Origin of the sequence: Methylocaldum sp. 14B, from assembly GCF_002005105.1 — a bacterium.
Taxonomy (GTDB): domain Bacteria; phylum Pseudomonadota; class Gammaproteobacteria; order Methylococcales; family Methylococcaceae; genus Methylocaldum.
In genome coordinates, this window is the sequence record NZ_MSCV01000042.1 from 1 (window position 1) to 57,671 (window position 57,671).

35 protein-coding genes, 1 pseudogene and 1 riboswitch (1 of these 37 running past the window's edge) are annotated in these 57,671 nt (G+C 60.4%); of the genes and pseudogenes, 13 read left to right on the forward strand and 23 right to left on the reverse strand.

Annotated features, from left to right (window positions below):
• Positions 1–81 precede the first annotated feature (81 nt).
• The 4 genes from B2A78_RS22850 to B2A78_RS22865 form a co-directional block, all read right to left on the reverse strand.
• Complete coding sequence (locus B2A78_RS22850; RefSeq protein ID WP_077732360.1) at positions 82–372, reverse strand: type II toxin-antitoxin system RelE/ParE family toxin; 291 nt, start codon at positions 370–372, stop codon at positions 82–84.
• Complete coding sequence (locus B2A78_RS22855; RefSeq protein WP_077732361.1) at positions 369–635, reverse strand: CopG family ribbon-helix-helix protein; 267 nt, start codon at positions 633–635, stop codon at positions 369–371. Before B2A78_RS22855 ends, B2A78_RS22850 begins: the two co-directional genes overlap by 4 nt.
• Before the next feature lie 461 nt (positions 636–1,096).
• Positions 1,097–1,666 (reverse strand): PIN domain-containing protein, encoded by a 570-nt coding sequence (locus B2A78_RS22860; RefSeq protein WP_077732362.1) that lies wholly within the window; start codon positions 1,664–1,666, stop codon positions 1,097–1,099.
• 3 nt (positions 1,667–1,669) lie between these two features.
• A complete protein-coding gene (locus B2A78_RS22865; protein ID WP_077732363.1) occupies positions 1,670–2,128 on the reverse strand; it encodes a helix-turn-helix domain-containing protein in 459 nt (152 codons plus the stop codon).
• 424 nt (positions 2,129–2,552) lie between these two features.
• Between B2A78_RS22865 and B2A78_RS22870 the strand changes: the two genes are divergently transcribed.
• Positions 2,553–2,813 carry a ribbon-helix-helix protein, CopG family gene (locus B2A78_RS22870; protein WP_077732364.1) on the forward strand — a complete coding sequence of 87 codons (261 nt, stop codon included), beginning with the start codon at positions 2,553–2,555 and terminating at the stop codon, positions 2,811–2,813.
• Positions 2,804–3,211 (forward strand): type II toxin-antitoxin system VapC family toxin, encoded by a 408-nt coding sequence (locus B2A78_RS22875; protein ID WP_156881620.1) that lies wholly within the window; start codon positions 2,804–2,806, stop codon positions 3,209–3,211. Before B2A78_RS22870 ends, B2A78_RS22875 begins: the two co-directional genes overlap by 10 nt.
• A 281-nt stretch (positions 3,212–3,492) precedes the next feature.
• Here B2A78_RS22875 and B2A78_RS22880 read toward each other — a convergent pair whose 3' ends face one another.
• Positions 3,493–4,008, reverse strand: coding sequence for a tyrosine-type recombinase/integrase (locus tag B2A78_RS22880; protein ID WP_077732366.1), 516 nt, complete (start codon positions 4,006–4,008; stop codon positions 3,493–3,495).
• A 576-nt stretch (positions 4,009–4,584) separates the two neighbouring features.
• On the opposite strand from B2A78_RS22880, the gene B2A78_RS22885 reads away from it, so the two are divergent.
• The 7 genes from B2A78_RS22885 to pepA all read left to right on the forward strand — a co-directional run bounded on the left by B2A78_RS22885 (position 4,585) and on the right by pepA (position 15,240).
• A complete protein-coding gene (locus tag B2A78_RS22885) occupies positions 4,585–5,868 on the forward strand; it encodes an esterase-like activity of phytase family protein (protein WP_205780880.1) in 1,284 nt (427 codons plus the stop codon).
• 366 nt (positions 5,869–6,234) lie between these two features.
• A complete protein-coding gene (locus tag B2A78_RS22890) occupies positions 6,235–6,750 on the forward strand; it encodes an archaeosortase/exosortase family protein (RefSeq protein WP_077732368.1) in 516 nt (171 codons plus the stop codon).
• On the forward strand, positions 6,743–7,363 hold the full coding sequence (locus B2A78_RS22895; RefSeq protein WP_077732369.1) for a hypothetical protein: 621 nt from the start codon (positions 6,743–6,745) through the stop codon (positions 7,361–7,363). The genes B2A78_RS22890 and B2A78_RS22895 overlap by 8 nt, the downstream gene beginning before the upstream one ends.
• Before the next feature lie 46 nt (positions 7,364–7,409).
• On the forward strand, positions 7,410–10,016 hold the full coding sequence (locus tag B2A78_RS22900; protein WP_077732370.1) for a S8 family serine peptidase: 2,607 nt from the start codon (positions 7,410–7,412) through the stop codon (positions 10,014–10,016).
• Between the two features lie 159 nt (positions 10,017–10,175).
• Entirely contained in the window at positions 10,176–12,713 is a 2,538-nt protein-coding gene (locus B2A78_RS22905) for an ExeM/NucH family extracellular endonuclease (protein WP_240502646.1), read from the forward strand.
• Positions 12,714–12,773: 60 nt separating this feature from the next.
• Positions 12,774–13,382 (forward strand): hypothetical protein, encoded by a 609-nt coding sequence (locus B2A78_RS22910; protein ID WP_077732371.1) that lies wholly within the window; start codon positions 12,774–12,776, stop codon positions 13,380–13,382.
• A gap of 812 nt (positions 13,383–14,194) precedes the next feature.
• A riboswitch (cyclic di-GMP riboswitch) is annotated at positions 14,195–14,275 on the forward strand.
• Positions 14,276–14,373: 98 nt separating this feature from the next.
• Positions 14,374–15,240, forward strand: coding sequence for a flocculation-associated PEP-CTERM protein PepA (gene pepA, locus B2A78_RS22915; RefSeq protein ID WP_077732372.1), 867 nt, complete (start codon positions 14,374–14,376; stop codon positions 15,238–15,240).
• 637 nt (positions 15,241–15,877) lie between these two features.
• On the opposite strand, the gene B2A78_RS22920 is transcribed toward pepA, so the two are convergent.
• The 10 genes from B2A78_RS22920 to B2A78_RS22965 all read right to left on the reverse strand — a co-directional run bounded on the left by B2A78_RS22920 (position 15,878) and on the right by B2A78_RS22965 (position 42,937).
• Positions 15,878–17,125 (reverse strand): glycerophosphodiester phosphodiesterase family protein, encoded by a 1,248-nt coding sequence (locus B2A78_RS22920; protein WP_077732373.1) that lies wholly within the window; start codon positions 17,123–17,125, stop codon positions 15,878–15,880.
• Between the two features lie 386 nt (positions 17,126–17,511).
• A complete protein-coding gene (locus B2A78_RS22925; RefSeq protein ID WP_168175529.1) occupies positions 17,512–18,114 on the reverse strand; it encodes a 3-hydroxyacyl-ACP dehydratase FabZ family protein in 603 nt (200 codons plus the stop codon).
• A 27-nt stretch (positions 18,115–18,141) separates the two neighbouring features.
• A complete protein-coding gene (locus B2A78_RS22930) occupies positions 18,142–19,299 on the reverse strand; it encodes a nitroreductase family protein (protein ID WP_168175530.1) in 1,158 nt (385 codons plus the stop codon).
• Between the two features lie 40 nt (positions 19,300–19,339).
• A complete protein-coding gene (locus tag B2A78_RS22935) occupies positions 19,340–20,032 on the reverse strand; it encodes a 4'-phosphopantetheinyl transferase superfamily protein (protein WP_077732376.1) in 693 nt (230 codons plus the stop codon).
• On the reverse strand, positions 20,013–21,275 hold the full coding sequence (locus B2A78_RS22940) for an MFS transporter (protein WP_077732377.1): 1,263 nt from the start codon (positions 21,273–21,275) through the stop codon (positions 20,013–20,015). The genes B2A78_RS22935 and B2A78_RS22940 overlap by 20 nt, the downstream gene beginning before the upstream one ends.
• A gap of 458 nt (positions 21,276–21,733) precedes the next feature.
• Positions 21,734–28,264: a non-ribosomal peptide synthetase gene (locus B2A78_RS22945; RefSeq protein ID WP_077732378.1), complete on the reverse strand. Its 6,531-nt coding sequence runs from the start codon at positions 28,262–28,264 to the stop codon at positions 21,734–21,736.
• A 162-nt stretch (positions 28,265–28,426) separates the two neighbouring features.
• Positions 28,427–37,621 (reverse strand): type I polyketide synthase, encoded by a 9,195-nt coding sequence (locus tag B2A78_RS22950; RefSeq protein ID WP_077732379.1) that lies wholly within the window; start codon positions 37,619–37,621, stop codon positions 28,427–28,429.
• Positions 37,622–37,639: 18 nt separating this feature from the next.
• Positions 37,640–40,330, reverse strand: a complete 2,691-nt coding sequence (locus tag B2A78_RS22955; protein ID WP_077732380.1) for an MMPL family transporter — start codon at positions 40,328–40,330, stop codon at positions 37,640–37,642.
• Positions 40,331–40,351: 21 nt separating this feature from the next.
• On the reverse strand, positions 40,352–41,470 hold the full coding sequence (locus tag B2A78_RS22960) for a DUF1302 family protein (RefSeq protein WP_077732381.1): 1,119 nt from the start codon (positions 41,468–41,470) through the stop codon (positions 40,352–40,354).
• Between the two features lie 834 nt (positions 41,471–42,304).
• Positions 42,305–42,937 (reverse strand): outer membrane lipoprotein-sorting protein, encoded by a 633-nt coding sequence (locus tag B2A78_RS22965; RefSeq protein WP_168175531.1) that lies wholly within the window; start codon positions 42,935–42,937, stop codon positions 42,305–42,307.
• An 808-nt stretch (positions 42,938–43,745) separates the two neighbouring features.
• On the opposite strand from B2A78_RS22965, the pseudogene B2A78_RS22970 reads away from it, so the two are divergent.
• Positions 43,746–44,207: pseudogene (locus B2A78_RS22970) on the forward strand (IS5 family transposase); the annotation flags it as partial.
• A 29-nt stretch (positions 44,208–44,236) separates the two neighbouring features.
• Here B2A78_RS22970 and B2A78_RS26210 read toward each other — a convergent pair.
• The 3 genes from B2A78_RS26210 to smbP form a co-directional block, all read right to left on the reverse strand.
• Positions 44,237–44,473 carry a type II toxin-antitoxin system PrlF family antitoxin gene (locus B2A78_RS26210; RefSeq protein ID WP_240502647.1) on the reverse strand — a complete coding sequence of 79 codons (237 nt, stop codon included), beginning with the start codon at positions 44,471–44,473 and terminating at the stop codon, positions 44,237–44,239.
• Positions 44,398–45,534 (reverse strand): Fic family protein, encoded by a 1,137-nt coding sequence (locus tag B2A78_RS22975; protein ID WP_077732392.1) that lies wholly within the window; start codon positions 45,532–45,534, stop codon positions 44,398–44,400. The genes B2A78_RS26210 and B2A78_RS22975 overlap by 76 nt, the downstream gene beginning before the upstream one ends.
• Positions 45,535–46,241: 707 nt before the next feature.
• Positions 46,242–46,601, reverse strand: coding sequence for a small metal-binding protein SmbP (gene smbP, locus B2A78_RS22980; RefSeq protein ID WP_077732383.1), 360 nt, complete (start codon positions 46,599–46,601; stop codon positions 46,242–46,244).
• 365 nt (positions 46,602–46,966) lie between these two features.
• Here smbP and rnk point away from each other — a divergent pair, with 365 nt between their 5' ends.
• Both rnk and B2A78_RS22990 read left to right on the forward strand, forming a co-directional pair.
• Positions 46,967–47,380: a nucleoside diphosphate kinase regulator gene (rnk, locus tag B2A78_RS22985; RefSeq protein WP_077732384.1), complete on the forward strand. Its 414-nt coding sequence runs from the start codon at positions 46,967–46,969 to the stop codon at positions 47,378–47,380.
• A gap of 89 nt (positions 47,381–47,469) precedes the next feature.
• Complete coding sequence (locus B2A78_RS22990) at positions 47,470–48,183, forward strand: class I SAM-dependent methyltransferase (RefSeq protein WP_077732385.1); 714 nt, start codon at positions 47,470–47,472, stop codon at positions 48,181–48,183.
• Positions 48,184–48,464: 281 nt separating this feature from the next.
• Here B2A78_RS22990 and B2A78_RS22995 read toward each other — a convergent pair whose 3' ends face one another.
• Complete coding sequence (locus tag B2A78_RS22995; protein ID WP_077732386.1) at positions 48,465–51,641, reverse strand: cation-transporting P-type ATPase; 3,177 nt, start codon at positions 51,639–51,641, stop codon at positions 48,465–48,467.
• Positions 51,642–52,094: 453 nt separating this feature from the next.
• Here B2A78_RS22995 and B2A78_RS23000 point away from each other — a divergent pair, with 453 nt between their 5' ends.
• Positions 52,095–52,856, forward strand: a complete 762-nt coding sequence (locus B2A78_RS23000) for a beta-phosphoglucomutase family hydrolase (RefSeq protein WP_077732387.1) — start codon at positions 52,095–52,097, stop codon at positions 52,854–52,856.
• On the opposite strand, the gene B2A78_RS23005 is transcribed toward B2A78_RS23000, so the two are convergent.
• The 4 genes from B2A78_RS23005 to B2A78_RS23020 all read right to left on the reverse strand — a co-directional run.
• Positions 52,853–53,749: a universal stress protein gene (locus tag B2A78_RS23005; RefSeq protein ID WP_077732388.1), complete on the reverse strand. Its 897-nt coding sequence runs from the start codon at positions 53,747–53,749 to the stop codon at positions 52,853–52,855. The genes B2A78_RS23000 and B2A78_RS23005 overlap by 4 nt on opposite strands.
• Entirely contained in the window at positions 53,746–56,136 is a 2,391-nt protein-coding gene (locus B2A78_RS23010; protein WP_077732389.1) for a glycosyl hydrolase family 65 protein, read from the reverse strand. Before B2A78_RS23010 ends, B2A78_RS23005 begins: the two co-directional genes overlap by 4 nt.
• Before the next feature lie 253 nt (positions 56,137–56,389).
• A complete protein-coding gene (locus B2A78_RS23015) occupies positions 56,390–56,743 on the reverse strand; it encodes a BON domain-containing protein (protein WP_077732393.1) in 354 nt (117 codons plus the stop codon).
• Positions 56,744–57,103: 360 nt separating this feature from the next.
• Positions 57,104–57,671, reverse strand: partial view of a hypothetical protein gene (locus B2A78_RS23020; RefSeq protein ID WP_143735291.1) — the 3' portion only. 143 nt of this gene lie beyond the right edge of the window; only the last 568 of its 711 coding nucleotides appear in the window; the start codon falls outside the window, past its right edge — the gene reads right to left on this strand; its stop codon occupies positions 57,104–57,106.

Genomic DNA, 57,671 nt, shown 5'->3' on the forward strand with positions numbered 1-57,671 from the left:
GCTAATTCCAATTCCGTTGGAAGCCCTCCTATATTCTTCTGGCAAGTTTTTACATAGCGCCATGCCTCGGCTTCATTGGGTTTATTCTGGAAACTCCTCCGGCCATTTCCGGGCGCCGTGATAAACAGCCAGAATTTCGATGCAGTCCTGACGCACACGGTAAGGCAGAATGTAGGGGGAATCTCCCATGACAAGTTCCCGCGTCCCAGTGACTCGGCCCCGTCGGCCGAGTCCGGGATTATCTTGCAGAAGCGCAACGCGTTGCCGGATTTCATTCTGAAGCTTACGCGCTGCGTAGGGGTTATCTTGGGCGATATAAAGGTAAATGTCCCGCAAGTCTTGGCGGGCGGGGCCGGTCCAGACGATTTTCACGAACGGTCTTCGAACGCTCTGATTTTTTCTTCAATCAAGGCGTCCATTTCGGACATCACCTCCTCATGCGGGATCACATCGCCGCGATCGGCGGCGGCAATGCCGGCCTCAATCTTTTGGATCTGCCAAGCATGCAGCTCCAGATATTCCTGGATCGCCTGGTTCACCAGGTAATTGCGCGAGCGGTCGAGCTGTGCTGCGAGTTGGTCAAGGCGTTTAACGGTCTCGCCGTCAGTGCGCACAGTAAAGGCTTCGGTCGTCATAATTCACCCTCCCCTATCGGAATGGTTCAACGTGGTTCATAGGTAATCATTCCACGGGGACCACTCTAATTCAAGGGTAGACTCGTCCGCGTGTGAAGAGGGGCATTGGGCGACATTTTGGCGTGAAATACTGGTGGCAAGTGTCGGTTTCAGTTTATGTGCTGGCCAGGTAATCGCGGACCATTTGGATCAACAGCCAGCCGAGCATCAAGAATACCGTGACGAAGACCATTGCGCCGAAGAACTCGATCACTCGCAGGATGCCGACCTACACGAGCATGACGGCGTGATACGGCAGCGGGTCAGGGTGTCAGGCTTTGGTTATTTGACTTTCGCCCCCTGCTCAGAGCGTTCGCTTCCGGCCGCGATTCATTTCGTCCAACAGCCGCTCATTGACGCTTCGCGCATGTTCGATGTCCCAGATCCGGATCGCTTCTTCACATTCGAATTCGAACTTTCGATTAAAGAGCGAAGGACATGCTTTTAAGGGTGCTGACGGTTTCCGGGATGCCTTGTCTCAGTAGGGTGTCGAGGTAGTCTTCGACCGTTTTTGCCGGGTGTTTTAAGCTCCGCCGGTGGCTTGCGGCGGCTTCCAAAACCTTAGAGGCATCGAGATCGAATAGATCCAAGATGAAGTCATCGGGGTGAATCGCTTCAATGTCGTACTTTGCGAGCTCTCGCGCCGGGAAGTCTTTCAGGTTGAACGTGACAATCAGGCTGGAATGGCTCCGGATCGCAGCCGCCAGAACATGGCGGTCATTGGGATCGGGAAGGTCGAGGGCAGGAATCAGGTATTCGTAACCCGTTACCAAGGCGTCCCGGACGTTGCTGTCCATGAGCTGTTTGGTTCGGTTGAGTTGGTCTATGGTGAGATCCGGCCGTTCGGCGATCAGGTTTCGAATCCATTCTTGATGGATTTTTTCGCTCCATTTGGCCCGGTATAGGTCGGTCAACGCAAGCCACATCAAGAAGTCGCGGAGCGGTGCGGGATAAAGCACGCAGGCGTCATATACGACAGCAAAGTTGCTCATTCATCAATAGCCCATGTTGAGTTCTTGTGCCTGGGCCGCCAGTTCTTCTAATGTCTTCCGCCGTTCCTGGTCGATGCGTGTTTTGTAATTGACGACATCCTGATACCGCACTCGGCGGTGTTTTCCAACTTTGTGATAAGGGATCGTTCCCTCATCCAGGAGTTTTATGAGGTAAGGGCGGGAGACATTGAGGATGTCGGCCGCTTCTTGAGTCGTCAGTTCGGCATGTACCGGAATTAAGCTGACGGCATTGCCTTGCGCCATTTCGGAGAGAATGTCAATCAGGAGCCGGAAAGCAGCGGTGGGAATTTTTACCGCTTCATGCTCCCCTTTTTGATCAATCACTCGTATGGCTTGCGCTTCTTCTTTGGTCTTTAAGTACAAGGACAATTGCCGGCTACTTTCCTTGGCAAGCGTTACTTCGGACTCGGTTGGAAGTTCCGGTTTTACGTTCGCGTTCATGGCAGTTTCATTAATCAGCTTCAGTATTCAGTGCTCAGTGCTCAGTGCTCAGTGCTCAGTGCTCAGTGCTCAGTGCTCAGTGCTCAGTGCTCAGTGCTCAGTGCTCAGTGTCATGATGACATCTATTCGAAATATTCGCAACATTCGAAATATTCGAATCACAGTTTAAGAGGGATATATCCGAGAATGGGAAGGAGTCAGGCTTTCGCTGTTTGACTTGTGCCTGTGGTCAGAATGTTCGTTTCTTACTACGCTTCATGCTGGCCGACGACCACCCATTACAGTCAACAATCCGTGGAAAAGTGGTATAAACCAGTTTTAGATAATACGGACGTCAAGCCAAGATGGAATGAATTTGTGGCATGCAGTTGAGATCGAAGAGGCCTAGGGGCGGAGTTTAAGAAAACAGGGCAGAGGCGTTGAAATGATTACCGTGAACCTTCCGAACAATCTTGAAACCCGATTGGACGAGCTGGCCAAGAAGGCCGGGAAGACCAAGGAAGCTTGCGCCGAGGAAGCCATCGTGGAATACGTCCAACAGATCGAAAAAAAACTGGGCACGACCGATACGAGACGCCGAAAGCTCCTGAACTTCCTGAACGATCTTAACCGTTCTCCCAGGAAGCCGAGATCGGCCCGAGAAATCGAGGAAACCATTCAAGAGGAACGCGATGCTTGGGATTAGCCGTGCTCGTTTACCTCGATAGCTGTATCGTCATTTACCTGATCGAGAAACATCCCGAGTTTTACCAGTCCCTTCACGATGTTTTCCGATCGACCGAAGCGGATTTTTGCATCTCGCCTTTAGTGAAGCTGGAATGCTTAACTGGCGCTTTTAAACGGAACGATCCGTCTCTCGTTTCAGACTTTGAGACGTTTTTCGACTCGGCAATCACGCTTCCAATGCCTGAATCCGTGTTCTTGAATGCCGCAAGGCTCAGAACGTCCTTCAATCTGAAAACGCCGGACGCCCTGCATCTGGCGACCGCCGAACTACATAAATGCGACGAATTGTGGACAAACGATGATCGGCTAACCAAAGTCTCCACAATTCGAGTTGTCAACAAAACGTCAACGCCATAGCCGCTTAATGCTCCTTTAAAGCTACCCCAACCCTTCTTAGAGGCTATCCCAGTAGGCTCAAGAAACCCTTCGACCGGCCTGTCCTGAGCGGAGTCGAAGGGCTCAGGGCGAACGGCCTACTAGGATAGGCTCTTAAGCGCTTGTTTTGCGTGGCTTTAGATTGCTTTGCGTCGCATCGCAACGCTTTCATAATGCGGGTTTCGGCGGTTCAAGTCCGTCCGTAGCTCTCAAAATCAAAGACTTACGGCAGCTCTGAATCGGCTGCCGTAATTTTGCCGGAATCACGCTCTTTTCACGAGCGTGACCTCAGGCCTCTTCTCCTCGCCGCACAGCAGTTCCACGCACTCGATCAACCGCGCGATTTCCACACGGCTGTAATGCGTGGTGATCCGCCCGACATGATGACTGAGCGAGTCCTGCCGGTCTTCCAAGCTGCCCCCCGCGGCACGCAAAGGCATCCCGAAGGTATGCCGAAGATCATGGACCGGCACCGGCTGAAGGCCCGCCGCTTCCCGCGCTTTCCGCCAGGCCTTGTCGTTCACCCTCGACACCTTTTGGCCGTCGAGATCGAACACCCGCTCCGAGCCGTTGCCCCGCCCTGAGGCGACGATCGAGCGCGCCACCGTATTGAGCGGCACAATCCGTTCGCGGCCATGTTTGGTTTCCGTTTCGGGGATGACGAATACCGTGGTGTGCAACCCCTTGACGTCATGCTCCCAGTCCCAGCGCAGCCCGTAAATCTCCTGATCCCTTAAGCCGGTGTGAAGGGCAAACAGCGTCCTCGGGATCTTTTGCATTCAACACCCCCGTCTCCTTATTGGAAACTTTGGTTTCCGCGTTTTCCACCTTAATCCACCTTAGAGCATTTTCATACCGACTGTACGGGCACTCGCGAGTAGGTCGGGAATCCCTTCCCAATCGCAAACGGTGTCTCCGGGAGCGCCGGAGCCACCCTTCCAATCGCAAACGGTCATCCGGGGAGCGCCGAAGCCCCCCTTCCCGACGCCACGTCCCGGCCGAGCGTCTTCGTCGGAAGGGTCGCGACTAAAGCGACCGTTTGCGATTGGGAAAGGATTGCCGACCTACGAATGCTTGAATCAATTCATCCGAACCGAGGCGCAGTTGGCGATGGCTCGCGAGGTCGTACGGTGTGCCTCCGTGCATGTTCTCTGGCAGCGTCACCGAGCAGTAACACTCCGCCCCTAAGATTGGTGGTTTCGTGTGCCGCCGCCTGTCAGCTCCTCGAGCGAATCGGGTGCGCGGCACGCGGTCCGACTTCACTCAACGACTTCAGGAGAACAAATCCCGTGAAAACAAATGCCTGGAAAATTGTCATGCCTTTCGCCCAAGCCTCCGCCCTGACCGCCGCAGTCGTGGCCACCGGCGTTCAGGCAACGGAACTCACCGGTTTTGCAATGCTGCCGGCCAACACGTTTGCCGTCGGCCCGACTTCCGGACAATTCGCCGGTGCAGGAGCTGGTGGCAACAGCCTGCCGTTGGTCGACAGGCAGCCGGTCCAGGGTTTTTCGGCCGTTCTGAGGGGGCCGACGGGCAATTCCTTCTACGTGATGACGGACAACGGTTTCGGTGCCAAGACCAATTCCGCCGACACCCTGCTGCGCCTTTACGCCATGCGGCCCGACTTCAAGACGTGGAACGGTCGATCTGTGGTTGGCAGCGGCAAGGTAAGCCCGGCCGAGTTCGAAACCGGCAAGAAGCTGAGGGCCTTCACCAGCAAGAGCTTTATCAGTTTGAACGACCCGGACCACAAGATTGGGTTTGACATCGTCGCCGGCATGGCGAACTACCCCAATGGCGCGAACGACATCCCCGTTGACTCGAGCATTCAAGCAAATCGACTGTTGACCGGCTCGGATCTCGACATCGAAGCGGTACGTAAGGACAAAAACGGCAATTTGTGGTTCGGAGAAGAATTCGGCCCGTTCCTGGTGAAAACCGACCACAAGGGTAAGGTTCTACGCAGCGAGATCGCCACCCCCAACATCCTTCCGCCTGGCTCCTCGGCCACCGGTCCGGACGTCATGTCGCCCCAGAACCCTTATCTCGGGGCAGGTATTCCTAACCTCGGCACCTCCCGTGGCTTCGAGGGCATGGCGATCAATCCGGCCGGCGACAAGCTCTACACGCTGCTGGAAGGCACCGTGACGGGCGATCCGGTTAAGACGCTGCGAATCAACGAATTCGACATCGATACGGAAAGCTACACGGGGAACAATTGGCTGTATCAGCTCGAAGCGGAAGGGACCAACATCGGCGACATGACCGCGATCAACGATCATCAGTTCATCGTCATCGAGCGTAACGGCGGCACTGCGACCAACGGCACGCCGTTCAAGAAGCTCTACCTGGCTGACATGGCAAGCGTCGCCAACGGCGGTTTGGTAAAGAAGACAGAACTGGTGGATCTGATGAACATCCCCGATCCGCACGACTTGAACCGCGACGGCAGCACCACCTTCACCTTTCCGTTCGTGACCATCGAGGACGTGTTGATCCTGAACCCAACCACCCTCCTGGTGATGAACGACAACAACTATCCTGGCACCGGAGGACGGGATTCGAATTCGGACAATAACGAGTTCATCAAAATCAAGCTGGATCACCCTTTGGACTTTCGCGGCCGCCGTCAGCATTAAGGCCCGATTTGCGCCTCAGCGATAGGGATTAGCACCGACGCGCCGGGGGCATCCGGCAGTCCCGGCCTAAAACCCAGCGATTCGCCTTGTCGGGCGTTGGGTTTTTGCCGCGATCCGACGCTATCTGCGATCTCCGGCTTGCCAACGGAGCGCCGAAGCCGCCCTTCCCGACGGTGCAGTTGGGCCAACGGATTCGTCGGCAAAGGCTTGCCGACCTACGAATGCTTGAATCCATTCACCCGAGCCGAAGGCGCCAACGACGTCCGCCAAGCACGTTTTGTCGTACGAGCGGGATGAAAACGCTCTAGCCGACACCATCCGAAACATCGAATCAGACTCGGTACAGATCGCTAAAGAACAGCCGACATGGCGCTTAGAGAACTCAAATCCATTGTTGCTTTCCTGTTGATCTTCGCCGGGCTTCAATGGCTTTACGGCCTTGGGCGCGGAACGGCCGTAGAGCGCCTGCTCATCGACATGCTGACGGTCCGGCCGAGCGTGGCACTGATCAACCTCATTACCCCCGGCGAAAACGTAAGGGCAGTGGGCCACAGCCTGGTGTCGCCCCATGCTCGGCTCAACGTGCTTAACGGTTGCGAAGGTATCGAAACGTTTTTCCTGCTGCTGGCCGCGATTCTGATCCATCGCACCTCCTGGCGGCACAAGCTGAGTGGCGCCGTCCTGGGCGTTGTGTTCGTCCATGGTCTTAATCAGGCGCGCATCGTGACGCTGTTCTACGCCTTTCGCTACGACAAGTCCCTGTTCAGCCTGCTCCACGGTTACATGCTGCCGGTGGTGTTGATTCTGCTGACGAGCCTGTTTTTCCTGGCCTGGGCCGTAGCCTGTAAAAAGGCTGCCAATGGATCGACTCTGCATGCTTAAGACCGGCGGGACCTTGGTTGTCGCTTACACGGTCTTGCTGGCTCTGTCGGTTTATCTGGGCGACGATTACACCCGGTTCTGGTTTCCGGAGTATCGGTGGGTGCTGAGCTGGGCGCTGCCCGAATTCGAAGTCGAAGATTTGACCCTGGCGATCGTTCAGGGCGATACGGTGGTCCGGGCCAAACTCACGGCGATCCATGTCTTCTACCTGGGGGACCGGGAAGTTCCCAGGGGAACCGAAATCGTTTGCTCGACGTTGGCCGGGCACGCCGTACTTCATCCCCTGCTCATGATTCCCTTGTGGCTGGCATGGCCGGGATTCTCGCCAGTCGGTAGGCTCGCCGTCCCCATCCTGGCGCTGCCCGGATGGGCGGCGATCGAGGCGCTGGATATTCCGTTGATACTGGCGGGAAGCGCCTGGGATCTGCTGCTGTTTCAGTTGGCCCCCAACGAGTTGCCGCACTCGCCCATAGTCGCCTGGATGCACTTCATGAACGGCGGCGGGAGATCGGCCCTGTCCCTCGCCATCGGAATGCTGACGCTGGTCGCAAGCCAAACGATATTACGGTTTCGCCTACGGGTGAGGGAGCGTTTCATCAAGTTTTTACCTTAGGACGTTAAGGTTTTGGCACTGCGTGTAAACCAAAACGGACGTGGGCATGAAATCTCGATTTCCTAACCAAGCACAGACGCCGAGAAACATCGGAACCTATTGGGCTGTCGTATTGATCGCCTGGCTGAGCATGCAACCGATCATGGGGGCTGCCGCACTCCCGGTGTCGCAATCCGCCAGCGAGTCGAAAGCCCCGCCCGATGTCCTCGCTCGGCTGGAGGCGGGAGCGCCGCAGGATCTGATCGTGTTGTTCGACGATACCGCCATCGAGAAGGAAGCAGCCGATCTTCGCGCCCAAAAGGGGCTAGGCTACGACGACGCGTCTATCCTGGCCTTCAAATCGGGCCGTTACCGTACTCTGAAGCAACGGGCCTTGGCGGCGCCCGGCGCTGCGGAGCGCGAGTTGCTGCGGGATTATGAGCATCTGCCCATGGCATTCCTGCGGTTTCGGACGGCGGGGGCCTTGCGAGCATTGTTGTCGCGTCCCGAAGTCAAAGCGGTCTATCCCGACCTCGTACTCCACCACAAGCTGAACGAGAGTCTGCCCCTGATCCATCAACCGATACCCATGGGCTCCGGTCGAAACGGTGCGAATACCACCGTCGCCGTGCTCGATACGGGCGTGGATTACACCCATTCCGCTTTCGGCTCCTGCACCGCACCGGGCGTTCCTTCAGGCTGCAAGGTGGTGGCGGCAGTGGATATCGCGGCCGACGACAATACCCGCGACGACAACGGCCACGGCACCAACGTGGCGGGGATCGCGCTGGGCGTTGCGCCGGGAGCGAAAGTCGCGTCCCTGGACGTATTTACCGGCTCGACCGCCTTCGGCAGCGACGTCATTGGTGGAATCGACTGGGCCATCGCGAACCGGTCGGCCTACAATATCGTCGCCATCAACATGAGCCTGGGCGCCGACACGAAGTTCACTAGTCCGTGCAGCCAGCTCTCCGGAGCGAACGGCAATCCGTTCCGGACGCCCATCGCTAATGCCCGGGGCGCCGGCATTCTGACCGTGGCGGCCGCCGGCAACGAGGCATACCTGGACGGGCTGCCCATGCCGGCGTGCACGCCCGAGGCGGTCTCGGTCGGTGCGGTGTACGACGCGAACCAGGGCCAAAAAGCCTGGTCCGTCTGCACCGACGCGACTACCGCAGCGGACAAGGTAACCTGCTTCTCCAATACGGCATCTTTTCTGACCTTGCTGGCGCCGGGCGCAATGATCAGTGCCGCCGGCTGGATTGCCGGCGGAACATCGCAGGCCACACCTCATGCTGCGGGCGCGGTGGCCGTGCTGCGTGCGGCGTTCCCCTCGGAGACGCTGGATCAGACCGTCGCCCGCCTGACCGGAACCGGCATCCCGGTCACCGACACGCGGCCTGCGGCTGCCATTACCAAGCCGCGCATAGACTTCACGGCCCTTTTCCCGCCCCCCACGAACGACCACTTCGCAAACCACATCGCGCTGAGCGGCGCGTCGGGTCAAACCAACGGCTCAAACGAGTTCGCGAGCAAGGAGACGGGGGAGCCCAACCACGCCGGAAATGCCGGCGGGAAATCCATCTGGTGGACATGGACCGCGCCTGCCTCGGGCCAACTGACCCTGGATACGTTGGGCGGCGCCGTCGATACATTGCTGGCTGTCTATACCGGAACGGCGGTCAATGGCTTGACGGCAAAAGCCTCCAGCGACGACAGCGGTGGGGCTCAGAGTCAGGTCGGTTTGACCGTACAACCTGGAACGACCTACCAGATCGCCGTGGACGGCAAAAACGGCGCCTACGGCGCCATTGCCCTCCACTGGAATTTCATCGAGAACGCCGCGGATCTCTCGGTCATCTTGTCCGACAATCCGGATCCCGTTCTTCAAGGGGGCGAACTGGTTTATTCCGCCACCGTGACCAACCAAGGCCCCGCTGTGGCGGTCGGAACGAGCCTGACTGACACACTTCCGGCCGGCGCGAGTTTCCTCTCGGCGTCTCCCGGCTGTTCCCACCTGGCAGGTACGGTCACCTGCAATCTCGGCGACCTCCCATCCGGCGGTTCCGCCACCGCAACGATCAGCGTGCAGGCCAATGCCGCGGGTTCCATTCAGAATACTATCCAAGCCGCTTCCGCCACGCCGGATGCCGATCCCGCCAATAATGCGGCCTCAGCCGACACCACGGTGACTGCCGCCGCCGATCTTGCGGTCACCTTGAACGATAGCCCTGACCCCGTCGCTGTGGGTGCTCAGCTCGCTTATCAGATCACCGTCATCAACTCGGGTCCCGCGGATGCCCAAGGCGTCACGGTGACTGACGCGCTTCCCTCGGGTGCGGTTTTTCTATCCGCCTCGGCCAGTTGTACTCACAGCAACGGGGTCGTAACCTGCGATCTGGGTCCGCTAACGAATGGCGGAGCCGGCACCGCTTTCATCAATGTTCAGCCCGTCGCCGCCGGCAGCCTGCTCAATTCCGTCAGCTTGAGCAGTCCGACAGCCGATCCGAATTCCGCAAACAACAGCGCCGGCGCATCGACCACGGTCAATGACGCTTTCCCGCCTGAATCCGGCGACGACGGCGATATTCCCACGCTACCCCAATGGGGCATGGTGGTCATGGGCGCGATGCTCTGGCTTGGCCGCCTCGTGACGAAACGGATTATTCCATAAGGAATCTCTGATTAAGTCCTTCGACAGGCCTGTCCTGAACCAATCTCCGAACGGGCTTCCGTTTCGGAAACTGTCACGTGACCTTCAAACGGCGGTCACAAACGGCCGTTACCGTGTCTTCGCTCTACGGGACCGGCAGATTTTCCGTTGAAAGCCCCCGTGATCGATTTCTCCGAAACAAAATTCCAAAAGGACAACAACATGATGCGCAAGGTATTGACCGGCGCGGTGCTTGCGGCGCTGGGCCCTGCCGCGTACGCCGCGACGCCGGTTTTCATCAATGAAATCCACTACGACAACGCCGGGACGGACGCTGGCGAAGCCATCGAGATCGCGGGGCCGGCCGGCACCGATCTGAGCGGCTGGAAAATCGTCCGCTACAACGGCAACGGCGGCGGCACGTACGCCACGCCCGCCGCGACCACGTCCGAAACCCTTTCCGGGACGATTCCGGACCTGGGCGGTACCGGCTACGGCGTGATCACGATCGCTTACAACCAGGACGGATTGCAGAACGGCGCCCCGGACGGCATCGCCCTGGTGGATGCGTCCAATCAAATCGTTCAGTTTCTGAGTTACGAGGGCATGTTCACCGCCACCAACGGGCTTGCCAACGGCCTCACCAGCACCGATATCGGCGTCAGCGAAAGCAGTTCCACACCGGTCGGCGGATCCTTGCAGCTTACCGGAAACGGCATTTTCTACGAGGACTTCACTTGGGTAGCTTCTTCCGGTAACACCTTCGGTGCGCTCAATGCCGGGCAGTCTTTCGCTTCCGCTCCGCCCCCGCCATCCTCCGTCAGCCTGATCAGTACGGTGCAGGGCACCGGCCTGTCCAGTCCCGTCGTAGGTGCGGCCGTGACGGTGGAGGCCGTTGTTGTGGGCGACTTCCAGGGCGCGACCGAGTTGAGCGGCTTCTTCGTTCAGGAGGAGCCGGCGGATTACGATGCCGATCCCGCTTCGTCCGAAGGCTTGTTCGTCAACTCCACTATCGCCGTCGATCCGGGCGATTGGGTGCGGGTGACCGGAACCGTGACCGAAACCAACGGCCTGACGACGCTGAACGCCTCCTCGGTAACTGTACTCGCCAGCGGAAACCCGCTGCCGGCGGCGACGCCCGTAACCCTGCCCTTCGACGGATCGGCCACCGATCGGGAGCGCTACGAAGGCATGCTGATCAACTTGCCCCAGAGCTTGACCGTCACCGAAAACTTCCAGCTGGGCCGCTTCGGCCAGATCGTGGTGTCCTCGGACGGTCGCCTTCGGAATCCGACGCACGTCGCTTTGCCTGGCGCGGCGGCGAATGCGGTGGCGGCGGCCAACGACCTGAATCGGTTGTTCGTGGATGACGGCTCCAACGTCCAGAATCCCGACCCGGTGATTTTCCCGGCTCCCGGCTTGAGCGCCGGCAACACGCTACGGAGCGGCGACACGCTGACCGGCGCGACCGGGGTGATGAGCTACGCCTTCGGTGCTTTCCGCCTGCTGCCCACGGCGGACCCCCTGTTCGTGGCGGACAATCCGCGCCCCGCGGTTCCGCCCGCGTTGCCCGGCATCGGATCGCTCCGCATTGCCAGTTTCAACGTGCTGAACTACTTCAACGGCGACGGCTTCGGCGGCGGATTCCCGACGGCCCGCGGCGCCGAGAACCCGGCCGAGTTCACCCGCCAGAAAGACAAGATCGTCCCCGCCATCCACGGCCTGAACGCCGACGTGATCGGCCTCATGGAAATCGAGAACGACGACGATGCTTATCCGGCGATCCGGGATCTGGTGGACAGCCTCAACGTCTATGCCGGGTCCGCTCAGTACGCCTTCATCGACACCGGCATCGTCGGCACCGACGAGATCCGCGTGGCGCTGATCTACAAGCCGGCGAAAGTGAGCCCGGTCGGGTCGTTCGCGATCCTGGACTCCTCGGTCGATCCCGATTTCATCGACACCAAGAATCGGCCCGCGCTGGCCCAGACCTTCCTGGACAAGCTGTCCAACAAGAAGCTGACGGTGGTCGTGAATCACTTGAAGTCCAAAGGCTCGGCTTGCACCGACGTGGGAGACCCGGACGTGGGCGACGAGCAGGGAAACTGCAACCTGACCCGGACCAGGGCTGCCCAGGCCCTGGCCGACTGGCTGGCGGCGGATCCCACCGGGAGCGGCAACACCGATGTCCTGGTCATCGGCGATCTGAATGCCTACGCCAAGGAAGATCCCATCCGGACCCTGGAACAGAACGGCTTTACCAATCAGGTCGCGGCTTTCCTTGGCGAGGACGCATATTCCTACGTGTTCGACGGCGAAGCAGGCTATCTGGATCATGCCCTGTCCAGTTTGACGCTCACTTATCAGGTCAAGGGCGTCGCGGAATGGCACATCAACGCGGACGAGCCGATCGCGCTCGACTACAACACCGACTTCAAGACGCCGGATCAGGTCACCAGCTTCTACAGTGCCGATCCGTATCGTTCGTCGGACCACGATCCGGTCGTGGTGGAAGTGCTGGTGCCGGGCGATCTCGACAAGGACGGCGACGTCGACGTAGCGGACCAGAACCGCTTCCGCTCCGCCTTGGGCAAGTGTTCGGGCCAATCCGGCTATTTGGCGGAGGCTAACTACGACGGCGTCGGCTGCGTGACCTATGCCGACTACCAGCGCTGGTATGGCCACTACACTGCCTATCGTGTCAACGCAGGCCTTTAAACAGCGATCGGCCGCCCCGTTGCAACGAGGCGGCCCTTTACCCCTAACTGGAGATAAACGATGTTGATTTTTAAAGCCCGCCTCGCAATTGCCATTCTGGGGCTATTGGCCGTGGCCCCTTCCCACTCGGCCGTGGTGTCGCTCAATTTGGTCGGGAATGCCCCCGTGCTGGTTGGCGACAGCTTCAGTATCGATTTAACGTTGACTCAGCCCTTCGATGGGTTGGACGCTTCCGATGAATTGCTGGCGTTCGGATTCGACACGGTGCTGAACGGTACCGCCGCTCAGTTCACCGGCGTCACGTATTCGCCGTCCTTCAGCGATGACAGCGGCCTGCTCGGACTGGATTTGGCGGGATCGGCCTTCCCCGGCATCCCCAATCTTCCGGCTAATCAGACACTGACTCTGGCGACGCTCAATTTCCAGGCGTTGTACGCCGGAAATATTGATTTGGGCGTGTTGGGCAATCCGTCCGAACCCAATCAAGGATTGTTCTTCAGCCTCTCGGGGCCGCTCGCCGCCAATGCCGGTCTGTCCTTGAGCATTCAGTCCAGCGCGGTTCCCGTACCGGCCGCCTTTTGGCTGTTCGCCAGCGGGATCTCGGGGCTGGTGGTGCGGAGTGCATGCCGAAAAGGTTGTACGATCGGCGCACTCAGTCTACGAAGATAGCCGTTGGGCCAACGGGTTTGTCGGCAAAGGATTGCCGACCTACGAATGCTTGAATCCATTCACCCGAGCCGAAGGCGCCAACGACTTCCGCCAAGCCTGTTTTGTCGTACGAGCGAGATGAAAACGCTCTAAGTCTACGAAGATAGGCTTTGATCCCAGCCGTTGCCAAAGCTAACCCGTCCCAATTCGCTCGGCTCTTCGTGTGGACGCGGGCCGGTGTACGGCTGGCGGAAACGTGATCAGGCTCCGAACCAAGACCTTCCCGGCGGTTTTTCTCTTCGCCAAGCCCAAACGCGGCTTGGGCTTGGCTTACGAGCACCTCGAAGTTTTTCGAGGTGCCTGACCAACGGATGCAGGCGGCCGGGGACCAAGCGGGACCTGATCCGCCGATTCGACCTGGCGTATCGGCAGAGTGCCTTCGGTCTATCGCCATCCGCTGCCGCCGCGCCGCTTCCAGCACGAATGGTTTCCCCTCGCTGGCTCATCTCATCACCTGCGCACGAAGCTCGGCCTTGAACGGCTGTCTCGGTAATTTCGCCATCTCGTTCCACCACCAATCACCGGATTTACGCGATTGATGGTGTCCACTTTTTTGAGCCTGGCTCACTGGCTCATGGAGAAGGAGACTGGACAGAATCCACCTAATCGGTCTCCGACGAGTCATTTGTCATAAATTGATTACATAGATTTAACCAATCATTAACTGACGTGTAACAGTCTCGGCTTAATTTGACCGGGTATTTCGAAAAAATGAGCAAGGAGGCTTAGGTCGGTTACCGGTCACGTCAAGCTGTAGGACCAGCTGAACGTGTTTGCCGAAGAGCCACACCCGCCGTGAGGCGGGGCCGGAAAGCCACGGGTCTCGCGTTTGTCGAGATCGCCGGGCCGCCTCCCGAGTGATGGGGAGGACCGTGGCACCGCTCACCACCTGTGGGCAGAATCACGGACATCACTGTGAGTTCAACGTCAACACAGTGAAAAGGTAATTCGGATGAAACCAAGTAAGATCATTTCGGCGCTCGCTTTGACGGGCGTCGGATTCTCAAGTACTGCCGGTGCGGCAACCTTGCCGAACTGGGTGGGTACCGCGGACTACACCGTCGTGGGCGGTTCGGCCGGCGAAGTGGTCGGTCCCTTCGATACTTACGACTTCGCGGCGGGCGACGGCGGTCTGGCATTGCTCGTACCGGACACGATCGCCAATCCCTCCCAAATTACGGTGGGAGACATCTATTCAGGCGTGTACCAGTCTTACGTCACCAACCATCAGTTGGGCACCTCCACGGTGAGCAACCCCAAACTGAACGTCTCTTACGAGTTGACCACCCAGTCGGCTTTCCAAACACAAGTCACGAACGCGCAGAATCTGGGCAACGGGCTGTGGACCATCAACTTCCAGGTGTTGAGTGGCTCGCTGGACCTGTTTTTCGACAGCGCCGTCAATCGCGACGTAACCGGTGACACGGGCATCACGGACGGCACCAATATTCTTAAGGGATCGGTGACGGGCGGAACCGGGGTCGTCACGGTAAGCACCCAGTTTCCTTCCGGTCTTGGCGTAACCTCGAGCGAATTTACCTTCGTCGGAAACACCAGTTTCTATGATTCGGCGGTATACGATCCCGATACCATCGGCGGCGGCCAGTCGTTGTTCTCCCTGTTCGTCAGAAACCCCACCGCACCTCCCGCCATCTCTTCGGTCGGCGGCATACCGGTTACATCGACGAGCATTCTCTACCAGGCGGATGGATCGCTCACGCTGACGGCGGTACCGGTTCCAGCGGCCTTCTGGCTGCTCGCTAGTGCCTTGGCCGGCATGAGCGTCATCTCTCGCCGTTCCAGCAAATTGGCTGCGTGAGCCTCGCATGGCAAGCCCATTTGGTGAATGGGCGAGGATTCGGTGCAAATCTGCTTCGCTGACTGCGGAAGCAGACGGCGCGGCCGAACGTCACAACCGGGCCGGCGCTTATCCCGGTCCGGTTCCTCGAGCCGACCGCCAGCCGGAACGGCCGAGGCCAGTGCTGCAATTATCATCCTCATGACGCAGCGTCGCTAAAAGTCCGCGACAACTCTTGAGGAACTTCACCCTCGGGCTCGAACACTGCGCGCGAGCCAGTTCGGCGCCGGCGAGCCCCCTCCGGCGCAGGGCTTCCAACAAGAGCTAGCCGACACCCGTTGTTTGTCCTCGGTGGCGGCAAAGTGGGTTTGTGCTGCTTGGCGCCAGGGAGCCGCGAGATCATCGGCGGCGTCGAAGTCCGGGATGAGCCGATCCGGCGGCGCGCCACGTGCGCGAACAGTTCACGTTGTCCGGTACCATGGATCACGGCGGAATCTCCTCAAAAATTCAATGTCAGCAGTTGAATTTTAAGGGCTTTTCGATTCCGCCCACCCTCCTTTCATGAACTATGCAGGCTTGGGACCTCACGCAACAAAACCCCGCCGGAGGCTTCGATTTCTCGCTCCCGATCGCTCGGTGATCGGGTTTACAGTGCCCCTTACAGTCCCTTGCAGTTGGCGTAATAGGTCACCGTCGCGGCCCAGTCGGCGAAGACGCCACGAATACCCACATCCTTCGCCAGCACGTCGAGCACTTTCATTACGTCGCCCTCGCGTTTGATGGCGGAATCGATGGTCTGAAAATAGAACCCATTATTACCGTCGGCGAGAATTCCGGAGCGCTCCAGTGTCCAGGTGATGATATCCAGGTCCGCGGCCTTGGCGTTCCTGGCGTATTCCGAGGGCACGATGTTGCCGCCGGCGTCCAGGTCCAACAAAGCAAACGTCGGCGGCGCCACGATATTGATGCCCATGGTCTTGTAGCTTGCCAAGGTGGCAGCATCGGGCAGATCGGCGACCGTTTCGGCGTCGTCCAGATACACGGCCTGCTTGCCGAAGGCGGGTTCGTAGCGGACCCAGTAGAGCACGTCGTCGATGCTGAAGGACTGAGGGAAGACCTTTTTCGGGGAAACGCGCGCTTCCTTATACTCGTCGATCATTTTCTGGGCGAAATCCTCCTGGGAAAAGCCGTCGAAAGGCATGGCCACGCTAGGGCTCTTCAGTTCGGGAGTCATCTTCACGCCCAGTTTCTTGAAAAGCTCGATGCTTTCCCTATGCGTAAGCAGGGTGCCGCTGGTCGGGCCGGCGTAGAGATCCGTGCGGAAATTCGCCGTGCCGCCGAGATATTCGTCCACGGTTCTAGCGCGGGGGTTTGACGCATCCATCTTGCCGCGAAGGGTTTTGAACTCGGCCAGGGTGATGTCGCTGGTGCGGCATTCCGCCGTGGCGCGCGTGAGGAGATTGCCGCTGGCATCGAAGGTGGCCGGCGAGAACGGCTTCGTGCACTTGGCGGCCAGCTCGGGGATGGCAAGGATATTCGTAGTCGTGTGAAGATCGTTCTGCGCATGACGACACACCAATTCCTTATCCTTGGTGAAGGTCACGTCGCATTCCAGAATGCCGGCGCCCATGCGGGCCGCGGCTTCGTAGGATTCCTTGGTGTGTTCGGGAAATTGCAGAGCGGCGCCGCGGTGACCGATCGAGAAATCGGTCTTTTTGAAGGGACCTTTCGCACATCTCCGAAGCTCGTTTTTGAGTTCGCCGTCTTCCATATCGTTAACCAGGAAAAACGGCCGAGGCCCCAACTGCACGCTTTGGCTATTATCGGACGCCGACGCGGTGGCGAAGAGACCGGGAAATACTGCCGTCATTGCCGCACAGGCAATCATGATCAATCGTGGACGCATCTATCACTCCTGTTGTTCTGGTTTAGTGAAGGTGGGTTGAGCCCATTCGGCCCAGTACAGACCGTACACGCCATTTGTGCCATCAATGTGACTGAACGGTTTAGGTCTCGTGACAGTTGAGCGGGTTTTCGGAGTTTCCGAGAGCGCTACAGCGGCCCTGATCATGCCGACGCCTTCCGGCGCTGGCGTGCGGATACGCGGCTCCCGAGGAGCGTTCGTTAGGTGAAGTTTGGCGGGTTGCCCAAGCGGGTTTAGTCAAGGTGGGCCGGATTGCGCTCTCTCCGTTCAGCCTATACGAGCCGCGGCAGTCGACGCGGAATCCGGACGGAAGCCATCATCCGATCCGGAGTTTCTGAACGGCAGCCGCTATTCGATGCCTCAAGCGCTTATTTCTTTTTCACTTTGGACAGCATGCCGACGATTCGGCTCTCGAAGACGATACGATCCTCGATCAATCCCTGCACGTCGTAATAGAAGATATTGCGGGCTTGATCGACGTTTTCGCACAGTATGAGCAATTGGTCGCCGGGGGCGGCGGAGCTTCGGAAGCGTGCGTTCTCGATACGCAGAAACAGCCCGACCGCAGGTTCCGCCAACCGCCGATTGGACAAGTACAAGGCCAGTTGCGCGCCGGCTTCGAGCATGAGCGCGCCGGGCATAATGGGATGCCCGGGGAAGTGGCCGGCCACCCAAAACTCGTCTTCCCTGACTTTTTTGACCGCAAGGCCGCGACGGAAGGCGTCGTCGACCCAGGCGATGTAGTCCAGCAACAGCATTTCGCCGCGGTGGGGAATTACTTGGCTGATCATGTCGCGTCCCACTTTGGGCAAGGCGACGTCAATCTCCGCGGTAGGAAATAACGTGTGCTGCGTCCGCATCGGCTCATGGATTGCCGAGTCCAATCCCGAGTCGAGCAATTCCCGGATGCGGCTGATGAAATGACGGGTATGGATCGGAGAGTTCCGGAGAGAAAGAATCTTATCTAGCATGACACCGCCTGCTTTTGAGACCATTGATCAACGAAGTACCGATTGAAGTGACCGGCGCACGGAACGCTCCAAAGGCCTAGCCAGGCCGACGCGCAACAGCATTAGCGGCACCGCCCCTGAAGGAAGACCGAGGGATTTCGCCAAACCGGGCGACCCTACGGGCGATTCGGTGGGGTACGCCAAAGGATGAACTGCAAGTCCCTGCGCAGCGGCCGCCAGGTAAATCCGCTCTATCAGCCGTCCGCCCTGCAACCAGGCGTCCGGCGTATCCCGCTCGCTCCAGACCACGCTCCAAAGCGGCGTGGCTTCGGCGAGCCGCTTCACTACATCGATCTCGCCTTGGCGGAACTCGGACGACACCAAATCCTCGGGGGTGGACAGGAACTCCACCCACTCCTTCACGAACCACGGGGCATCGCTGGTGAAGATGGAAATCCCGTCGCGGCTCGCTTCCCATTCCCGTCTGGAACGGCGGAACCACGACATTGAATCTCGGTACGCCGCATCGTTCGCCACGAACTCGGCCACGGCATCGGCGGCGATCCGAACGATGGCTTCCCATTCGTGAGCGGCACCGTACCAAGCGAGGTGGGTGCCGGGAAGTTCGCCATACTCATTGAGGCTTTCCGTGAACTCGTTCCGGGAAATCGGCAATGGCTCGAACTCGGCTCGGGTGGTTTGGCGGCGGAATATGGCCGGAAACCAGGGATGGGTATTTGAGTCAGAGCGCCGCGCCAGTTCGAGCGACGCGCAGCGGCCCCCGTTTTGCAGAAACGCATCGGCCTCAGCATCGGACACGGTCGCCGCATAACCGAGTTGAGCCGCCGCGACGACCATGTTCTCCGTGGCACAGCCCAAGCCCATCAACATGAGCCGGCGGCGGGGATCGGCCTGGCCGAGATGGCGCGCCAGATCGGCGTAGAGAACAATCCGATTGCCCAGCAGGTTGAAGGCCCAGGGTTGAGTGTTGTGAGCATTCGCGGCCAACGTGCCGCACAACGCCACGTATTCCAAATCGGTCAGATCTCCCTTTGCCGTTTGCTCCCATGCGACGTACGGCGAGGCACTTGCAACCGCAGGGGCTGCCCTGAACAATGCGGGAAACGCGGCTGCTCCGACCGCGAGAGCGCCGGTCTGGCGGAGAAATCGCCGACGGCTCTGCAATATCGGATCGGGGCGGATCATGCTTCGTTTCCTTTTCATCGGCCTTACCGAACTCTTTCTTTCATGAATTGTAGTCTGGCGCCGGCCACCACACCCCGGTGAATATGTGAGTGTCGTTCCAACCCAAACGGCCGACCAGTCGCACTTCGTTCAGCGCGGAGCCAAAAGTCGGATCGACCACGAAAACGCCGCTCGAGAAGTCCATACGCACCGCCAGATCGTTAAAACGGGCCAAGGAACCGGCGGCCGTATACAGGCACTTGATGGCGCTTTCCTTGGCCGAAAACAGGACATAGGCGGCCAACTCGCGACAACCGTCCGGCAGCGAGTCCAACCAGGCGCGCTCTTCCGGCAAGGCGATGGAATCGATGGCACGCCAGGGGAACGGGTTTTGCCGGCATTCCACATCCACCCCTACTCCGCGAGCGAACCGAAGCCGAGTGGCCACGGCCGCTACCATGCCTTCCGTATGGCTGATGCTGCCGACGATATCCCGTCCCCAGATCGGCGCGCCGGATTCGTCCCGAAGAATCGGCGCCGGCTCGACCCCGAGATGTCGAACCGCCTTCCGCGCCAGAACGCGCCCGGTGGCGAATTCCTTCCGGCGTTTCGTTATGGCCCCATCGACCAGCATCCGTTCTTCCTCGAACAATTCGGACGGGTCCGAGAGCTGTTCGGTCCAGGCGACGACGAATAACTCTCCGGGGAACAAACCCTCAGGTCGTCGTATCGGTTCAACGGGTATCGATGGCATAGTCGCTCGCGAAACTCCTGAGCCAGCGCCACAACCAGCTCACGGCCTGGCTGAACACGAGCATCCCGAACAGGGCCATGGACGGCGTAAAAAGGTGCTGGCCGCCCCCATGCTGCATGATCCATGCCGACAACCACGGGCCTCCGGCCGATCCGACGGCGAAGGCCGCGGTAAACAAAGCGGTGCCGCCGGGCAAATCGGCGCGGGGCAGGATCCTGGCCAGAAGCGCCAGGGCCAGAGCGAACACTGGCCCCAATGTCAGTCCGGTCGCGAAGGCCGCGCCTCCGGCGACGTATTCGGCACTGATCGGTTGGCCCTCCTGCCCCAGGCGTACCCAGACATCGCCGATGAGGGCGCTAACCGAGTCGACCCGCATCAGCACCGCCAAAGCGACGATGCCTCCCATGCCGCAACCGAACAGTACACGGCGATAACCCAGCCGATCCCCCAGGTGGCTGACCGGCAAAGTGCCCAGCAATCCCCCCAGCACGAAAGCCGCCAGGTGATGGGCGGTAGCCATGGCGGTGAAACCCTGGCGCACGAGAACGGCAGGATAGAGGGTCAGCAGCGTGGCTTCCGCAAAACCATAGGCCAATACGGCCTGCACCGGAATTCCCGCCCGCAGCAGAAGTCGGCCGCTAGCGCGTTCCGGTTCGGCGCGCGCTCCGGGCAAGCCGATAGCCACCAGAACCGCAGCTTGAACCAGGAGCACGGTGGCGACAGTAAAAGGCAGATGATGGGCCAGCCCGTATAGGTACGAACCCACGACCGGCCCGACCGCCAGCCCTATCCCGAAGCATAGACCGTAAACGCCGTTGGCAACGGCGCGGCGCTCCTCGCCGGCAAAGCAGGACAAGGCGGTTTGAGTGCCGATCATCGCGCAGGCCATGCCCAAGCCCATCAAGCCCCTTAAGGCGAACCACAATCCGATGTCCGATTGCCAAGGGAACGAAACGGCCGCAGTCGCGTATGCCAGCAGGCCCACGGCCACGACGCGGCGCAGACCGATCCGCCGCAGCGCCCGACCCGCGAAAGGCGCAGCCAGCGCAACGCAGAGAAACAACAGCGATGCGTTGGCGCCTATCAGCACGCCGTCGACGTGGCGCTCTTCCATGAAGATGGCAACGATGGGGTTGAGGATTCCAAGCGATATCCCCAACAGCCCGCCCAGCGCATACAGCGTACCCAGAGCGACGCCCGCCAGCGGATGCTCGGGCGTCGGGGGGCAGGATTTAGCCCCCATTTCTCACCTCCGTCCAATCGCGATGAGTATGACGTAGGATGTGCTGAACGAAGTGACAAATCGGCAGGGCGAGACGCAACGCGACGAGCGGGCAGGCCAGGGACGGTCTGCCCCGGACTCGCGAGCGAAGCGGGACAGCGTAGCGTGGCGAGGCCGAGTTGCACGGCGAAGCCGCCCGAAGGGTGCCGGACCGGGACGGTCCGGCATGAACCGCATCGTTCGCGATTGATGCCTGTCCTGAGCCTAGTCGAAGGGCGCTTCGTGCCTCAGCGCATCCTACAAGCTCCGCCTCGCCCTTCGCGCCGGCTCGACGTCGTATCGTAGGTCGGGAATCCTTTCCCGACACACGCTCGTCGGCAAAGGATTGCCGACCTACCACGACACCGCCGCTCGGTCCGTGCGGCGCGCCCCACCGGCGTCTGGGCGCCCTCGCGACGAAGGGGGATAAGAAATGCGGGCTAGGCATGCCGACGCTCCGTGGTCAGGTTGTCCGGTTTCCGGGCTCCCGATATCGTCTCCAGGGCGGCCATTTTTTCCGAGCCGAACCAGTACATGTCTTGACGGCCGTAGACGCACAGGTGCTGGCCGGTTATCCAGTCGGCCTCCGACGACGCCAGGAAGGCCACCGCGTCCGCAACCGCGTCGACCGGGATCGATCGCGCCCGGTATCCCGGCGGCGTCATGTCGGTGTCCACGAACGCCGGGCAAACCGCGTTGATCTGCACATTGTGCGGCTTCAGTTCCTCGCTCAGCGACTTGGTAAGGCCCAGAACCGCATGCTTGGAGGCGGCATAGGCGCTGAACAGGGGGTAGCCGATGTGGCTGGAATCGGAACCCAGATTCACGATTTTCCCCCTGCGCCGCTCGATCATGTGCGGCGCCACGCTCCGACACAGATGATAGACGCCGAACAGGTTGACCTCGACGATGCGCTTCCACTCATCCGGCGAGGAGGTCGCCAAGGCGGACATTCCGGTGATTCCGGCATTGTTGACCAGCACGTCCAGATGACCGAAGCGGCGGAGGACTTCGCTCACCAAATGTTGCACCTCCGCGAGGTTCCGTACATCCGCCGGAGTTACCACAGCGGTGCCACCACTGCCGGCGATTTCCCGGGCAACGGCTTCAAGCCCCGCCCGATCGCGGGCGGAAAGCGCCACGGCAACGCCCTGACCGGCGAGTTTCAGGGCGATCGCGCGGCCGATACCGCGGCTCGCACCGGTAACCAGCGCCACTTTGCCTGCCCAGCTGCCGGAGCGTGCCGACAGCGGAATTTCTTCCAGCCGGGGCGTTTTCAGCGGTATCAAGGCGGGAGGCTCGCCCGTCATCACCGCCGGCAAACTCGCGAGGCGAAGCCCCGCCGGCGAATTCGCGTTTTCGCTCAGGTCGGCCAGCAACTCCAGGTAGCGCAGGCCGAGGCGCTTGATGGTCTCCCCCTTGAAAAAGTTCTGGGAATAATTGATCTCGACGTGGAGTTCGCCTTCGACCATGGAGAGGAAGATCTCGATGAGGGAGATGCGCTGCTGGCTCGGGGGCGAGTAGCGCTGATCCCAATCCGTATCGACGAACTCGAAGATGTTGGATTTCGGTAAGCTCCGGTTTCCCAAATAGTTGACGCGCACCGGGGTCAAATTGTTGTCCGGATAGATGTGCGCGGGCAGCTGGCGACCTACCACATCGAAACTGACGCCGTTCAACGGTGCTTCGGAAAAACCGCGGACAATCCGGCCGATCAATTCACTCCAGCTTTCCCCGGAGACCAGATCCACGGCAACCGGGAAATTGACGGCGTAATTGCCCACGCTTTCGTACAAAGCCAGGCCGTTGCCCAGATCGCGTCCGTGCGAGCGATGGCTGAGAACCACCCAAGACTGGCCGGTCCATTCGGACATGAGCCGGTACGCCGCCGCCAGCAGGAGATGATAGAGCTGACCCTGGAGATGCTTGCGCGCCTCGTTCAGCGCATGAAAGTCCGAGTGGCTGAGTAGAAAGCGCTCGCTGGCGGAAGAAGCCTCGTCATTCGCGCCGAGATGATGGTCGACCGGCACCTGGAACGCGTACTCCCGGCTCGGAAAACGAGTACGCCAATACTCCGCATAACGGCGCTGCGCCTCCTGCTGCGCCGGTTGGGCCAACCACTGCACGAAATCGAAATACGACGGCGGCAGAGCGGGAAGTTCCGGCGTCTGATTGACCAGCAACTGCCCGTAAATCTGCCAAAGCTCTCGGAACAGTATGCTGTTGCTGACCAGATCACTGATCATGTGGTGACCCACGATAGTCAGATCGTATGCGTTCTGATGCTCTTTGATGACGAGCACCCGCCACAGCGGAAACCGGTCGATGCGCAGTTCATCCGTGATTTCCTTCACCAGCCGCCGGATTTCCGCGCTGCGCTGTTCGGCCGTGAGGTGGGAGCCGTCGTAGAAATCGAGGCTGAATTCCGCCTCGGGCAGGGCCACGGTCTGCCGCCATTCGCCGTGCTCCTGGTAAAACAGGGAACGCAACACGGGATGGCGCCGGGCAAGGACGTCGATGGCCTCGCGGAAAACGTCGACATCCAGCGGCTGCAAATAGCGGAATCGGGTGTAGCCGGCCCATTGGTAAGGAGGCTGGAAGAAGTGGGTGATCCACAATTGAGCCGGCCCCAGGGGCAAACCGGCCGTCGGATCGGCGAACGGCAGCTTCGCCTCCGGCGCGCCGGGCACCGCCTTGCCGGGGGGCGCGTTGCCGGTTTCCGTCCACTGTTTGAGAACCTTGCGGTCCAGTTTGCCGTTGTGATTTTTCGGCAAAGCGTCGGCCTGACGAACCTCGTGAGGCAGCATGTACTCGGGAAGTTGTTTCGCCAGGGCGGAGCGTAGTTCTTTCAACGGAATTTCGCGGCCGACCAGCCAGGCCACCAGCCTCTTGTGCCCGTCGGGTGTGTCGACGGCGAGCGCCGCAGCTTCGCGTATACCCGGCAGAGCTCCGAGAGCGGTTTCGATCTCGCCCAGCTCCACCCGGAAACCGCGAATCTTGATTTGACTGTCGATGCGCCCGTGGAAGTCGTAGCTGCCGTCCGGCAACCGCGAGACCAGATCGCCGGTACGGTATAGCCAGCGGCTGGGTATGCCGGAGAAAGGATTGTCACGGAAACTCTCGCGGGTCCGCTCCGGATCGTGGAGATAGCCCTGAGCCAACTGCACGCCGCCAATCCAGAGTTCGCCCACGCCGCCCTCCGGTACGGGGCGCATGTTCTCGTCCAGCACCAGCAGGTAGACCTCCGGCATGGCCGGCCCGATCGGGATGCGAAGCGTCCCTTCCCCCGGACGGGAGTGCATCAGATGTGCCGTCACGTCGATCGACGCTTCGGTCGGGCCGTACAGGTTCGCGAGGCCCACCCGGTCGCCGCAGCGGTCGAACCAGCGCTGCACATAAGCCACTGGCAGCGCCTCGCCGCTGAAAATCAGCCATCGCAGGTGTTCAGAGCGGAGCGGTTTATCCTCGATGGCCATCAGGAACTCGCCGAACAGGGAAGGCACGAAGTGCATCGCGGCGATCCGCCGGGTCTCGATCCAATCCGCCAGCCGCCAGGGATCGCGCAGCACGTCCGCGCCGACCGGGCACACGACTCCGCCGTACATCAACGGCCAGAAGAGTTCCCATACCGAGATATCGAAGCAAATGGACGTTCTCTGGGCGACCCGTTCGCCCGGCTGAAGCTGAAACAGCTTTTGATGCCAGACCAGGCGATTCATGTAACCGCGATGGGCCAGGGCCACGCCTTTGGGAGTGCCGGTCGAACCCGAGGTATAGAGCACCACCATCAGATCGTCCGGGCTGTTCAGGCATTCGAGATCGTGTTCCGGATAGCTCGCCCAGGCCGCGCGCCCCAACCAATCGCGATGGCCGCCGCTATGGGAGTCGGCACGATGCAGGCCGGCGTAATCGCAGTCCATGAGCAGGAAGTTGCGGGCCGGCAAGGCGGCGGTTACCGCTCCGCCCATGGCTTCCAGGACGGCTTCCTCGGTGAGGATGGTGTCGACGCGGGCGTGCCCCACGATGTATTCGATGCGCGCAGCGGGATAGGCCGGATCGAGGGGGACGTAGGCGCCGCCGGCCTTGAGCACCGCCATCACCGCCGTCGCGAAATTGGGCGAGCGGGTCAGCAGCAATCCCACCACGATACCGGGCCGCACGCCGCGGACTCGAAGGAAGTGGGCCAGCCGGTTCGATTCGGCATGAAGCCGGCCATAGGACAGTTCCTCGTGCTCCGCTTGCACCGCCAGTGCTTCCGCGCTGCGGCGGCATTGAGCCTGCACGTGCAGATACGGGATGGGAGGCAGCTCTTCCGCAGCAGGTTGCGGAATCGAGAGCGGGGCCAGCGGAGCTACAGTGTTTTCGGCGGCGGTTCCGCTTCCATGGGCGGCACCCGGTCCCTGCAACAGGGCCGCCATTTCCCGCAACCGCCGGCATCCCAACAGGGCGCGGGTGTCTACCCGCCCCATCTGTTGCTGCAGGCGGCCGACGATGCGAATCCGCTCCAACGAATCCAGGCCGAGCTCGGATTCCAGATCGTAATCGAGTGCCTCGGCCCCCACCGCGCGATGCATGACTTCCTCGGCGATTCGCAGCAATCGGGCCGCCGTCAACTCGTCCAGCTTGGCGACGGCGCAAGGTGCGGGTACGGCGAGCCGCTCGGCGACCTGTGCCACGGCGCCGATCTGGCGGACGAATTCCTCGGCGATGGAGGCCACCAAATCCCGAGCGAAGTAGTCCGCATCATAGTTGGCGGTCATATTGAACCGGCCGTGGAAGACTTCCACCAATACGTCCAGCGTACCGGGATTGGTAGAGGTCGCGGCGTGATATTCGACGACACGTAGCGGCCCGCACGCCTCCTCGATGTGGGTCTGACCGATGTAAGGCAGATACAGGTTCGACTTGATCGTGGAGCGGATCAGGGTCGCCAGCGGCTCGCCGACGCGACCGTCCTGGAGGCGAAGTTGATCGATTGCCGCCACGGCTGCTTGGCGCGTTTGCGCCCGGTCATAACCCGCCGCGATGCCGCTCTCGATGCTCGCGTGTACCTGCGGCAGATAGTTCTCGAAAGCTTCGCCTTCTCCGGGCATCGGTAGCGTCAAGGCCAGATTCTGGGCGAAACAACCCACCATGTGTCCGGCGTCCGTGCCGGGGTAAACGCGTCCGCTGGTGGGAATGTTCAGGATCACCTGTTTCAGATTCAGATCGAAGCGCCTGAGAGCGCGCAAGTAGGCGCCGACCAACAGGGTGTTCACCGGCAGCCGCCATTTGCCGGCGGATCGGAGCAATGCCGCCGTGGTTGCGGCATCCGCACTGAAGTGGTGGGTCCGGTTGGCGGCCCGTGGATTCTTCGGCAGCCCCTTCTTTTCCGGACTCCAGAAAAAACGGTCCTTGCCCTGGGCGCGGAGAAACGCTTCTAGCGTTTTTTCCGCCTCGGGATCCCGCCAGGCATTGATGCATTCCACGGTCTCCCGATAACGCTCCAGGGAAGTTCCGGGCGGCAGCGGCGCGGGACGTCCCGTCGCTGCGGCACCGTACAAAGTGACGAATTCGCGCATGACCAGCTGATTGCTGAGACCGTCCGAGAATACGTGATGGTTCGAGAAGATCACCTCGTGGAGATCGTTCGCCAAGCGATAGGCGCTGAATTGATGCGCCGGCCATTGATCCAGCAGCCACTCCTTGTCCAGCAGACGATGGGTTTCGTCGTTCAGAAAAGCTTCGCGGTCGGGAGCATCCAGGTGGCGCAAATCGGTCACCAGGACGGTCGGTGCGGTCACCCCGTCCAGCACTTCCAGGCGGTATTCCTTCAGGCTACGGCACCCCGGCGGAATGACGAAGCGTGCCCTGAGCATCGGGTGACGCTCCAGCAAGGCGTTCCAGGCGCGGCGCGCCGCTTCCGGGTCAAACGGACCTTGCAGGCGGATTCTGGAACTGAGGCTGCACGTGCAGACTGCCCAATGGGAGACCAAAAACGGATACTGGGAGAACAGAATATCCACCGGCCGCACCGCCGGTTCCGCGGCCTGTGGTTTATCGGCCGATACATCCGAAACCGCGCCTGCGGCGCACGGATCGTCCGATTCGACGGCTGCCGGAACCGGGGCGTTCGGTTCCGAACCTCGAATCAGGGCCTCCAGTTCGCCCAGAGTCTGAATACCGAACAGCGCGCCGGAGGCGAGCTTGGCGCCGAAAGCATCCTGGAGTTCCGCGGGCAATGCCGTGCCCAGAGCATTCATGAGCTCCACGGTCTTGATTGAATCCAACCCCAGGTCGCTTTCCAGGAACATGTCGTCCGCGAGTTCGGACGGATCGTGTCCCGTAATTCCGGCGACCACCTCGCGTACTTTTCGCGTTAGCTCGGATTTCTCGCCCCCCTTCGTCGCGAGGGCGTCGAGACGCTGCTGTGGCGCGCCGCACGGACCGAGCGGCGGCGAAGGCGTAGCCGACTCTACGTCGAGCCGGCGCGAGGGGCGAGGCGGGAGAGCCGATCCTCCGGTCAAGGATCGGCCCGCCGAGCGGGCGGCCAAGGAGGGCTGCCCTGGACTTTGCGCGCAGCCGGAGGGCGCTGCGCAAAGACGGTGCGCCACAGCGAGTGGATCGGCGTCCGCAGTAGGAGTGGAGTGGGAAATCCGAGCTAGTCCGTCGTCAGGCCGGACAGCGGCGGCCTCGGGCGCGGTGGCGGCGGCTTCACTGCTCTCCATGGCACCGATCATCGAGACCAACTCCCCAAGGGTTTGCAGCTGGAATAATGTCCCGGCGGCGAGTAGCGAGTTAAACGGGTCCCGCAGGTGGTCCGGCAGTTGAGGCGGAATGGCGTTCATCAACTCCACGGTCTTGATCGAATCCAACCCGAGATCGCTCTCCAGGAATTGGTCCGGCGAAAGATCGTCCGGCGCGTGTCCGGTAACTTCCGCCACAGCCTTGTACACACATTGCTCAAGCCGGGCGGCGGGATGGTCTTGCATGGTCTTAAGTCCTCACGTATTCAGCGTATTCGTCATTTTTTCCGTTCTCGGAGCTTGCGAAGAAACCGTCGCGAGCCGCCCGCCGTCGTCAGTCGTACAAGGAAGTACGACGAGTACATAAAAGGCGATGGCGGGTGGCGCAGCAGGTCTATTCGCACTCTCTCAGGAATGCTCGTTCAAAGGCTCCCGGGGAAGGATGATCCGGTTCAATTCGTCAAGGAGGGCGGTGGCTATATTCTGCTGAGGCTCCTTGCTCGCAGTTGTGCCCTGAGAATGCGCGACTGCCGGCTCCGGCGCGGCCGCGATGTCGGCGGTCTCTTCCACGTCCACCGGAGGCGGGTCGTAGAGGAATTCCTTCCTCTCGAAGGGATAAGCCGGCAGCAATACGCGGGTAAGCACGGGAGAACACAGGGGGCGCGTATCCAATCTCAAGCCCTCGATGTACAGCCGCGCCAGTGCGGTCAACAAACTCTCGTCGCCCGGCGCCGCCCCGATCATCCGTACAAGTCCTTTCCCCTCGCCGCCTTTGCCCCCCAGAAGGACGGTTCGCAAGCGTGCATCCGTCGGAGGCTGTACGCTTTCGGATGGGTTTCTCGCAGCGGAGCGCAACCGAATCGCCCATTCCGGATTGTCCACGGAGATCTTTCCGTCGATCGTGTGAATTGGAATTCGCCAGATTTGATCGCCGGCACCGTTCTCAGGAACCGCATCGCCCCCGTTCAGCAAGGCTGCGGCCGAGGCCGGACTTAGCCAGCCCGCTACCGCGGCGGCGACCGGGCTCAAGGCTCCCTCGGCCCAAAGGCCGGCGGGAACCAACTCCAGCTCTCGCAGCAGTCGACCCAGTGCGTACTGTTCCGCCGCCGCCTGCAGGCGCGGCACGGTTTCGTGTCCGGGAGGAAGTACAGCCCGGAAATCGGTCCAGGCGTCGGCAAAGACCGAATACCGTCGCGCCAGCGTATCCGCGGTTCCCTCCGGCCACGGGCAATTGTCGAACACCCATGCCATCGCGGGCGGCTGCTTCGGATTTGCGCGCCCCGAGAGAAGCCGGTCGTGCTTGCCCGATCCGGCCACGGAGGCCAGGACCGCCAAGAGATCTTCCCGTCCACGTACCACCGCCGCAGCGCGGAAATTCATTTCTCTTTGGGCACCATTGAGTGAACAGGCAACCTGCTCGGCGGAAATGGATGGGTTTTCCTCGAGATGCGCATGCAGTGCCTTGGCGTAGGCGCGCAGAGCGCTCTCCGTGCGCGCCGTCAGGTACAGCAGTTGCGGATCGGAAAGCGGAACCCGGTCCATGCCGGTAGGCTGATCCACGGCGCGGGGAGGCTCCTCCAGAATCAAGTGGCAATTAGTCCCCCCGAAACCGAAGGCATTGACACCGGCCCGCCGCGGCTGTCCGTTCCCGGGCCACGGCCGGCCGTGGCTGTCCACGACGTAGAATGGCGAAGCGTCGAAATCGATGTAGGGATTGGGCTCGCTGTAATTGACGGTGGGCGGCAGATAGTCGTGCCGCATCGCCAAGAGCACCTTGATGACGCTGGGGATTCCCGCGGCGGACAGCATGTGGCCGATGGAGGATTTCACCGAGCCGATGCCGCAGTATCCGCGCTGGTCGGTAAACTGGCGGAAGCCTTTGGTCATGCCTTCCACTTCGACCGGATCGCCCAGGGATGTGCCGGTGCCGTGGCATTCCACATAGGAGACCGTGGCGGGGTCGACCCGGGATTCACGGTAGGCGCGGGCGATGCACTCCGCTTGACCGGCCGGGTTGGGCGCCGTCAGGCCGGAGGAATGTCCGTCGTTGTTCATCGCCGAGCCCAGGATCACGCCGTGGATGTAGTCGCCGTCCGCCATGGCGTCGGCCAGCGATTTGAGTACCAGGGCGGCGACGCCTTCGCCCAGGACCATGCCGTTGGCACGGCGGTCGAACGGATAACACCGGCCGTCGGGCGACATGGCGTTGACACGGCTCAGAAAAACGAAAGGGGTGGAGCCCATGTTCAGATAAGCCCCCCCGGCCACGGCGATGCGCGACTCGCCGGAGCGCAGGCTCTGGCAGGCGAGATGCGTGGCCACCAGGGCGGCGGAACAAGCCGTGTTGACGATCAGGCTCGGGCCGCGCACGTTCAGCCAATGGCTCAAACGGCAGGCGATCTCGTTCAGCCCGTTGCCCGCTATGGCGTCGGACAGGAGTTCCGCGGGCTGCAAAACCTCACGGAGCGCGTCGTCCCAATCGGCGCGTGCCCCCATCGGAAGTTGACGGTACCAGTCGGTGCTCCTGATCCGGTCGCGCAACCGGCAATAACGCTGCTGGTTGATGAAATGTTCCGCGTAATAGTTCTGCTCGCATCCGACGAACACGCCGAGGCGCTCGGCACGCCCTTCGCCGGCGTAACCCGATTGTTGCAGCGCTTCGTAAGCCACTTCCATGAAAATCCGCTGCTGCGGGTCCATGGCCTTGGCTTCGCGCGGCGAAATACCGAAGAACTGCGGATCGAATTCGTGCGCACGTTCCAGGAAACCGCCCCACTTCGAGTAACTACCGTGGGTATGGCGGTTCGCGGCATCGAAATAATCCTCGGGAGACCAGCGGTCCCGCGGCACCTCGCGTATTTCGCACCGCCCTTCCGCCAGCATGTTCCAGTATTCGTCGGAGCTGGCAGAACCGGGCACCCGCAAACTCATGCCGACGATGGCGATGCGGTCATCGGTGCGACGGTCGGAGCGGGATGCGGCAGTGGTCGTAATGGTTATGGTCCGAGCGGGGCCAGGCTCCTGCGACCGGGCAAGGAACTCCGGGCCGTGCTGGTTTTCCAGATGGCGCGCCAGGTCCAGCGGTGACTGGAACTCGAACAACAGAGTCGGCGTGACATGCTGGCGCAGGATCGCTGCCAGCTTCTCCGCGATTTCGACGGCCCCCTTCGAGTCGACACCCAGTTCATGAAACTTGCGGCCCGAATCGATCTGTTCCGCTGCTACGTTCACATAAGCGCCTGTGAGCTGGCGTACCAGCTCCAGCCAGTCGGCGGCCTGCACCGCCAGGGCGGCGCGCGGAGCCGGCTCGACGGGCTCGGGTACCGGGGAATGTGCCGCTGGCGCCGCAGCTGGCGCCGGGCTTTCCGCCTCCGCCTCGAAGTCGATGACGTGCACTACCGAGGCGCCGGGAATAGCGAGCGCGCGCGACAAGGCTGCACAGGCGGTTTCCGGAACCAGGGCGCGCAAGCCCTTGCTGCGGACCAGCGCCATCAGGCCGGCGTCGCGACCCATGCCCTTCTCGTCCCAGAGCGACCAGTTGAGCGCCAAGGTGCGGCCTTTCGCCCCGGAACGGTTTCGCCATTCCGCGAAACCGTCCAGGAAGGCGTTGGCGGCGGCGTAATCGGTCAGGCTGGCCGCCCACAGCGGACAGGTGGCGGCGATGGACGAATACAGGATGAAAAATTTCAACGGTTGGTCGGCCGTCAGTTGATGAAGCAGCCAACTGCCCTTGACTTTCGGAGCCAACACCGAGCGTATTGATTCGACGCTCTTGTCGGTGGCGCGGAGAACGTTGCGGTCGACCACTCCCGCGGAGTGGATGATGCCGTCCAGCCGGCCGAAGCGTTCCCTAAGGCGCCTTATGGCTTTCGTCATCGCTTCGGAATCGGCGGCGTCGGCCGCATGGTAATCCACCGTTGCGCCCAAGGATTCGAGCTGGCGGATCAGCGCCACGCGCGGGGCATCGGGATGATCGGCCGGCAGGGCGTCCCACTCCTGCCGCGCAGGCAAAGGCCTCCGTCCGGTGAGGACCAGGTTTATCCGGGCCGATCGCGCCAAGGCAAGGGCGGTTTCGGCTCCGATCCCGGCGATCCCGCCGGTGATCAGGCAGGTATCGCCGTCCTTGAGCAGCGGTTCCGAAACGCCGGTTTCGTTGTAGACCGCGCCGAAACGGCGCTGGAAGCGCAGAGAACGGCGAATCGCAAGTATCTCCCCGCCGAATTCCGCCGTTCCCAGTTCCGCAAGAATGGTATCGACGTCCTCATCCGGAGCCGCCGGCGCGGTATCCAGATCGGCCGCCTTCACGACGAGATGTTCGTTCTCCTCCCCCAATCCTAGGGCGAATGTAATCCCGAGCAACTGGTACGGATCGGGTGCCGGCTCCAGGCTGTCCAGAACATGAGCGCGCCGGGTCAACCAGAGTATCCGGCACGGTTTTATGGGACTCGGCTCGTGCATCGCCTGAGCCAGGAACGTCAAGCTGAAGAGGCCGGAGTGCAGGGCAGCCTCATCGTCTCGCGGCGCGCCCGTCAAATCCGCATTCCAGGCATGGACCACCGCAGCGGGGGCGCCGTAGTCTGCCAGCACCGATTGCCATAACTGCCGGTAGTCGCCCGCATCCAAATGATTGACCGTGAAATTCCCGCCGTCCGCCGAGAAGCCGGCCCCCGGCCGCACCACCAGAAGCGGGCGGTCCGGCCCCACACGGATGCGCAGAGCCGCGAGCCAGGCCGCTTGCCCCTCGCCCGCAAACACCAATAGGGCACCGGGCGGCAGCGGGACGGAGTCGCCTCGCGGCGTTTGAGGCCATTCCCAGCGATGCAGCAATGCCTGGCCTTGCGATTCGGCCGGCGGCAAGGGAGGCAGACGGTAGACTTTTCGTTCGAACGGATACGCCGGGAGAGGTATGCGCCGTCCCGGAAAATCCTCGCCGAGCATGCGCCAATCCAGGTTGACGCCCGACGTGTAGAGAGTGCCCAGGGCATCCAAGAAGGTTCTGGCATTTTCCCGGCGACGATCCAACAAGGCCGCCAAGGTCACGCGCTCCCCGGCCAGCACGGTGGCGACCAAATGGGTCAGAACGCTGTCCGGACCGCATTCGACGAAGGTGCGAATGCCGCCGGCATAAGCGGCACGTATGCCCTGCTCGAAACGGACGGGTTCAAGAACATGCCGCAGCCAGTAATTGGCGTCGGGACCGTTGGCCCCGAGCCAATCGCCGGTGATATTGGAAATGATGGGCAGCCGCGGCGCATGCCATTCCACTTCGGCCAGCACCTTGGAGAACGGTTCGAGCATGGGCTCCAGGAGCGGCGTGTGAAACGCGTGGGACACTCGCAGGGGCTTGACGCGGCGCCCTTCGATTTCGAGTATGCGGGCGAGTTCGGCCACGGCATCCCGATGGCCGGCCACGACCTGGTGCGATCCGTTGTTGGCCGCAAACCATACGCGTCCGCGATAGTCCTCTAGATGCGCCGACAGCTCATCGGCCCTCGCGAATACCGCCAGCATCCCGCCCTGCCCCGGCAACTCGGACATGAGTCGGCCGCGCGCGGCAATGACCTTGGCGGCGTCGGCCAAATCCACGGCGCCGGCCAGGCAAGCCGCCACGTACTCGCCGACGCTGTGCCCGATCAATGCGGCCGGCCGCACACCCAGCTCCAGCAAGGCGCGGCCCAGGGCGTAGTCGGCGGCAAACATCGCCGGCTGCGTGATTTCGGTTCGCGCCAGTTGCTCCGGATTGGCCTCGGGGTGATAGATCGCGGTCAACAAAGGCGCTTCCAGCCACGGATCGAAGGCCGCCGCGGCCTCATCCATGGCCCGCCGGAAGCGCGGCCAGAGTTCGTAAAGCTGGGCGGCCATACCCGGATACTGCGAGCCCTGGCCGGTAAACATCATCGCGATCGGCGGAGGCGATTCCGTTTCCGTGGGCTGGCGTTTCTCCAGCCCCTTGAGCCCGTTGGCGAGCTCGCCGAGCGATTCGACGACCAGGGCATCCCTGCACGCGTAGTGATTGCGTCGGCTGTTCAAGGTGGCGCAGACGTCGGCGGGATCCAGTGCGGGCCTGCGCTCCAGGTAGGCGGCGAGATGCTCGCTCGTGCGATTCAGGGCGGATCGATTCCGCGCCGAGAGCAATAACAGATGATAGGGCCAGACGCCTTTCGGCTTCTCGCGCGCCACGCCTTCCTCCACCACCAGATGGCAGTTGGTGCCCCCGAAACCGAAGGAATTGATGGCCGCCCGCCGGGCGACACCTTCGGGTACTGTCCACACGCGGGTCGAGGTCAGGGGCAGGAATGGCGTCTTGGCAAAGTCGATTTGCCGGCTGGGCTCGTTCAGATTGATGTTTCCCGGCATCTGCCGATGCTGCAAGGCCAGCACGACCTTGATCAAACTGGCGATTCCCGCGGCGCTGAGCAGATGCCCGATGTTCGCCTTGACCGATCCGATCGCGCAACTCTGCCGGGCCAAGCCGCCAAAGGCGTGGGTCAGGGCGCGGATCTCGCTCGGGTCTCCCAGCGGAGTACCGGTGCCATGGGCTTCGACGAACTGTATGGAAGCGGGATCGATCTTGAACTGGCGGTATACGGCATCGATGACCTGGCGCTGGCCGTCCGGGTTTGGCGCCATGACCCCAAGGGATTGCCCGTCGTTATTCACCGCCGAGCCGCGAATCACCGCCAGCACCGGGTCGCCGTCCGCCAGCGCGCGGGACAGCGGTTTGAGCAACACCGCACCGGCGCCTTCGCCCAGCACGAAGCCGTCGGCCGAAGCGTCGAAGACGCGGCACCGGCCGCTAGCCGACAGCGCGCCGGCGCGCTGGAACAACAGGAACGGCAAATGGCTCAGGGTGAGGCTCACGCCGCCGGCAACCGCCATCGAGCATTCGCCCTGGCGCAAGCTCTGGCATGCCAGATGCACCGCGACCAGTGACGAGGAACAGGCGCTGTCGATGGTGAAACTGGGACCTTTCCAGTTGAAGGTATGGGAGACACGCGCCGCGATCATGTTGAGCAGATTGTCCACCGCCGTATTCACGTGCAGCGAGAACCGCCCGAAGCGGGATTGCCACTCCTTGAGCAGTTCGTCGCGTTCGCTGGGCGGCAGGCGACGCAGACTGGCGAAGCTCTCCAGGGCGTCGCCGCACAAGGCGTTGACCAGGAATTCCATGTGATTGTTGTGGCTCGCGCCGATGAACAAACCGACGTCGGCGCCATCCAGAGCCGGCCTGGAGTAGCCGGCGCGCTCCAGGGTCTCGGCGGCCACCTCCAGGAACAAACGCTGCTGCGGGTCCATGTCGGTGGCTTCTTCGGGGCTGATGCCGAAGAACTCTGCGTCGAAGGCGTAGACGTCGCGCACGAAGCCGCCGCGCCACCAGTCCTCCCGCCCGCCTTGCGGCAGCGCGAAACGGTCCGCGGGCACGGCGCCGATGGCTTCCCGGCCCTGGCTCAGAAGTTCCCAATATTCCTCCGGCGAATTGCTCCCCGGAAACCGGCAGGCCGTGCCGATGATCGCGATCGCGTCTTCCTGCGCGTCGCCGGTGTCCGACGCGCTGGCCGCCACGGCGGAGCCGGGCCGTCCGCCCAGCCAGTCCGCCATCTGACGGACGGTGTGACAACGCAGCAGCAGTTCATGGTCCAAAGGCCGGTTCAGCCGGTCTTCCAGCCGCCCCAAAATCTGCACCGCCTTTATGGACGTGCCGCCCAACGAACGAAAGGCTTGGTCCGGATTGATCCTAGCGGCCGGAAGGCCGAGCACGTCCGCCCAGACCTCCCGGACCAGATCCGTCAAATTTTCGGTGCCGGAAACGGTCGATTCGAGCGCACCGCTCACCAGATCGACGCCGCAATGGCGTACGGCGTCGTAGTCGCCCCGCTGGAACTCCTCCAAGAGCTTGTAACGCTGGAGCTTTCCGCTCGTGGTTTTGGGAATGGCTTTGACCGGTACGACGTAATCCAGCGCGACGTTAAGCACCTGGTTGACCCTTTGCCATACCTCGGCCATGACGGCCCGCCCATCGGGACTGTCCGGGTTGCGTATCGCGAGGAAGATCGCCGTTTTCTCCTCGCCCGAGTCGGGGTCCTGCCAACCGCAGGCGATGGTCTTTCCGGGGTCTACGCCGTTAACCGTTTCCGCCTGCGCTTCGATGTCGTGGGCATAAAAATTCTGCCCGTTGATGAAGATAATGTCCTTGGCCCGTCCGCTGATGCACAGGCGCCCGTCGATCATGAAACCGAGGTCGCCCGTATCCAGCCACCCGTCGTGAAATGTCTCGGCATTCGCGGAAGGGTTGTTGTAATAACCTCCGGTCACATTGCGGCCGCAGATATGGATGCGGCCGACCCGGCCTTCCGGAAGCACCTGCCCGTCGCCGTCCACGATGCGGATCCCGCAGCCCGGCACAGGGTAGCCTTCGTCAACGACCGCGATGGAGTTTTCGCCATGGGGCTCGGCGCCTGCCACCCGCCCCTGCGCCAATTCCTGGCGATCCAGCCAGTGCACCCGCGGAAGCGTTCCGGGCGGAGGGAAGGTCACCGCCAGACTCGCCTCGGCCATGCCGTACACCGGGTACATGGCCTCGGGCCTGAGCCCGCACGGGCCCAGGGTCGTCATGAATTCCTCGATGACCGCAGCGGCAATCGGTTCCGCGCCGTTATAAATGTTTCTGACGCACGACAAATCCCAGCGCTTCAGGTGGTCCGGTTTCAGTTTGCCGAGCAGATGGCGGTAGCCGAAATTGGGAGACCCCGTTACTGTCGAGCGGTGCTCGCTGATTTTTTCCATCCATAGCGTGGGTTTGCGAACGAAGGTGAACGGGGTCAGGTTCACCTGCTCGATCCCCAGGGCCATGGGAACGAAATGGAAACCGATGAGCCCCATGTCGTGGTGGTACGGCATCCAGCTCAGGAAGGCGTCGCCCGGACCGTGTTCGGCTCCGAAGATGATGCCCTCCAGATTGGTGATCAGATTGGCGTGACTCACCATCACGCCCTTGGGGGTCCCCGTGCTGCCGGAACTGTACTGTATGAATGCCAGGTCATCGGGCCGGGCGAGATCCGGATCCGCGAGCGTAGAGGGTTCCGCAAGGTCCGTAACCGCCTCGATACGAATCGAGTTTTCCCCCAGAGCCTGCCGCACCACGGACTGCTGCTCCGCCATATAGGCATCGGACAACAACAGCGGTCGGTCCAGCTGTTTCCAGATCGCCTTCAGCTTCATGAGAACCGCATTGTCGTCCGTGAGCGATGGCGGATAGGCCAGCGGCGCGGGAATGATGCCGCCCATCACGGCCGCCCAGAAGGTCACCACGAAGTCGTGGCTTTCCCGGAACATCAGCATGACCGGATCGCCTCGCCTGAGCCCCAGGGCCCGCAAGGCGCCGAGCCGCATCCGCGCCTGCTCTGCAATGGCCTGATACGAGAAGCGGGTCTCGTGACGCTCGTCCCGGACGAAGACAACCCCGCGATCGGTGGCCGCGGCGCGCAACAAGATGTAGGCCAGGTTTTCCTCCGGGCATAGCGTTCCCGGAGCGGGACGGGGCTCGATCAAGGCCGCCTTGTCGGCAGGCCGGCCGGTGAACAGTTCGATGAGTGGCTTGGACATAAGGCTTCTCCGACAGCGTCAATTCGAGTTTTCACCCATGCGCCCGGCTGGACTCGCGGTGAACACGGTGCCCCCTCCGGCACCAGCGACCGGCGGGTGTCCTGTTCCGGCATAGTCGGCATCCAGGGCAGTGAACTCGCTGCGCCCGGCGACGTCGGCGGCGGAAGGAACGGGGTGGCCATGGCCGCCCTTCCCCGGGTCGCTTTCGCTCGCCCCGGCTAGCCCGGATTTCTCGCACCCCTTCGTCGCGAGGTCGTCGAGACGCCGCTGTGGCGTGCCGCACGGACCGAGCGGCGGCGAAGGCGTAGCCGACTCTACGTCGAGCCGGCGCGAGGGAGTACGGTGCGCCACAGCGAGTGGATCGGCGTCCGCAGTAGGAGGGGTGTGAGAAATGCGGGCTAGGAGACGGCGCGGCTTATCGATCAGGGACAGGACGGCCGGCGTGATGGACAGGTCGGCCGCCAGGGCGACGACCAGGAACAAGCCCACCAGCAAGCCCTTGTAAACGTTCGGCATGAAATCGCCGAACAGAAACACGCAGAACGCCAGAACCAGCACCGCCGTGGTGAAGGTGATGGAAATGCCCACGTCGGAGAACGCCTCCCCGATCGCCTCGCGCGCGGTGTGCCCGGCCCGCCGCGCCTCCCGGTAATGGCTGAAGAAATGGATGGTGTCGTCGACGGCGATACCGTAACCGATGCTCGCCACCATGATGGTGCCGATGTCCAGGTAGATGCCGGCCATGCCCATGAACCCCAGGGCAACGAGGACAGGCAGAAAATTGGGCAGCGTGCTGGCGAGGCCCAGCAGCCAGGAACGGAACAGCAGGCCGATGAGAACGGTCACCCCTACCACCGACACGGCGAATGAACTGATGAGGCTGTCTGAGACATTGTTGCCCATGTTGGTGTACAACACGTCGCGGCCGGTGAACTCGACCTTTACGTTCTTGAGATTCTTGGCTGCCCAGTCGCTGATGATGTCCATGTTTTCGCGGCTGGCGCGGGTCGGGACCAGGGCGCGGATCACCGTCACGCGACTCGCGGAATAATCGACGTTGAAACGGTCGTTGATGTCCTGACCCACCGGCACCGAGAGGCTGTAGAGGAACAAATATTGGGCGATCGAATCGTTGTCATCGGGAAGGGTATGGAAACTGGGGTCGTCCTCGTGCAGGGCGCGATTGACATTGCGCAGCACGGTGGACAGGGAGTAGACGTTGCTCAGCCCGCCCGGCGCTTCCTTGGCCAGGTACTGCGTGAAGGCATCCAGGTCGCGCATATACTCCACGGTCTTGATGGAATCCGGGCCCTTGCCGCGTACGACCAGTTCGTACACCGCCCCGCCCGAGCCCTTCTCCTCCAGGAAATGGACCGATTCGGCGAACCAGAAGCTGGAGCGGAAATAGGACACCGGATTGGAATCGACCGTGAGCATCGGCAGGAAAGCCGCAAAGATGCCGATGAAGACGAGCCAGCCCAGGACCACCTGCCTGCTGCGGTGTATGGACGCCCAACGCAGCCGATCCAGAAAACCCTTGAACCACTCGGAATCGAAAACGGGACGCGGCGTCTTTTCCGGGAAGAAACTCAACAGCGCCGGCAGCAGGGTCAGAGTCAGGAACAGAATCAGCAAAGTGCCGCAGCCGGCCTCGAAACCGAACAGCTTGAGAGGAATGATGGTGGCCGTGAAATAGAAGGAGAAGAAACCGATCGCCGTCGTGACCGAGGTTATGACAATCGCGCTCAGGTTGATCCGCAGCGACTCCTTGACGGCGTCCTTGGAATTCAGACCGTTGCGCTTGGCTTTGACGAACATCGCCGCCATATGGACGCAGCCCGCCACGGCGATACCGATGAGCAACTGCGGCGTCGTGGTGGTGACCACGTTCAGTTTATGGCCCACGAGTCCGGTAAGGCCCATGGCGCCGATCACGCTCAGGAGAGAGATGCCGAGGGACAGCAGGACTCCGAGGATCGAGCGGAACAGGATGAACCACACCACACCCAGAATGACCAGCAACAGTGGGACCAAGAATCCCATATCCTTCTGCGCCACCTGGTCGAAAGCCTGGTCGGTGATGGGACCGCCGGCTAGGTAAAACTCGTAGCCGCTCCGGGCTTTCTCCTCGTCCAGGATTTGCATCAACTGGTTGTAGACCTTCGCCGGCAACTCGGGCGTCACGGCGACCGGCGCGATGCGCGCTCGAATGATGCCGACTTTCCGATCCGGGGAGATCAGAGAACCGGTCACCAGCGGGTCCTGGTCGATATAACTCCGGGCTGCCGCGATGCGCTCCGGGGTGACCGGCTTGTCGCTCGGGAACAGCGCCTCGGCGCTGAAGCCTTCGGCATCGCCCCGCAACGCCTGGAAGTTGGAAAGCGAATCCACCCGGATCACGCCGGCTACGTGCCAGAATTTGTCGGTAAGACGCTGGATGGCTTCGAGGGGCTTCGGCTGAAGAATCCCCTGCGGCTCTTCGAACGCCACGACGAACATATCATCGTGGCCGAACTCCTTGACGAAAAGATCGTAGCTTTTTAGATAGGGATCCTCCTCGTCGAACCAGATGCGATAGTTCGAGTCGAAGGACAGCCGTCCCAGAAACCCACCCAGAAAGACGATCACGGCAAGGCTCGCCAGGATCACCCAGATCCGGTTCCTGATGACCCAGTTGGCGTAAGCCGTTACCAGTTTCTTCTCACGCATAGCATCCCGCCGAAAATTGAATTAAAAACTGTATCTCAGCCGCACCCGAAAGGCGCCGTCACCGTCTTCATCCTGATCCGGGAAAACGAAAAACCCGAAAGAGTCCGTATACGTCACCTCGAACCGGAGCTGCTCGACGATGTCGCGGGCATATCGGGCTCGCACGAGCCAGGTGCCGGCCGGCTTGAAATTGTTTATGGCCCCGACCTCGAACTCCTGACGGGCCAGGTCGTTGACCGTCAAACGAAAACCGGTGAAAAGGCTGTTCTCGAGTATCTGGAATCTGACTTGCCCGTCACCGACTTTCCCGAAATATTCGGTAAACAGCGTCAAATCGGATAGGCCGACAATCGCGGGAAAGGTGTATTCCAACCCCGCGGTATAAAAAAATCCCGGCGCAAGGAGTTCGGTCTCGGGAAACCGATAGAATCCCTCTCCCTTGACGATCAGGCTCTCGATAACTTTGGTGAATTCAAAACCGAGGCGGTTGGATTTGTAGGGGGTCCCGATCAACTTCGTCCCCGTCTCGTTCATATCGAAAATCGGCAGCCTTTCGATGACGTTCGCCCAACTCAAGGCAAAATCGAAGCCGTCGCCTGCATAGAAGTAGCGGATCGCCCACTGGTCCTCGAATCGTTCCGCCGGTTCGCGAATCGGAGCACCGCCGCTGAGACTGTAGAAGTTATCCGGCCCCGGAAAGCTGTCGGGAATGTAGTAGGGAATCGAATACGCACTGATATCGCTGTTATCGAATTTCCAACGGAATAGAGCCGCAGGTATACCGATTTTGCTCGGCTCGATCACATCGTCCCGAAAATCCCTAGGATTGAGTACGTCTATTCGGTTTACGCTCTCCATCTGGCCCCAGGTGAAAATCTGATTTCCAATCCTAAAATCCCAGTTTTCTGTGCTGTATTCGACCCACGCCTCGTTGAGGCGAATAGTATTTTGCCGATCATCCATGAAGTCATAGCGGGCAAACGGCGCTATAGCGGCGCGCCAGTTTTCTCCAATGCTTACTTCCGATCGAAAGTCGAGTCGTAATGCGTGATTCTGCTCGATCTGCCCAGGAAAAAGAGGCGTCTCAGGATACTGATAAGTCTCGTAATCGAAGCTGCCCGCAATATTCAGCTTTTCCATCCAAGAACCGATCCCGGATAGACCTTCTGAACTGGTTTCGCCCTCACAAAACCCAAATTCCGGTGACAACATCAAATAAAACCCCAAAGCAGTTATTAGCAGCTTTAACAAGAATGCCCCTAATTCAATTCCAAATCCTGCACTTGCTGAAAAAGCCTGCTGAAAGGGCATGGTCTTTTCCGTGAAAAATAGAGTTTCAGCCATCCGATGCTTTCGTTAGGTATATTCTCGATCGGAGGTTTTTAACAGACGCTCAATTACCTTTGGCAAGACCAAGGAAAGATGGCCAGATCGCTGGAGTAACTAACGTCCGTCCAAAGTACCAATGCCGTTAAGTTAAGCCGTCATTCCAATCGCAAACGGTCGTTCTGGGAGCGCCAGAACGCCCCTTCCGGCAGGGATTGCTCACCCCATCCCTGGGGTTCGTCCTACGGACCGTGCTCCGCACGTCCAAATTTGCTCCTGGCAAATTTGTGCCGGACAAATCGGCAGGATGGCCGATTTGCACGCGAAGCGCCCGTAGGGTGCCGCACAGGGACTGTGCGGCATGAATCCAGAGCACAGGGAAGTGACACGCCTCTGCCATCCATGGCTTCTGGACCCCGGCATTCCAATCGCAAACGGTGTCTTCGGGAAGGGCGTGGCCGGCGCTCCCGGCCAGGCCGTTTGCGATTGGAAGGGTCATCCCAGCGCTCCTGGGATGACCGTTTGCGATTGGAGCACCGAAGCCACCCTTCCCTGCCGGGGTGACGTCATTCGCCTTAATTTAACGGCATTGTCCGAAGTACAACTCTTCTTGTTTACCGGTTTTATAGAAATGCCCAAGACTCTATTTCAACGCGGCGATTCAAGCCCCCGAACCGTAAACATGCTCGCATCGGTGGGAATTTTCAGCTTGATTTCGTCAAAGCTAAGCGTTGATGCTTTCTTGGTTTGAACGTTTCTGACCGTAATTTTTTTGGAGCGCCAGATTCCCTCAACTTGGTGATGCCCCTCAAGGAAACGCTCTTTGATAAGCTCCCCTTTTCGATCGAAATACTGGCTTTTTGCCTCTTGCAAATTGTCCTTATAGCGCCATCTAATAATCTTCGAATATCCCGAGTTTGAGTTTTTCGGCGTCCGCTCCATGACATAGCAGTCTTTTCCATCAACCGTATCGTCACCGAGATACTTGAAGTTGTACTTTTCGAATTGACGGACTACGAGATCTTCATAGGCAAATTCAGACCCCATGAAAGAGCCGCTTTTGTTGGAGGATGCAATCCGCTTGGCCCGCTTGAGTGCCGGCAAGTACAGCCATTGATCGTCGTCTTCGGCGCCCTTTTCATAGGTAAGCAGAGCGGTATCCTTGATATCCGGCGGAAAAGAGAACCTTACGAGTGTCTTGTCGTGCCTATCCGGTTCCTCATGCCCCCAGAAATCCAATTTCCTCTGGGATTCCTGGCCTTCCGCATTGATCAGGGTCAAGGTCATCTTTCGGAATTCGCCGATGTAGCCGGCCTGGATTTCGTCCGCCTTCCGCTCGATATCGAGCGCCTCGATACCGGGCGTCGGCGGGCGCATATCGGCATTTGCGAGCATTGAATACTGAAGGAACAGAGTTCCTGACAGAATCAAAAGAATTCCGCGGATAAAACTCGAAACCGAGTCAGAACGGGCGACGTGAGCCCAATTGGCAAATAACTTCGGAGTGAAGTTAAGCGTACGATTTTCGATATGGCTCATACTGACACTCTTGTAAAAAAACGGTTTCTTTGTATATAGATGTTTTCACCAAGCGCCAGTCCAGTTTTTAAGGGCGGAATATATTGGTGAAGCTTCGACACTATAAAGAGGAATTGTTACAAATTTGATAGTGTTATTGTTGCAGTTTGATGTAACGATGATCTGACTTTGAAAGGACAGCCCAAGCTAATACCAGCAGTTGGCGACGAAACCGGTGAACACTAGGGCGATGTTGGGATACGGACTCTAAGTAATCGGAATTGCAATCCGGCGATTTAAAACGGAACCGCAATCCAATTGTCATTTAATTTAAATATGACGCGAGTATTAAGGAACAAAAATAGTATTGAAGCCAACGTTACGAAAACTGCATGGCGGTCAAATTATTCGTCACAAAACTATCACAAAGCCAGGTATAGATATTTGGATCAACGAGACGCAAGAACTGATTTTGATATTTCTGCCGATATTTTTGATTTCTGATTCTTAGGGAATCTCTGAATAAATCGCCATGGCAAGCTTGCCCCAGGCTACTTGGAGTGGTGACTTGATAAAACAAGCCAGCTTTGCCTCGTTGACGTTTGATGCCAAGAAAAAACAGACCCGGCGGGAGAAATTCCTGGCCGAAATGGAACAGGCGGTGCCTTGGGACGCGCTGTTGGCGGTCATTGAGCCGTATTTCCCCAAAGCTGGGCGTCGGGGTCGTCAGCCCATGCCACTGGAAGCGATGTTGCGGATCTACTTTCTGCAGCAGTGGTATGCGCTGTCCGATCCGGGCATGGAAGACGCCTTGTACGAGATTGAGTCGATGCGGCGGTTCGCCGGGCTGGAACTCGTGGAAGACGCGCTGCCGGATGAAACGACCATCCTCAACTTCCGTCGCTTGCTGGAGCGGCACGAGTCGACTGCCAAGCTGATGAACACCACCAATGATGTGTTGGAACAAAAAGGTCGTTTGCTCAAAGGCGGCACGATGGTGGACGCGACGCTCATTCATGCCGCCCCGTCGACCAATTTGGTTTTATTCAGCGGTTTCCTAGCTCAATCAAGCTCCCGAACCAGCGATCGGACGCGGCGAACCAGGTCAGTATCGACCGTCTGCAGCCGTTCTCGACGGGCTGCGATATCTTGGCCGAGCAGATTCAGAAAAGCGGTTTCGGCGGGATCACTGCTTGTGGTTTTGTCGTCGTTCAGGGATTTACTCATGTGCGATCGTCCACCAGCGGTCCGCTCAACTCGTAGCTGGTGCTGCGCCCGCCCGCTGCGGACCTGCGCAATACGCTGCGTGCCAACAGTTCGTTGATATCGCGTAAGGCCGTGTCCTGCGAACACTTGGCAATCGCCGCCCACTTACGGCTGGTGAGCTTGCCTTCGAAGCCGTCGAGCAACCGGTTGAGCAATTTCACCTGTCGCTCGTTCATCGGCGTGCCCGCGAAGCGCTGCCAGAAGCGCGCCTTGGTTATTACAGCATCGAGAGCGAGCTGCGCCTGATTGACGGCTCTATACAAGGTGTCCAGGAACCAGAGGAGCCACTTGGTAACATCAAGTGTACCTTTCTGGGTGCGCTCCAGGATGTCGTAGTAGGCTGTGCGTTCCCGCTGAATCTGCGCCGACAGGCTATAGAAACGCTGCGGGCTGCCGTCGGCGCGCGCGAGCAGCAGGTCGCCAATGGCACGGGCGATACGACCGTTGCCGTCGTCGAATGGATGCAAGGTGACGAACCACAAGTGAGCGAGTCCCGCCTTGATGAGCGGCAGCTCGCCGGTTTCGCCATTTAACCAGCCGAGAAAACGTCCTGTCTCGCTTTCCAGGCAATCCGCCGGGGGCGCCTCGAAATGCACCCGCTGGCGGCCGATGGGGCCGGACACTACCTGCATCGGGCCGCCGGCATCGTCGCGCCACCCGCCGACCTTGATCCGGGCGAGGCCGGAGTACCCGGTTGGAAAGAGCGCAGCGTGCCAACCGAACAATCTCGCCCGTGTGACTGGAGCATCGCGGTTGGCCGTGGCGTCAAGCACCATCTCGACCACACCTTCGGCGTGACGGTCCACCGGAGCCAGGGCACCGATGTCTACGCCAAGACGGCGGGCGATGGAGGATCGGACAGACTCGACGTTGAGCTGTTCGCCCTCGATCTCGCTGGTCTTGACCACATCCTCGGTGAGCGCAGCTAGGCTGGCCTGGTCACGCAATGCCATGCCAACATCGGCCAGACGTCCCATCAACAGCCCTTGGGCGCGACTGACGTCCGCTAAAGGACCAGCGAGCACCACTAGGTCATAGCGCCATTTGGGCCAATCGTTGGCTTGCCAGATGTAAGTGTAATCTCCGCTTTGCATGCGGCGATTATGGGCAGCATTCTCTGCAGATGCAAGATATTCGATGCATTTTATGCGGAGATTGAGGGCGTTATTCTCCACAACCAGGCTCGTCGGCTTAGTTGTTTCTCTGGTTCTGGAAACGGGTTCGATTCTGTATTTGCGAATTGAATCGGATCAGTAGGCAGTTTCGGGTTGGCAGCGAATAGTGTTAGAGCGTTTTAATCTCGCTCGTAGGGCAAAACAGTCCTGGCAGGAGTCGTTGGCGCCTTCGGCCAGGATAGATCGAATCAAGCTTTCGTAGGTCGGCAATCCTTTGCCGACGAACCCGTTGCGTCGGGAATGGATTCCCGACCTACGCGCGAATGCCCGTACACTAAGTATGAAAATGCTCTAAGTACATTCCGCAAATATTTGTGGAATCTCGACAGATTGGCTTGATTGGCGGGGTTGTCCTGCAGGTTGCCTATGCTGCAAGACTTCCCTGAATGTACTTAGCCCGGAAATGCAGCCCCGCGAGGTACCTTTTCTACTCAAGAAATTCTTGAAAAATACCGAAGGCGGACTTCCCTTTCAGAAAAGCTTCCGTGTAGGCTGCGGCGAACTTCGGCGGGATACGCCAATTCGGTACGGACTGTAACCAGTGCCACGAACGAAGACTTCAGAGCAACGTCGGCGTTTTGAATCACCGCCGACGCGCCCGTGATAACTCGTCGCAAGCTACCGGTTTATCCACCGAGCCCGCTTAGTACCGCATCAAGATATTCAACCGACTCTTTAGCCTGTTCGGTTGCTTTTTTCACATCGCCTGCTTGGCCTTGACTAATAGCACCTTCCAGACTTGTGGCAGCCTTATCCAGATCAGCAAGCGGTTTTTCCTTCTGCGCCATTCTGACATGGTCCAAGCCGACTTGGGCATGTTGCACGAGTGCCTTCGCATCGCCCTTTTCGCCCTCCGTCACAGCCATGGTCACATGCTGGCGTGCTTCTCTTACGTGTTTTATGTGTTCCGGCTCCGTTTGAGCAAAGCCTACGCCACTCAAAACGAACGTCGTCATCAAGGAAATAGCCATAATGATGCGTTTCATGTTTCACCTCATAATTCCATTTCCGATTTCCAATCGGCACAACTTTTAGACAATCGTGGCGTAAGCGGTACTTCACCGATAATCATCGGCCGGCGGCCGATGGTATTAGGCACGATGACGCTTTCCGATCGACCGAAACGAATTTTGCATTCACTCTTTGGTGAAATAACTTGTACCCGCAGCCTCCAACGCGGAACGACTACATCGTTCGCGGTCTCAATATTTATGTGGAGACCACATTCGCGCGTATGCTGAAGGATCGGGCCGGCCAGGAGTGTCGGTGACGCAAGATACCGCTTTTTTAACGATTCGCCTGTTCAGGGCGCTGATTCATCTATGTTGCTCCGGATGACGAGGACACATCAATGGAGAGAAAGCCCAACATTATCGTTTCGTCAACGGACTTGGAACGGCTGGAAGACCTGCTCGATTCGCTTCCGGCAGAAGCTTTCCCCGGTAAGGCCGATTTGCAAGCGGAGCTCGAACGCGCCGAGGTGGTCGATCCGCAGAATGTGCCGCCGTCCGTGGTAACCATGAACTCGACGGTTCGCTTCACCATCGAGTCGACGGGACAGGAATTTTCCCGGACACTGGTCTATCCCAAGGATATCGATACCAAAGGGGACAAGATTTCCATTCTCGCCCCGGTGGGCGGCGCGCTGCTGGGCCTTTCCGCGGGGGACCAGATCGAATGGCCCAGTCCCGGGGGCGGGCTTCTCAAAGTGCGTATTATGGAAGTCGTCCATCAGCCGGAACGCGCCGGTGAACCTCATCGCTGACAGAAGCGATCAGCTTCACAGCTTTACGGATGCTCTCGTCACCCGTACGATCGATCAATTGCATCATCGGATTTGAAAGGATAGCGTGAATGGCTTTTCACCTCGATCAAGTCGTTCCGTGGGGACGCTCTTTCGCCGAATATGTCGCCATGTTTGCATTGAAACCGCACGAACTCGGAAGAAGAATACTCGGCTGCGGAGACGGTCCCGCCAGCTTTAATGCGGAGCTGACGGCACATGGCGGCGGGGTGGTCTCGGTCGATCCGCTCTATCGGTTTACGGCACGGGAGATTTCCTCTCGCATAGACGACACTTTTCCCCTCGTGATCGAGCAGACACGCAAGAATGCCGACGAATTCGTCTGGTCGCATATCCGCTCCGTCGATGAACTCGGCGAAATGCGCCTGCGCGCCATGCGTGCGTTCCTGGCGGATTACCCCGAGGGACAACGCGAGGGACGGTATATCGACGCCGAGCTTCCGTGTTTGCCTTTTGCCGAGCGGTCCTTCGACCTCGCATTGTGCTCGCACTTTCTGTTTCTCTACAGCGCTCATTTCGACGCGGCATTCCACTTGCAGTCCCTGCGCGAGCTTTGCCGCGTGGCAGCGGAGGTCCGCGTCTTCCCCCTGCTGGAACTCGGCGCGGTCAGATCGCGCCATCTCGACGGCGTAGTGGCGCAACTGACCACCGAAGGTTACCGGATCGCGACCGTCAAGGTGCCCTACGAGTTTCAGAGAGGCGGCGATGAAATGCTGATCGTGCGATCCCCGGACACTGACACGCGCGTTGCGGATCGCCGATAGTTATTCCAAATCGCGTTCAATCAGGCATTCATTTTGTAGGATGGGTAGAGCGAAGCGAAACCCATCGATGGTAGGTTAGGCGCACATCAGCACTGACCGACCGCCGATCACCGTGCTTCGCGTGCGCCGTAACCCACCAAGCGACCTCGGACCTGTCCTGAGCCAAGTCGAAGGGTCGGTGGGTTACGCGGAGCCTGTCCTGAGCCTGTCGAAGGGCCTGTCCCGAGCGGAGCCGAGGGGCTAACCCGCCTATGTAATGTTCACTCGAATGCCGATCGGGATTAGAGGCTATCGGGCGGGCCGGTCCGGCGAACCATCAGCGACAGGATCAGATAAGCGATTCCCAAGACGACCAGCGTCGTGCTCGCCGCGAGCAGCCAAGGAAGGTGCCATGGTTCGAACGGATACAGCGGCGCGTGCCAAGCGACGGCCAGAAGCAGCGCCGGAATCAGCAATTTCAGCGCCGTCAACGATCCCTTATTCGCTTTGATGCCGAGCAGTGCCTCTACGATCAACACCAAGGACAACAAGGCGGCGAAAACCGCGAGAACCATTCCGATAGTCGTAATCGGACCGACTTGGGCACCCGCCGCCAAGGTGTAAAGGCGTCCCGAAACCTCCAGCAGCTGCCAAAGCAGGACAAGCCCGAACAGGCCGGCCAACACCGCAGCGGCCCGATCCCAAAGGCGCGCCGGTCGGATCTCCGGCGCCACGGGCCGCACGGGCTTGCCCAATACCGGTTTCCCGAGCCGGCGAACGACCGCTTTTTCCAGCTCGACGACCAGGAAAACCGCCAAGGCCGCGCCGGCAATCCGGAGCCACGCTTCGCCGCTCAGATCGCGGGCACCGAAGGCGCTCTGCATGAACGGCGCATAGGTGAACACCAACTGCAAACCGATCAATATGACAATGGCCAGAATGGCGTATCGATTGCCGAACCAGGCGCGCAACGAAAGGCTCGGAGCCAGGAAGAAGCGGCTGTTGATCAGATAGACCAGTTCACCGGCAACCAATGCGTTGACCGCCGCGGTGCGCGCCAACTCCACCGACGAGCCCTGGCCGATTTCCCATTTGTACAGTCCCAGGGTCGCTCCGACCAGAAGCAGCGAGACGTAGGCGATCCTCCACAGCATGTAACGCGTCACCAGCGGTTCGCGGGGCGGACGCGGCGGACGTTGCATCAAATCGCCTTCCGGCGGTTCGAAGGCCAGGGTCAGCGCCAGAGTCACTGCCGTCACCAGATTGATCCAGAGGATTTGCAGAGGGGTGACGGGTAGCTCCGTACCCAGGAGGATCGCAATGATGATCACCCCGCCTTCGCCGCCGTTCGTGGGCATGGTGAACAGGATGGTCTTGCGCAAGTTATCGTAAACCGTACGCCCTTCCTCCACGGCCGTGGCAATGGTCGCGAAATTGTCGTCGGCCAGCACCATTTCGGCGGCTTCCTTGGCGGCCTCGGTACCCCGCTGCCCCATGGCCACGCCGATGTCGGCGGCCTTGAGCGCCGGGGCGTCGTTCACGCCGTCGCCGGTCATCGATACCACGTGGCCTTCCTCACGCAAGGCTCTCACCAGGCGCAGCTTGTGTTCCGGACTGGCTCGCGCGAACACCTCGACCTCCCTAGCCTGGTTCCGCAGAGCCTCGTCGTCGAGCTTCTCGATCTCCGCGCCGGTCAATGCCCGCGCGCCGTCGCCGATGCCGAGCTGCGTGCCCACCGCGCTGGCGGTCGCGGCATGGTCGCCGGTAATCATCTTGACCCTTATGCCGGCACTTTGGCAGCGGGCCACGGCATCCACCGCTTCCGGCCGCGGCGGGTCGATCATGCCGACCACCCCGAGCAGGGTGAAGCCGCCTTCGGTGTCTTCGAAGGTCAGGGATCCGGGCGGTTCGGTCAAAGGCTTTATGGCGAGCGCCAGAAGCCGCTGGCCGCGGGCGGCGATCTCGGTCGTTCTTCGGTGCCAAAGCGCGGGGTCGATAGGCTCGTCCTGTCCTTCGCGGCGCTGCCGATTGCAGCGTTCCAGCACGACTTCCGGCGCCCCTTTCAGGAAGATCAATCCATGGCCGGAATGGTCGCGGTGCAGAGTGGCCATGAAGCGGTGCTGCGATTCGAAAGGGATGGCGTCGATGCGCGGCAGGGCTTCCTGCTCGAACGCGGGATTCAATCCGGCCTTGTACGCCAAGGTCACCAGAGCGCCCTCGGTGGGGTCTCCTTCCAGGCGCCAGGTTCCGTCCTCCTCGTGGAGGGCCGCGTCGTTGCACAGCAGCCCGGCACGGGCCAGATCCAAGAGGTGGGGCAAATCCGCCGCGAATACTTCGGCATCGCCCCGGCTGAAGCCGCCCTGCGGACTGTAACCGGCGCCGCTCACCTGAATTTCGTCTTCGGCCGTCGCCAACGTCTGCACGGTCATTTCGTTGCGGGTCAGAGTACCGGTCTTGTCGGAGCAGATCACGGTGACCGAACCCAGGGTTTCCACCGCCGGCAGCTTGCGCAGGATGGCGTTCCGCTGCGCCATGCGCTGCACGCCGACCGCCAATGTGATGGTGACGATAGCCGGCAAGCCTTCCGGGATCGCCGCGACCGCCAGGCTCACCGCCGCCATGAACATCTCTTCCAGCCCTAGACCGCGGGTCAGCCAGCCGAAAGCAAAAGTCGCCGCGGCCGAGCCCAAGATGATGGCGGTCAGCCACCGGGCGAACTGCTCGATCTTTTTGAGCAGCGGCGTGACCAAAGCGCCGACCTCCGCCAGCATCGTGCTGATGCGGCCGATTTCGGTGGCCGTGCCGGTGGCGGCCACCACGCCTATGCCTTGTCCGTATGTCACTAGCGTGCCGGAATGAGCCATGCACAGCCGATCGCCCACCGGCGCATCGGGAGCCACCGGCGCCACGGATTTCTCTACCGGCACCGATTCGCCGGTAAGCACGGCTTCGTCGATGCGCAGGCTTCGGACCTCGACCAGGCGCAAGTCCGCCGGCACTTTATCGCCGGATTGCAGCAGCACCAGGTCGCCCGGCACCAATTGTTCGGCCGGAACCGTCATTCTGCGCCCTTCCCGCAGCACCGCGGCGGAGGGCGACAACAGGTTTCGCACCGCCTCGATAGCCGCTTCGGCCTTGCCCTCCTGAATGAAGCCGATAAAGGCATTGAGCACCACGACGGCCACGATCACGGCGGTGTCCACGTAATCTCCCAGCAGCAGGGTGACTGTCGCCGCCGCGAGAAGAACGTAAATCAGCAGATTGTTGAACTGCGACAGTAGCCGCAGCAGGGCGCTGCGCTTGCGGGCCGGCGGCAGGCGGTTCGGGCCGAAGCGTGCCAGCCGCTCGCGGACTTCGGCTTCGGAAAGCCCATGCCGCCGGTCGGTCTCCAGGCGTTCTATCGACTGTTCCGCCGAAATATTGTGCCAAGCGGTGACTTCACCCGTCTTTTCCGGCGAATCGCTGGTCGTATCACTCATCAGGTGCTCCTTATTATTGGAATTATCCTAGAAACGGCAGTTGGACGCGTCCGAGTGTGCGGCGGGCGGGACGGCTGGCAAGGCGCGACGCCGCCGCGGGGCCGTCCCCCGCAAGAAGGAGCAACGCCGCCAGGCGGCCCGCCCGCCGTGCAATCGGGTGCGTAGCGGCCTCACCTAAACGGTGAAGCGGATAGAAGCGGTGACGGTTAAGACTTGAAAGGCTATTCTGGTGCATCGAAGCGGTCAACTGCCGTTTCTAGGATTACCGGTCTGCGGCGCGGCCTGCCGTCGTTCTACCCAGAGTCCGGTGCTCGAACAGTTTGCCGCCCAAGACAATGCGATTCAATTGTCGTGCGGCACTTTTCCGGCGCACACCGCTTTCTTGTCAGATTTCCCATTGCCTGAGGTCCAATCGATATACGGAAGTTTTTTCGAAGGCACTACGGAGGTGTTATGAATATCCGCTCATCCTCGCACGCGATCACGCGGAGAGATTACGATGCCGTCATCTTCGACTTGGACGGCGTGATCACGCAAACGGCGACGCTCCACAAAATCGCGTGGAAGACTCTTTTCGACGACTTTCTGCAGCGGTACGCGGCTCGTGTCGGAGAGCCCCAGCGTAGTTTCGATGCAGATTCGGACTATCGGCTTTACATCGACGGCAAGGCTCGCTACGACGGCGTAGCCGCCTTTCTGGCCTCGCGCGGCATTGCGCTTCCCTACGGCGAGCCCGGCGATGGATCGGACCGGGAGACCGTCTGCGGGCTCGGCAACAAGAAGAACGTCCTCTATCTGGAACTCCTCCGGAGCCGCGGTGCCGAGATCTATCCATCGAGCGTCGACCTGATTCATGAACTGAGAGCGAAGAAGTTCGCGACGGCCGTCGTGTCGGCAAGCCGGAACTGTGCCGAAGTCCTGGAGGCGGCGCAGTTGAGCGACTTGTTCGATACGCGGGTCGACGGGATCGACTTGGAACGAATGCGTTTGCGCGGCAAACCGGAGCCGGATTCCTTTCTCGAGGCCGCCAGGCGGATCGCCGTTGAGCCACCCCGCGCGGTGGTTGTGGAAGACGCCATCGCCGGAGTCGAAGCAGGTCGCAGAGGAGGGTTCGGCTGCGTCGTCGGCGTCGACCGAACCGGCCATGCAGACGCCCTGAAAACGGCGGGGGCGGATATTGTGGTGGCGGACCTCGTCGAACTGAGCACGGACTAGAACGTCCTCTCGCCCGATCGGGGATGAAAAGGCAAGCCGGATTGTTCGCGGCTCTCTGGCAAAACCAGGACCGGGCATGGCGCATACTGGAGCACGTAGCGCAGGGTGAGAGCGCAACGCGGCGCCAGTTCGCCATGCCATGACAGAACGATCAGATCGGCCCCGCGACTGTGGGTGAAGCGCACGATCTCGGGACCGGGCTCGCCGCGCGCCATGAACATCCGAATTCCGCCCTTAACCGGTTCTCCGGACAAGTATCTTACCCGCTCCAGAAATTCCTGTGCCCAGGCGGGCCATTCATGCTGGGGCTGATCGACATATTGGGGTGCGGTCAATGTGCCAGGTTCCTGCGGCGGAGGGGCATGTGCACCGGACACATGCAGGACCAACAAACTGGCGCCAGTGCGCCCGGCAAGCGTGATAGCCGGACCCAGCGCTCGGGCGGTCTCGGGCGTACCATCCTGGGGCAGTACCACTTGCCGAATGCGCCACGGCGTCGGCTCGCGTTCCGGCGGCACCAGCACGACCGGGCAAGGCATCTCCCGAAGAACCCCTTCGGCAGTGGAATCGAGCCCGGTATCGGGCATCTTCTTGCCCTCGTGCATTGCCATGACGATGCATAGGCTGCGCCACTCCGTAGCCGCACGGACAATCCCCTCGGCCGGCTGCCCTTGCATCGGGGCGATGATGGCATGTTTGAGCAGTGCTTTCAGGCTGGGAAATTTCTTCTTCAACTCCGGAAGAGAACTTGTCGGCCATTCGGTTTGCACAACGCACGGGGTTGCCTCCGCGAGTTGGATGACGGTCTTCGCGACCGGCAATATGGCAGCGGACCGGGACGTTGTATCGAGCGGCAATACGACTGTGTTCCTTTCCGCACGCTCATCGCTCATGTTGAAACCTCCTTCCAGACTCCTTCAACCAGTTTCCAGCGAACGCGCTGGCCGGATACGAACCGCGCGGGCGACGCGTCCCCTACCTGAATTACCACGGGCTCGCCCGACTCCGCGACGATTTCGACGGTTTCGGGCCTAACGTCCACGTGCAGGCAGACGCCCCGCCAAACCAACCGAAAACGGAGCGCTCGCCACTCTTGCGGACAGTGGGGCGTAAAGCCCAACCCGTCCGACCGCACGCTCAATCCCGCGAAGCCGAAAACCACGGCCTGCCACAACCCACCTAGCGCCGCGGCATGAACGCCTCCCGCTGCGTTTCCCATATTGTTGGTGAGATCGATTTCCGAGGCCTGGCGGAAGTAGCGCATGGCGGTTTCGATATCGCCCAGCCGAGCGGCCACGGCGGCATGAATGGACGGACTCAGGGAGCTTCCGTGGGAGGTACGCGGCTCGTAATAGCGGAAATTGGCCTCACGCGCCTCGGGCGACCACCGGTCCCAGAACAAATAGATCAGCATTACGACATCGGCCTGCTTGACGACTTTGCTCAACTGCGTCCGCTCTCGCCCGAGAATCATATCCATCGGCAAGATACGGGGACCGTATCGGGCGAGGTCGATGTCTTCCAGTTCGAAGTACCCCTTGAACTGCTCGAACAGCGCTGTCTTCGGATCGAACCCGGTATACATTCGCCGCGCCAAGTCCCGCCACGTCTCGGGTTCGTCCTCGTTTACATCGAGGCGGCGCGCAAGCTCCAGCCAGCGATCCGGCCACCGATCGGCGACGATGCGCGCCGCCTCTGCGGCACGTTCCAGGTTCCATTGCGCCATCAGGTTGGTAAAAGCGTTATCGTCCATGCCCTCGTGATACTCGTCGGGACCGATGACTTCCCGGATGTGATAGCTTCCATCCTCCTCCAAAAGGCCCCGGCTCGCCCAAAATCGTGCGGTTTCGAACAGAATCTCCGCACCGGCTTGCAAAAGAAACGCCTCGTCCGCGGTCGCCTGCCAGTATTGCCAAACGGCATAAGCGACATCAGCGCTGATATGGTGCTCCAGCACGCCGTTGAGAATGGGCTTGATCTCGCCGTCGGGGGTTATGCTGTAACCCGGCGTGGTCTCTTCGCCGGTGTAGGTCGATTCCCAGGCGTACAGCGCTCCTTGGTAGCCCAGCCGACGCGCCTTTTCCCGTGCGGCCGGCAAAGTGTGATACCGATACATCAGGAGTGCCCGTGCCGAAGGGGGATGGGTGAAAATGTAGAAGGGCAGCATGAAGATTTCGGTGTCCCAGAAGACGTGGCCTTTGTAGGCTTCGCCGGTCAGAGCCCGAGCACCGACGGAAACCCGCTCGTCTTCCGGGTTGGCGGCCCCGATCAGGTGATAACATGCGAATCGCACGGCCCTCTGCAATGCCTCGTCTCCCTCGATTTCGACGTCGCTTTCCCGCCAGCGCTCTTCCCAAGCCCGCGAGTGAGCATCGATCACGTCTTCCGGAGCGGAATTCAACAGCCTCCCCAAATGGTCCGCAGCCATGGCGGCCGGTCGCTCGGTCTCCCGCGAGGTGTAGATCACGACCAAACGGTCGAACCGATAAGTTTTCCCCGGCTCGATATCCAGCTCCCAGGACTCGACGCGTCGGTCCGGCAGCGGTTCGACTTGCGGCGGGACGACCTCGCCGCCGATCCGCAGTCGGCCCGCGGTAGCGACCACGACCTTGATTTGCGTGGTTCGCGTGCACAGCTCGAGCAGATAGGGCGAATCGGGGCCAATTTCCGAAGGCGGACAGGGTTCTGGCGTTAGACGTACCCGGCCGGGACGTTCGACCTCCGGTTCGGTCAGCGCCCGGAGATGAATTCGGGGAAACTGGTTTTCCGCGTTCAGTTGTATGCACTGAAAGAGAACATGCCGGTCGGCAAGCGAAGCCAAACGGCAGGCACGTACGTGAATCAGCCCTTCGTTCCCCGCCCGGTAGTCAAATTCGCGCCACAGAATACCGTGCCGCATATCGATCACGCGGCGGTGCCAAAGGTAACCGCCCTGATCGAGACGGAACTCCTGTCCGCCGATCAGCAAGCTCAGCTGCATCCAATCGGGAGCCGCGGCGAGTTCCGGAACGGGATCACCTTGGGCGGATGAATCGGTGTCGTAAACTCCAGCGATGAACGTTGCGGGATCCGACAATGGGCTTCCTTCCGCGAGAGACGCGCGGGAACCGACATAGCCATTCGAAACCGCGAACAACGACTCGATTTCGTGCTCCCGCGCCAGATTGAAACCCTCTTCCTCGATTCGCCATAGCGGATCGTCCGTGGGACCAAAACAGGAAGCACCTGCTCGTGCCGTGTTAACCCGGTGATCTTTCATGACGAGAAGAAAGCGGAACACCCAAGAGTATGCATGCGCCGAACAGGCCTATCCGGTTCGGCTTTCGCCCAGTTTAAGGATGAATGCCCCGTCGGCGATTCGATCCGATGTTGACGAATTAAGGCGGAGATCCGCCCTATGGAGTAAAGAGAGCGCCGACCGCCACGGCGGTCGGCGCTCCGAATGACTGCCGGGACGGGAATCCACCGCCGATGGACCGTCATCCGATCCAAATCGACTCTCGATGCTGTCCCGTCCCGTTCTACTTCAGCCCTCAAGGAGTCTCCTTACGGCCTACCCGGATGTCGTTCTTGACATCTTTAACGCCCTCGACGCCACTGGCGATTTCTGCCGCCCGCTCCTTTTCGGCCGCGCTGTCGACGAAACCGCTCAGCTGCACGACACCTTTGTTGGTTTCGACTTGAATGGCGAGGCCGCTCGTGCTCTGATCCGCCAGCAATGCCGATTTGACTTTGGCGGTAATCGCCGTGTCGCTCATGTATCCCCCGGCGGTTTCGGCCAGAATCGAGTCCATCGGATCGTCCGGCGCAGCCATGACCCCAGATCCGAAATAACCGGCAACGGCGATAGCCACGAGAGATGCTAAGACGGATTTGCGCGTAATCATGATCTTGTACCCTCCTTGGGAATCAGAAAATACTTCCTTTCGGCTGAGGCTGACCCGCCGAGATTTTCCCAAAGGGTATGCCCTACCCTTTTTTCGCGATCGGACAGGATTTGGCCTCATTAAAGGTACGACAGCGAATTCGTACGAAAAATCATGGCTCAAACGGTTTTTTCAGCCTGGAAAGGCAGTTGGATACGTAGCGGCTTAACCCAAATGGCAAAGCAGATAAAAGCCGGGACGGTCAGGATGAACAGGCTATTTTCTTGTCCACTGAAGCGGCGTCGATTTCGGATGGCTGCCGATCGATCGGCAGTGGCCTCATCTTCTGAAATTTCGCCTCTAGTCCGAATCGAATCGGCTTTAGAACGCGAAAATCATGCGCCAGACCGCCATCCACTCCGTAGGCTGACCCGGCAGGCGGGATGGGCCGGCTCCGAGTTGAAGAGTGGCGTGATCCGTGAAGTCCAGATGCATCTGCGGCATCAACAGATAGCCCCAGCGCGATGCGATTTCATTGTCCAGTTCGATGCCCAACGTCACGCGATCGGAGACACCGTAGAACCAGCTCGTATTGACGATACCTGCCAATTTATTGCGCCGATCGATACCGGACCATCTGAGCCCCGCCATGTTGAAGGTGCTGAACGCGTGGTCCCAGCGATAGCCGGCGAGATAAAGAGCGTCGGCGGAATAGCCGTCGTGATGCCGGTCATAGCGCCCGATGGCCTGCCAACCGTGAATGAAGCGGCGTCCGAACAGCGTTCCCAGAGTCCCTTGTACCGCCAGCTTGTATTCGGCTATCGATAGGTTTTCAAAAGGAAGTTCGAATTCCACCGCCAAGCCGTCCCGGACCGCATATTCCAGTTCCGGTGCCCAATCCGTTTCTCCGTTTCTCAGAGAGTGCCCCGCCAGAACATTGGTCTCGAAC

Bases quoted from the DNA above. Each gene is read 5' to 3' on its own strand.
- B2A78_RS22855 (WP_077732361.1), bottom strand. From the start codon at position 635: ATGACGACCGAAGCCTTTACTGTGCGCACTGACGGCGAGACCGTTAAA.
- B2A78_RS22860 (WP_077732362.1), bottom strand. From the start codon at position 1,666: ATGAGCAACTTTGCTGTCGTATATGACGCCTGCGTGCTTTATCCCGCA.
- B2A78_RS22865 (WP_077732363.1), bottom strand. From the start codon at position 2,128: ATGAACGCGAACGTAAAACCGGAACTTCCAACCGAGTCCGAAGTAACG.
- B2A78_RS22870 (WP_077732364.1), top strand. From the start codon at position 2,553: ATGATTACCGTGAACCTTCCGAACAATCTTGAAACCCGATTGGACGAG.
- B2A78_RS22880 (WP_077732366.1), bottom strand. From the start codon at position 4,008: ATGCAAAAGATCCCGAGGACGCTGTTTGCCCTTCACACCGGCTTAAGG.
- B2A78_RS22890 (WP_077732368.1), top strand. From the start codon at position 6,235: ATGGCGCTTAGAGAACTCAAATCCATTGTTGCTTTCCTGTTGATCTTC.
- B2A78_RS22895 (WP_077732369.1), top strand. From the start codon at position 6,743: ATGCTTAAGACCGGCGGGACCTTGGTTGTCGCTTACACGGTCTTGCTG.
- B2A78_RS22900 (WP_077732370.1), top strand. From the start codon at position 7,410: ATGAAATCTCGATTTCCTAACCAAGCACAGACGCCGAGAAACATCGGA.
- B2A78_RS22910 (WP_077732371.1), top strand. From the start codon at position 12,774: ATGTTGATTTTTAAAGCCCGCCTCGCAATTGCCATTCTGGGGCTATTG.
- pepA (WP_077732372.1), top strand. From the start codon at position 14,374: ATGAAACCAAGTAAGATCATTTCGGCGCTCGCTTTGACGGGCGTCGGA.
- B2A78_RS22920 (WP_077732373.1), bottom strand. From the start codon at position 17,125: ATGCGTCCACGATTGATCATGATTGCCTGTGCGGCAATGACGGCAGTA.
- B2A78_RS22925 (WP_168175529.1), bottom strand. From the start codon at position 18,114: ATGCTAGATAAGATTCTTTCTCTCCGGAACTCTCCGATCCATACCCGT.
- B2A78_RS22930 (WP_168175530.1), bottom strand. From the start codon at position 19,299: ATGATCCGCCCCGATCCGATATTGCAGAGCCGTCGGCGATTTCTCCGC.
- B2A78_RS22935 (WP_077732376.1), bottom strand. From the start codon at position 20,032: ATGCCATCGATACCCGTTGAACCGATACGACGACCTGAGGGTTTGTTC.
- B2A78_RS22940 (WP_077732377.1), bottom strand. From the start codon at position 21,275: ATGGGGGCTAAATCCTGCCCCCCGACGCCCGAGCATCCGCTGGCGGGC.
- B2A78_RS22945 (WP_077732378.1), bottom strand. From the start codon at position 28,264: ATGCAAGACCATCCCGCCGCCCGGCTTGAGCAATGTGTGTACAAGGCT.
- B2A78_RS22950 (WP_077732379.1), bottom strand. From the start codon at position 37,621: ATGTCCAAGCCACTCATCGAACTGTTCACCGGCCGGCCTGCCGACAAG.
- B2A78_RS22955 (WP_077732380.1), bottom strand. From the start codon at position 40,330: ATGCGTGAGAAGAAACTGGTAACGGCTTACGCCAACTGGGTCATCAGG.
- B2A78_RS22960 (WP_077732381.1), bottom strand. From the start codon at position 41,470: ATGGAAAAGCTGAATATTGCGGGCAGCTTCGATTACGAGACTTATCAG.
- B2A78_RS22975 (WP_077732392.1), bottom strand. From the start codon at position 45,534: ATGCAAAGCGGAGATTACACTTACATCTGGCAAGCCAACGATTGGCCC.
- smbP (WP_077732383.1), bottom strand. From the start codon at position 46,601: ATGAAACGCATCATTATGGCTATTTCCTTGATGACGACGTTCGTTTTG.
- rnk (WP_077732384.1), top strand. From the start codon at position 46,967: ATGGAGAGAAAGCCCAACATTATCGTTTCGTCAACGGACTTGGAACGG.
- B2A78_RS22990 (WP_077732385.1), top strand. From the start codon at position 47,470: ATGGCTTTTCACCTCGATCAAGTCGTTCCGTGGGGACGCTCTTTCGCC.
- B2A78_RS22995 (WP_077732386.1), bottom strand. From the start codon at position 51,641: ATGAGTGATACGACCAGCGATTCGCCGGAAAAGACGGGTGAAGTCACC.
- B2A78_RS23000 (WP_077732387.1), top strand. From the start codon at position 52,095: ATGAATATCCGCTCATCCTCGCACGCGATCACGCGGAGAGATTACGAT.
- B2A78_RS23005 (WP_077732388.1), bottom strand. From the start codon at position 53,749: ATGAGCGATGAGCGTGCGGAAAGGAACACAGTCGTATTGCCGCTCGAT.
- B2A78_RS23015 (WP_077732393.1), bottom strand. From the start codon at position 56,743: ATGATTACGCGCAAATCCGTCTTAGCATCTCTCGTGGCTATCGCCGTT.